Origin of the sequence: Rhizobium sp. NLR10b (genome assembly GCF_019685435.1) — a bacterium.
Classification (GTDB): Bacteria; Pseudomonadota; Alphaproteobacteria; order Rhizobiales; family Rhizobiaceae; genus Rhizobium.
On the sequence record NZ_JABDWV010000007.1, the window covers coordinates 168,822 to 225,495 of the forward strand.

Below are 56,674 nucleotides of genomic sequence, written 5' to 3' on the forward strand. Positions count from 1 at the left end.
AAAGCGGTGATGACAGCTCCTATCATAATGGCATTGAACTCTGCCGAACGTCTCATGATGCGTGCAATCCACTGAAACCGATTGAGCCGCAACCTAGTGCCGGTGGCTGGCTGCGGCAATCAGGTTGTGATCACAACATGAGACAATTGGTAATATTGCGCAACTGCCCGGAATTCCTGTAGTTTTGACTGGGATGGCAAAGCGACATGAGGGAAGAATGTGCTGAGCCGCCTTCCCCAACACATTGGCGCATCGTCGGTGTGGCTGTGGCTACGGCGTCGCGATCCGCTTTTTTCTTGAAAAAACGGGGATTCGCGGATAAGCAAAATTCATCTCTTCGCGTTGTCGCTGACGACGAAGCAAAGGCCCGGCAACGGGATTGAGACCATGAAAGGCGGGGCGCGCTATCCCCCGCATATTCGGAGATGCCGCAGTCATGTCTGCCAAGATCTATCGTCCTGCTAAGACCGCCATGCAGTCCGGCAAGGCCAAGACCCACCTCTGGGTGCTTGAATTCGATCAGGAGTCGCCGCGCAAGATCGATCCGATCATGGGCTACACGTCCTCGGGCGATATGCGCCAGCAGGTAAAACTCACCTTCGAAACGCAGGCGCTCGCCGAAGCCTACGCCCAGCGCAACGGCATCGAATACCGAGTCATCGCGCCGAAGGACCCGGCCCGTCAGGTGGTGGCCTATCCGGATAATTTCCGCTATACCCGCACGCAACCCTGGACGCATTGAGAATTCTCGTCCACATATGCTGCATTCGGCCGCGCCTCTTGGGCGCGGCCGGCAGTGGGCCCCTTAGCTCAGCTGGATAGAGCACCTGCCTTCTAAGCAGGTTGTCGCAGGTTCGATTCCTGCAGGGGTCGCCACCTACTTCGTAAGTGTCTGTTTTTACACTTGAATCTGGCGAAAAACCCCTCATTGAGTTTAGATTGAGGGGTTAGGCTGTTCTCATTCAGTTTCGCAGCGCCCGAAATAGCTAACCTCTTTTTATCGGCCTTGCGCGTGTAGTGGTTGGCCATGGCATCGCTTCGCCAGCCAAATCGCGCCTCAGTTCGCTGTTGCTATTGCCGCTTTCTGCCAGCAGCTGGGCAAGCGTTTTCCTAGGCCGTGCGCCCGGCCTTCCACTTCTGCCTCGGCGCACATGTCCCCGAACCAGTTCCCAAATGCGGCCGCGCTCCTGAACGGCCGGCCGTGAACTGGCGTGACCAGGTAAGCGAGGTGATCAGTTTTCGTCACCTCGAGCACCGCCTTCAGATCCGGGTGCATCGGGATATAAACCCACTCGTCGTTCTTGCCGACGCGATACTCGATCACGTCGCCCTTGATGTGTTGCGGGCCGATTTGGAAGATGTCCGACCGGCGAGGGCCGGTGAAAAGCAGCATGTCCCTGGCGAGCCGCGCCTGCGAGCCTTCGGGGTGGCTGGCATAGAACTTTTCGACGTCGGCTGCCTCCCAAGGCTTGAAGCCATCGGTTTTCGCCTTCGGCATCTTCACGTCGCGGGCTGGGTTATGCTTCAAAATGCCAGCATCAACGGCAGAGCAAAAAGATAGCCCATGATCTTGAGGTATGAGATCGCCGCAAAAGGGGTATCGGCCCGGCGGTCGCGGCCGGCTGCGATTGCGGCTCGCTCGATCTTTGACAGGATCATCTTGCCGCCTGTCTTGCAAACTGCCTTCAGCACGTTGGCGCGGGCGCGCTGCGTTGACGGCTTTAGTCCCTTGAATACTGCACTTTCCTGATATTTGTCGACGAGCCACTGCAGGGTGTGCCGGCTAGGCTCCGGCTCGGTGTCTTCCTGGGCCATGCACCGCTTGTAGTCGGCGACGAATTCTTTCGAGCCCCAGTCACCCCTCAGGCGCGTTCTCTTCCCTTGCCGACACGGAAATACCAACGGACATTGCCGATCGGCGCGCTGATGGAATGGCTACGGCTACCGTGAAACGTCGATGGGGAATTTGGAGTAGTTACAATTGTTCAACGAATAGAAGGACACGTCGTCGTCTAATTTGTTGGCCGAAAGTTCCCATTCAAAGGTATCTTGGCCGCCCAGACCAGCTATCAAAGCCATCGTGCCAAGCTCCCGCAATCGATCCGGAGGGGGGTACGGAAAGCCATACAATGTCGCCTTCTTGCCGGTGAACGTGCCTTTGATGACCCTCTTAATCTCCAGATCGATCCGTATCATTCGGTCCGAAAAATCCGGACCGAGCAGCAGGCCGGACGCTCCGATCCAGAACGATGTCACGCGTGCCTCAACCACGAGCTTGGCCTTCGCAAACGTATCGTCACGACATGGAGGTGTAGCGGCGGCCACGCCTGGAAAGGAAAGCATTAGGGTCAGAATTATCTGTATGCACAGTCGCAGAGATGAGTTTGCAAGCATCTGCGGAATCGGTATCCCTATGGTTTAGCCGATGCTATTTCAGAAGGATTGTGTGAGGCTTAATAGCACCACCGTAAGCGGTGTTCTCGGGTCACGGTTTGATGGTGGCTTGGGTCTGACCGATACCAGCCGATTCATCGGCCCGTAACGCTTTCTTGATCTCGATAGCAGCATCAACGAAACTGTCGAACTCTTCTGCATCGAAAGGGTAATATTGATAGTTGCCCGATGCTTTAGAGGCTAACACCACATAGACGCCGCCGCTTCCGCTATCGCGTTTAATACGCAAGGACATAATGCAACTGCCGTTCATAATTTGAACGTCTGATTGTCGGATTATCGGATTATCTTTCCAGTCAGCACTCTCTTCAATGATTTAAACAGTCCCGCCACCTAACCTTAGAACTCCAATAGCAACATCGTTCTCATTGGTATCATCGTGTACAGCGGAACGAAAGCTTAGCGGTTTGTCGCGAGGGGCTTGGCAAAATTGCATAATGGAATCAAAGGCGCTCATTCGCCCATCAAAATAAGCAGATTTCATTGAAATCATTAATTTTCGACAATTCGCATTCCTGCAGGTCGCCACAAATTCAATGACTTGAATCTGTCCCATCACCAGCCTGAAGGAGCTTGGTCATTGGACCCTTGCATTTGGACGGTCGTCCGGCCAATCCGGCGTACGGCCGCCCCCCGGCCAACTGTCTCTGGAAGCGGAGGACAACACGCTAGACCGGCGCGGAACTCTGATTTCGCAAAACTTCGAAGAGGCGCCACCTGATCACCAGCAATCTTCCGTTCGACGAATGGACAGAGCCCAGAGCGCCGAATGGGCGCTCTGCTGATCCGCATCACCCGCCAAGTCAACGTCCTCGAGATGAACGGCGACCGCTTTCGCCACGTGCAAAGCTGCACCGGAAAGGCGGGTTGACACCTGTAAAAAAAATGTAGCGCGTGGATGGGATCGCCGCTCGGGCTCCGCCCTCCCGGCTTGCTCATCCACGCGCTGAAGTAGCCGAAGCTTGCGCGCCGCGTGGCGGGTTTTTACTCCGCCGTCGACATACTTCCGATTGTCAGCCCGATTGTTGCGGCGATCGAACGACCGCCACAACGGGTATTAGTTACAGGAGAAAATCGCTTGCCCCCACCTGTACGTGGCCCTGCAGCTGAATCTCGAAGTCATGAACGCCGTCGCCGTTCAGGTCGGCCTGAACAACGGTATGGTCGTCCTCGTAGTGCCAGGCGAGCGCGCCAGCCTTCTTGTCAAACAAGGCATTCTCCTGCGCCTGGAAATGGAAGGCTGCATCGCCAAGCGCAGAGCCATTCGCATCTATCGCTGAGAGGTCGATCTTATCGACGCCGTGCTGGAAGTCGGTGATGACGTCGCGGTCCCAGCCCGACCCGGTTTCCGTCGCTGTTTTGAAGACAAACGTATCCGAGCTGGTGCCACCGGTCATCATGTCCTTCCCGGCACCGCCGATGATGACGTCCCCGCCGGCGCCGCCGTTCAGCTTGTCCGCGCCGGCCCCACCATTGAGAACGTTGCCGCCGTTATTGCCGCCGGTCAGCACGTCGTCATGGCTTGAGCCGATCAGGTTTTCGATGCTGACGAGCTTGTCACCGGTGGCGTGCCCGCCCGATGCGGTCCAAGTCGCCAAGCTGACGTGGACCCCGGCGTCGGAGCCCGCGTAACTGGCCGTGTCATTGCCGCTACCGCCGTCGAGCACGTCCGCGCCGGCGCCGCCCTTCAACAGGTCATTGCCGGCGAGCCCCTTGAAGGTTTCGTTGCCGCCGTTGGACTGACCGGTGTGTGGCATGATGTCGTTGCCGTTGGTACCGGTGTATAGCTTCGTCGTCGTGGTCGGCGTTCCCGTGGTTGGGGTCTCCGTAGTCGGCGTGGTTGGCGTTCCCGTCGTCGGCGTCCCGGTGGTCGGCGTTCCCGTGGTGGGCGTTTCCGTCGTTGGCGTCCCGGTAGTCGGCGTACCGGTGGTAGGCGTTGTTGGTTGCGTCGGTGCGGTCGGCGCGGTTGGCGTTCCCGATACCGGGGCAGAGCCGGATTCGTAGGCACCCATATCGACAGTTCCGACGACGCGCGCGTCGCCGTCGAGATCGACTGAGCTGACCCCGTACTTGCTGGTTCCGCTGTCAACCGCCGCCGAGCCGGAGCCGAGGTGGAAGTCGTCGCTCGAGGCCCCAAGGAACTTCGGGTCGACGCCGAGCTTGTTGCCGTCCGCCGAGCTGGGCATTGCATTGCCGCCATCGGTTTTGACTGAGGCCTGTCCGGCCGTGCCGTTGTAGGTGATGTTGTTGGCCCAGACGACGTTCTTGTTGGTGTAGGCGTCGGTGGACGTATTATCGATCGCAGTATTGTTCTTGTTCAGCGATGGGTCGGCTACGGCGATGTTGTTGACCCAGGTGTTGTTGCTCGACGCCGAGTTGCTGAGCTCGCCCCGCCAGGTGCCGGTGTTCGCCGGGTCTTGATTGTTGTGGTACGCGGTGTTGTTCTTCACGGTGACGGAGTCGCTCCAGGTAACCTGGATACCTTTGCCGCCGTTCCCGTAGACGAGGTTGTTGTCGACCAGCGTCTTGAATGTGTAGTTCGGATTACCGCTCGCCTGCGTGCTCTGGAAATCGTCAATGATGATGCCGTTGCCATCGGTGTGCTCACCCGACTTCGTGATGTTGTCGTGCGAGATGTTGTTCCGCACGATCGTCCGGTAGCCGTCAGTCGAGGTGTCGCCGGTGATGTTCCGGTTCTGGTAGATCGAGATGCCCGAGAACCAGCCTGTGGAAGCGTTATTGTAAGTCTCGTTGCCTTCAATGCGGATGAAGTCCGACTGGTTGAACTGGATGCCCGACTCCCCGCTGCCGTGGACCTTATTATTGAGAATCTGGACGTGGTGGACATTGTTTGCTTCGATCCCGTCGCCGTTGGCGCCGGTGATGTCAAAACCGTCGATGACCACGTGGTTGGCGTTGACGCTGATCGCGTTCCACGAGCCCGCGGGCGGCCGGATCAGCGCCCCGCCCGGCACTTCCGAGCGCAGCGTGATGTCGCCTGCCGCCGAGCCGTCCTTGTCGATGTTGATGGCCTCATTGTAAGTCCCCGCCTTCACCACGACCTCGTCGCCAGGCTTAAGGTTCGAAGCCATCGCCTCACTGATCGTGCGAAAAGGAGAGGAGGCACTGCCGTTACCGCCGCCGCTGCTGCTCGAAGCTACGTAGTATGTTGTCATGGTTTTGTTCCTCAACTTCAGCGTTGTCTAATATTTCGTAGTTAATCATGTGTTGCGGCGGGGTTTATAGGGCGAGGTTTTGAATGGTGCAACAGCACCGAAACAGTAAGTACTTGAGAATCATAGCCATATTGCTGCCACAATATCCGGATCACTCCCAAGTTACATTTTGAAATATTTGCGGAAATTCGATTCGCCCAAATTGGGACAAAATATATGTCTCGCTTTCCGAGAATTATTCTTTCTGCAACCACAGCGACATCCGCTTATTGAAAAGATTAGGAAAATCTGATGGATGTGACCGGAATCCTGCCGCCGACGCGGGATCCAACATTTTTTCTGAATTTTTCAATTTTTGGCAGTTTCGCCTTCACGATTGGGGCCAATTGAGATGGCCGTGGCGAGGCCGGCCCCCTCACCAGGGTGCTCGATTCGATCATGAGTCGCTTTCAAGACTGATTAGATAATGGGCACACCGCTCCTCCGCCGACACATGCTAGCAGGTGAAATTCGCCTTCGAAGCGCAGGCTCTGGCGGAAGCCCATACTCAGCGCAACGGCATCAAATGCGTGTGATCGCGCCGACAGAACACCCTTCAGGTGGTGGCGTATCCTGATCAATCCTGAACTCGAACCCCGCCAATTTAGAGGGCGTGGGCAGGGCAATTCATCCGCGGCTCGGGTTCCAATCGCCAGATTATAAGGGAAATTTGCTCGGACCCATCATCTGGCATGGAGGCGGCTGATCCCAATTGCGCCGCGGGTCCGTCGGCGTCACATCGAGCGCCACGGCGAATGTTCAGACGCTCTCGGCCTCGCAGTTCTTCCATAGGAGAGAGAAATATTGATCTTCTTCGTGGCTGGTCTTTCCGATACCGGAGCCATGACGATTTCGGTTGGCTGTCATGTCGTCATGCAGGCGGCAAGCAGTTCCATGGAGATCATCTTTGATACATCGCGGACGCGAATAATATTGTCCAAGACTGTCCAGTAATCGTCGCAAGAGGTTTATTTCGTGTGGTGCGACGCAGCCAATACAAAGACAGAAATTCTGAGGATGTCGCCAAAAAGTTGAAATGTCGTAGGATTACATATGTTCAACCTGCGCTATACTGTTTCATAGCTACAATAGGTAGGATTTGGCTGCTGTAGACGGCGTGTACCCTCCCTGGCAATTCTTAGTGGGAGAGTATGAGAGCGATCTTCCCGAGCATAAGCGCTGCTGCATTTCTATATGCAATAAATGCCTACGCCGTTGATCTTGCTGCGGGGGCAAAAAAGGCCACAATGGACGAGTTCAAAGCTTTCGCTGACGGCAAGCAGGTGGAAGTAGAAATTCTCGATCTGAAAAAACCTGTAACCGCCGAACTCGTTTGGAGTTGGAAGAAGGGGACTACGACCGGCAGGGCCGATGTCGCCGGCAAAATGATCGACGTGAAAACGAAACTCACCTTCAAAGGCGATAAGGCCTGTTCAGCCGGCAAAGGCGAAAAGCCAAGCTGCCATTTTATCTATATCGACGGCGACAAGTTCTACGAAGTTCGAGATGACATGAAGTACAGGCGGTGTCGACCGTCGGTTGAGGTCCGCGTTGCCCTGAAAGCAGCGCTGCAGCTTCCGTCATCCCTGTGGTAATTGTCGGACGGCAACGGCCGGCCATCCGACAGCCGCCAAAAGCTGATATGCGGCCGCCGCCGTCGACAAGCCACGCCAATACAGCCGTGCTTATGTTCCTGGCTTTTGAAGTTCTATGGCAGACTACATCCGTTCGGTTCTTCTCAGCGATCCAAAAAATGATCGAAATAAATCTTGGGGATGGGGTAAGCGTAGACGCCTCTATCGACAATGCCGCGCCTGTAGAGGCAATTTCTGAGCGCCGCGTTATAATGGAGGCTCTGCGGATCCGGCGACCCGCGTCGCCATGAGCCCGCCTCCGGCACGCACCACCTAAGAGCTATGTCGTATCGAGAGAGGAGGGCAGGGTCTGTGTCGACCCGAATGCCGCTGTAGGATTGATAGTTTGAAGGAGATTCTGCGGCCGAAATACAGCCCAGGCTAAGTGCAACGCCAACGACTGCCATCAATCTCATTGGGTTTAGTTCTCCTATGGTTGATCATCGAAGTAATCGAGCGGGAGGTTATTTGTTTCAACGCCTGCGGGCAAGAGGGATGGGCTGTCAGAGCAATTCTAGAAAAAGCGGGAAACGGCTTTCCGTCAGGAATTGCGTAAAAACAAAAACTTAAGCAGTTCTGCGCTTCCATGAAAAAGCTGAACCGCTCTAGGCATGGCCGGGACCACCGAGCGTGGCGGCGGGCATCCATTCTCTTAATGACTCAATCCAGGAAATCGGGCGGCACCTTCCGCTGAGCGGCGGCGATTCCGTCCTACCCGCATCTGCAGTCTGTTGCAGGCGACCGCCGCCCGCTGAACATGAAAGACCCGCCGAACCCGAAGGGGGTGCGGCGGGTCTTTCATGTTCAGCGTTCGGGGGTCAGTGCAGGATCTGGCTGAGGAACAGCTTGGTGCGCTCGTGCTGCGGATTGTCGAAGAATTCGGCCGGCGAGTTCTGCTCGACGATCTGGCCCTGATCCATGAAGATGACGCGGTTGGCGACCTGGCGGGCAAAACCCATTTCGTGGGTGACGCAGAGCATTGTCATCCCTTCTTCCGCGAGGCCGACCATGGTGTCCAGCACTTCCTTGATCATTTCGGGATCGAGCGCCGAAGTCGGCTCGTCGAACAGCATGATCTTCGGGTTCATGCACAGCGACCGGGCGATCGCCACGCGCTGCTGCTGCCCGCCGGAAAGCTGGCCCGGATATTTATTGGCCTGCTCCGGGATCTTGACCCGCTTCAGGAAATGCATGGCGATTTCTTCCGCCTGCTTCTTCGGCATCTTGCGCACCCAGATCGGAGCCAGTGTGCAATTTTCGAGGATCGTCAGGTGCGGGAAGAGGTTGAAGTGCTGGAACACCATGCCGACCTCGCGCCGCACTTCGTCGATCTTCTTCAAATCGTTGGTGAGCTCGGTGCCATCGACGATAATCTGGCCTTTCTGGTGCTCTTCGAGACGGTTGATGCAGCGGATCATCGTCGACTTGCCCGAGCCGGACGGCCCGGCGATGACGATGCGTTCGCCGCGCATGACCTTCAGGTTGATGTCGCGCAGCACGTGGAAATCGCCGTACCACTTGTTCATGTTGATGATTTCGATCGCCACTTCCGTTGCGGAAACGGTGAGCTTTTTCGCTGGAGCTTCAGCCATGATTATTTTCCCTCATTTTTATCGTTTGTGGCCGGTGTCGAGGTGACGTTCGATGAATGCTGAATAGCGCGACATGCCGAAGCAGAAAAGCCAGAAGGCGAATCCGGCGAATATCAACCCCGTGAGCGGCGTTACTGCGGTTGCCCAATTCGGATCGACGAAGTTGAGGCGAACGATGCCGAGAAGGTCGAACATGCTGATGATCGACACCAGCGATGTGTCCTTGAACATGCCGATGAAGGTGTTGACGATGCCAGGGATCACCAGCTTGATTGCCTGCGGCATGATGACCAACCGCATCTTCTGCCAGTAGCCCAACCCGAGCGAATCCGCCCCCTCGAACTGGCCCTTGGGAATAGCCTGCAGGCCGCCGCGGATGACTTCCGCCATATAGGCGGAGGCGAAGATCGATACCCCGATGATCGCGCGCAACAGCTTGTCCACGGTCCAGCCGGCCGGCAGGAAAAGCGGCAACATGACGCTCGCCATGAACAGGACCGTTATCAGCGGCACGCCGCGGACGACTTCGATGAAAACGACGCAGAACGTCCGGATGACCGGCATCTGCGAGCGCCTTCCCAGCGCCAGGATGATGCCGAGCGGGAAGGAGACGGCGATGCCGACAAAAGAGAGCACCAGCGTCACCAGCAGCCCGCCCCAGAGTGGGGTCTCGACGATTTCCAGACCAAATCCGCCGTAAAGCAGAAAGAAGGAAACGATCGGAAGAACACCGAAGAGCAGGAGGGCGTTGACGCCCTTGCGCGGCGCCGAGGGGATGAGCATCGGCACCAACAGGAGTACGAAAAGAATACCGACCAGCGTCGGGCGCCAGCGCTCGTCGAGCGGATAGCGTCCAAAGATGAACTGGTCGAATTTGGCGTTGACGAAGGCCCAGCATGCACCGCTCCAGCCATCCGGCTGGATGCCACCCTGTACGGCAGTGGCGCAGAAGGTGCGGTCCGGACCGCTCCAAACCGCCTGCACGAAGAGCCAGTCGAGCGCGTGCAGGAGGGCCCAAACGACAAAGACCAGCGCCAGGATGGTAAGGACGATGTCCTTGGGCGTCGCAAGCAGGTTGCGGCGAATCCAAGCGACCGGGCCTTTCTCTGCTGAGGGCGGCGGCTCCGGCGCCAGTATGGCGGTTCTGACGAAAGCGTTGCTCATCTTACCTCTCCACCAGCGCCATCTTGGCATTGAACCAGTTCATTAACAGCGAAGTGACGACACTGAGGCTGAGGTAAATGACCATCCAGATGAGGATCACCTCGACAGCCTGACCTGTCTGGTTCAGCGTCGTGCTACCGACGGCGACCAGATCGGCAAAACCGATGGCGATCGCCAGCGACGAGTTCTTGGTCAGATTGAGATACTGGCTGCTCAGCGGCGGAATGATGATGCGGAAGGCCTGCGGAATGACGACCAGCCGGGTGATCGACGAGGGGTGAAGCCCGAGTGCGCCTGCAGCTTCCGTCTGTCCCTTCGGCACGCCGCGAATGCCTGCGCGCACGATTTCAGCGATGAAGGCAGCGGTGTAGAAGGAAAGTGCAAGGAAGAGCGACATGAATTCCGGCCCGACGACGGAGCCGCCGGTGAGGTTGAACTTGCCCGCGATCGGATAGTCGAAGGAAAGCGGCGCGCCTGCGACCAGGAAGACGATAAGCGGCAGGCCGACCAGCAGCCCGAGCGAAGCCCAGATCGTATGGAACGGCTGACCTGTCGCCGCCTGCCGGCGATGCGCCCATCGGGCCGTGACGATAACGGCGATGATCGCGACGACGAAGGCGACGCCGACGAGCCAGAAAGTCTCGCCGAAAATCGGTTTGGGAAAGGAAAGGCCACGGTTGTTCAAATACGCTCCGAGCGGCAGATGCAGCGACTCGCGCGCATTCGGCAGAACCGCCAGAACGCCCGAATACCAGAAGAAGATGACAAGCAGCGGCGGGATGTTGCGGAAGACTTCGACATAAACCGTGCACAGCTTGGCAATCAGCCAGTTCCTCGACAGGCGGCCGATGCCAATGATGAAGCCGATGATGGTGGCGGTGATGATGCCGGTAACGGCGATCAGGATTGTATTCAGAAGGCCGACGACCAGCGCGCGGCCGTAGGTCGAATCACTCGAATAGGCGATCAGCGACTGACCGACCTCGAAGCCGGCACGGCCGTTCAGAAAGCCGAAGCCCGACGCGATGTTGGCGCGCGCCAGATTGACGGCAGTGTTGTGCGCAACCCACCAGACGAAGACGACCAGCAGGACGATGGTGAGAACCTGGAAGAAAATGCCCCGAATTGTCGGGTCGTAGAGCGCGGACTGAAAGCTCCAGCCGCCTCTGGATAAACGTGTTGAATCCAAAGCCTGGTGCGTCATGCTTGGCCAATTCCCCATTATGCTCCTTTTCGGAGCTTTTTTATTGGAGGAGGAAAGGCGGTCGCCCGCCTTTCCGTCTTCATACGTGACGCGCTCAGCGGACCGGCGGAGCGTACTGAATGCCGCCCTTGTTCCACAGGGCGTTGAGACCGCGCGCGATCTTGAGCGGGCTGCCCTGGCCGATGTTGCGCTCGAAGACTTCGCCGTAATTGCCGACGTTCTTTACGATGTTGTAAGCCCAGTCGTTGGTCAGGCCGAGATCCGTGCCGATCTTGGTATCCGCCTCGACGCCGAGGAAGCGCTTGATGTCAGGGTTCGGCGAGTTCTTCATGTCGTCGACATTGGCCTGGGTGATGCCGAATTCTTCAGCATTGATCATGGCATAGCCGACCCAGCTGACGATATCGAACCACTGGTCGTCACCTTGACGAACGGCCGGGGCGAGCGGTTCCTTGGAGATGATTTCCGGCAGGATCGCGTGTTCGTCCGGATTCTTCAGCGTCAGGCGCAGCGAATAGAGACCGGACTGGTCGGTGGTGTAGACGTCGCAACGGCCGGCATCATAGGCGGCGTTGACCTCGTCCAGCTTTTCGAAGACGACCGGATTGTACTGAAGGTTGTTCGCCTTGAAATAGTCGGCGAGGTTGAGCTCGGTGGTCGTGCCCGACTGGACGCACACGGACGCGCCGGAGAGTTCCAATGCCGACTTCACGTTGAGGCTCTTGCGGACCATGAAGCCCTGGCCGTCATAATAGTTGACGAAACGGAAGTTCAGGCCGAGTGCCGTATCGCGGTTGATCGACCAGGTCGTATTTCGGGCGAGCACGTCGATTTCGCCCGACTGCAGGGCAGGGAAGCGATTGGCGGCGCTGAGCGGGGTGAACTTCACCTTGGTAGGGTCGCCGAACACGGCCGAAGCGACAGCCTTGCAGAAGTCGACGTCGAAGCCCGCCCAGTTGCCGGAAGCGTCAGGCGCGGCGAAGCCGGCGAGGCCGGTGTTGACGCCGCACTGAATGAAACCCTTTGCCTTTACATCACCGAGAGTCGTGGCCGAAGCAGCCGAGGCGCCAAGAGCGAAAACTGCTGCGCCGATCGCGGCGGACAGAAGCTTGTTCTTCATTTTTTTCCCAACCTTTTCCGTTGTATTATATTTTCTTGTGGGGCGTTCCGGCGGAAAACTCTGCCACCCCCATCGTCTCGACACCCTCCCGGCGCGAGTACCCTATCACAGTCGCAAATGTCACCATGGTCAAGTGTCGCGATCAATAATTGCGGCAAAATTCAGCATTTTGCCGGATTGCGCCACATTCGAAGGCGGTTGGCTAGGAAATGAGCGCCCTATTGCGGAAAAATAACGCGAATTTAGAAAAACCCAGCGACTGCTGTCCCCCTCTTCGAGGGGTTGACCAGGCCGGTCGAGGGGTCCAAAAGTCTGATTTTGCGCCCCCGCCAAAGGCTTTTTCCGACATGAAAGACAAAGACAGCTTGCTGCAGACCGCCGGCATCAATACCCGCCTGACCCATATCGGCAACGACCCCTTCGACTATCACGGCTTCGTCAATCCGCCGGTCGTGCATGCCTCGACGGTCCTGTTTCCGAATGCGGCGACGATGGACACGCGCTCGCAGAAATATACCTATGGAACGCGCGGTACGCCGACGACGGACGCGCTCTGCGAAGCGATCGACGCGCTCGAAGGTTCGGCCGGCACGATCCTCGTTCCCTCGGGGCTGGCAGCGGTCACCATTCCGTTCCTCGGGTTCAGCGCCGCCGGCGATCACGCGCTGGTCGTCGATTCGGTTTATGGCCCGACCCGCCATTTCTGCGATACGATGCTGAAGCGGCTCGGGGTCGAGGTGGAATATTATGATCCCGCGATCGGCGCCGGCATCGAGGCGCTGTTCCGGCCGAACACCAGGATCGTCCATACCGAGGCTCCCGGCTCCAATACCTTCGAAATGCAGGATATCCCGGCAATCGCGGCCGTCGCGCATCGTCTCGGCGCCGTCGTCATGATGGACAATACCTGGGCAACGCCGCTCTATTTCAGGCCGCTCGATCACGGCGTCGATATCTCCATCCACGCGGCGACGAAATATCCGTCCGGCCATTCCGATATCCTGCTCGGAACGGTATCGGCCAATGGCAAGCACTGGGAGCGTCTCAAGGAGACGAACGGCGCCCTCGGCATCTGCGGCGCGCCCGACGATGCCTATCAGATCCTGCGCGGATTGCGCAGCATGGGCCTGCGCCTCGAGCGCCATTATGAAAGCGCCCTTGATATCGCCGAATGGCTGGAGGGCAGGGAGGATGTCGCCCGCGTGCTGCATCCGGCGCTGCCGAGCTTTCCATCTCATACTATCTGGAAGCGCGATTTCAAGGGCGCCAGCGGTATCTTTTCCTTCGTGCTTGCCGCTGAGAGCCCCGAGAAATTCAAGGCGAAGGCCCATGCCTTCCTCGACGCGCTGAGGATTTTCGGTCTCGGCTATTCCTGGGGCGGCTTTGAAAGCCTCGCGCTGCACGCCAATCTGAACGACCGCAAGATCGCGAAGGCCCCGAAGGAGGGGCCCGTCATCCGGCTGCAGATCGGCCTTGAAGACGTGGCCGACCTGAAGGCCGATATCGAACGGGGTTTTGCGGCGGCAAGCGCCGTCTGAGCAATTGCGGCGTAAAACAAACACCTAAAGCGCAAGGAGCGGATCTGAAAGATCGCGACGCGCGCTTTAGGCGCTGCGGCCGCTTGCGGCGCCAGACAGCGTGCTATGAGCCCGGTAGCCATAGATCCAATCGAGATCGGCCGCCAGGCTTTGCGGCGACTTCAGGCCGAGCACCAGGTCGCGGCCGATCCGGATCGGCCCCTTCGCATGATAGGCAAATTTGTTGAAGGCGCCGCGCTGGCGAAGCTTTGCAATGCGCGGCATACGATGCCTCTCAAAGAGGCCCAGTGCCTCCGCCGCCGGGCGGTTCGAGAGAAAAGTGGCAAGTTCGTAGGCGTCTTCGATCGCCATGGCCGCTCCCTGAGCGGCAAAGGGCATCATCGCATGCGCGGCGTCGCCGATCAGAACCGTCCTTCGGCCGTCCTGCCACGCGCCCGATGTGGTTTCGAAGAGCGGCCAGAACGTCAGCTTCGGCTGTTTTTCGAGCAGCGACACGATCGCGCTGTTCCACCCGGAAAGCTGCCCCCGGAGCCGCGCGCACTGCTCTGCCGTCGGCTCGTTTCGCCAGGCCTGCGGCGCGGCATTGCCCGCGGTGATCGCCACCATGTTGATGCTGCCCGTCTCATTCAGCGGATAGCAGACGAGATGCGCCGATCTGCCAAGGAAAGCCGAAACGCCTGTCCGGTCGAGAAAGCCCGGCGCCTCGCCTTCGGCAAGAGTGAAGCGGTAGGCGATGTTGCCGGAAAAACGCGGCAAGGGGCTGCCGGGTACGGATTGCCGGAGCTTCGACCAGACGCCGTCCGCGCCGATGACGACATCGGCGGCCCGCTCGACGGGCGGCGAATTCGAGTCCATTCGCACACCAAGATGAAGCCGGCAGAGCGGATCGACCTCGACCGCGGTGAGGAGCGCATTCTGCAATGTGGCGCGGTGCAGCACGCCATAGGGTGCCCCCCAGCGCTGCCGCGCGAATTTGCCGGCCGGTACAGCCGCAAGTTGGCGCAGCGAAGCGCCTGACATCAGCCGGATCGTCTCCGGTTCGAGCCAGACTTTTGAAAGTCCCTCGAGGACACCGAGTTCTGCCAGGATCCGGGAGGCGTTCGGCGAAACCTGCAAGCCGGCGCCGACTTCGACAAGCTCATCCGCCTGCTCGAAAATCTCCGAGCTGATGCCCCGCCGCGAAAGCGCAAGCGCAGCGGTCAGCCCGGCAATGCCGGCGCCGATGATAGCGGCATGTTCGACCGGCATTATCAGACCCGAATTCTGGACGGTTACGCCGCCTTCACGTGGAAAACGCAGCCGGCCGGATTGGTCTGGCTCGGCTTGAGAGAAGAATTGTAACGGTAAAGCGTCGAGCAATAGGAACAGACCTTTTCATTGTCGTCGCCCATGTCGATGAAGATATGCGGGTGGTCGAAAGGAACCGAAGCGCCGGTGCACATGAATTCCTTGACGCCGACTTCGATGACGCGGTGACCTCCGTCGTTCTGGAAGTGGGGAATGTTGTGGCCGGCCATGTCGCTCTCCGAATGCTTTGAAAGTGCGCGAACCTTATAAGCCTTCGCCGCAAATGTGTAGAGCCAAAGCGCTGCGCCGGGCACAGTTTTTACCCACATTCTGGCTTCCCGCCGAGAGGCGGCTCGACTATGGTCGCGCCAGAAGGAAGGCCCGATGAACCTGAATATACCTGCATTTTCAAGCTTCACCCATGACGGATTGAACATCGCTTTTTTCGACGAGGGCGATCCTTCCGGCTCGCCTGTCTTGCTGATCCATGGCTTTGCCTCGACGGCCAACGTCAACTGGGTGCATCCGGGCTGGCTGAAGACGTTGGGCGATGCCGGCTACCGGGTCGTCGCCATCGACAATCGCGGCCATGGCGCAAGCGACAAGCCGCACGACGCCGAAGCCTATCGCCCCTGGGTCATGGCCGGCGATGCGATCGCCTTGCTTGACCATCTCGGTATTCCCGAGGCCAATCTCATGGGCTATTCGATGGGCGCGCGCATCTCCGTCTTTGCGGCACTCGCCAATCCCCATCGCATCCGCTCGCTGGTGCTCGGCGGTCTCGGCATCGGCATGACCGATGGGGTCGGCGACTGGGACCCGATCGCCGATGCGTTGCTGGCTCCGTCGCTGGAGGTCGTGACGCATGACCGCGGCCGCATGTTCCGCGCCTTCGCCGAGCAGACGAAGAGCGACCGTACTGCGCTCGCCGCCTGCATACGCGGCTCGCGCGACCTTGTCGCTCGCTCCGATATGGGCAAGCTCGACATGCCAACCCTGATCGGTGTCGGCACCAAGGACGATATTGCCGGCTCTCCGCAGGAGTTGGCTGCCCTGATGCCCGAGGCCGAAGCGCTCGATATTCCCGGCCGTGATCACATGCTCGCCGTCGGCGACAAGGTTTTCAAGCAGGCGGTGCTGGCCTTCTACGCAAGGGTCGCTGAGGGGTGACATCATCGTGATGCCGAAAAACCATGCTAAAAAACCATGGTGACGGCACCCATTTATGTTATGGGCGTTTTCCACTATATATGGGCATTCCGAAAACGGCATTCCGGCTGGCAACGAGGAGAGCGGCGATGGTCGCCAAGACAGATATTCGTGCTTTTGAGACAGGCCATCCGCTGAAGGTGATGGATCCCATCTGGGACAGCCTGCGCGAGGAAGCTCGGATCGCGGCCGAAAAAGACCCGGTTCTTGCCGCCTTTCTCTACTCGACGGTCATCAATTACCATTCGCTTGAGGAATGCGTCATCCACCGCATCTGCGAACGTCTCGACCATCCAGATATGCAGGCGAACCTGCTGCGTCAGACCTTCGAGGAAATGCTGCTCGACTGGCCGGAGTGGAGCTCCATTCTTCGCGTCGACATCCAGGCCATCTACGACCGCGATCCCGCCTGCCTGCGCTTCATGGAGGCGGTGCTTTATTTCAAAGGTTTCCATGCGCTGCAGACCCATCGTCTGGCCCACTGGCTGCTGAACCGCGGTCGGCGTGATTTTGCGCTCTATCTGCAGAGCCGTTCCTCCAGCGTCTTCCAGACCGACATCAATCCGGCCGCGCGTATCGGCAAGGGCATCTTCCTTGACCACGCCACCGGCCTCGTCGTCGGCGAGACGGCCGTCATCGGCGACAATGTTTCGATCCTGCATGGTGTGACGCTCGGCGGCACCGGCAAAGAGGGCGCCGATCGCCACCCAAAGATCGGCAGCGGCGTCATGATCGGCGCCGGCGCGAAGATCCTCGGCAATATCGAGATCGGTTACTGCTCGCGCGTTGCCGCAGGTTCCGTGGTGCTGAAAGCAGTGCCGCCGAAGAAGACGGTCGCAGGCGTTCCGGCCAAGGTCGTCGGCGAGGCCGGTTGTTCCGAGCCGTCGCGCAATATGGATCAGGTGATTGGCGCCGATATCTGAGCGCTAGATAAAGGGATGAGGGAAGGTCGGCGGGCACCGGGCGGGGACAGTCGTCGCCAAGTGGCAACCTTGCCTTTACACCGCTGCTTTTCGTGTGCAAGAAGCGGCCAATCAAGACCGCTTACGGAGATGACAGAGTGAAGCCAGAAGAAATCAAGAAGCTCGACGCCTACTTCAAACGTACGCTCAACCCGCAGATCGTCGTCAAGGCGCGTCCGCGCAAGAATGATTCTGCGGAAGTCTATCTGGGCGAAGAATTTCTGGGCGTCGTCTATGTCGATGACGAAGACGGCGACCGCTCTTACAACTTTTCGATGGCGATCCTCGACGTCGATCTTTAATCGCGCGTGAGAGCTTGAAGTGGACCGGGCGGCGCCATCCGCCCGGTCTTTTTTTGTTTTTTTGCTGTCGAATCAAAATTTCTTTAAAACGCATGGTTGTAGCATTGTGCTATATATTAGCAAAAACCGTTAAAGACGTACGTTCACCGGCGCGCTTGCTTTGTTTTGTCTCCGTAGCGCAACCTATAGATGTTTTGCGTCGCACAAGACTACTTGACTATTTGTGCGTTGCAGCTACCCTGCCGGCACTAACAGCCCAAACGGAGGATGGCTCATGTTCAACTTTGACGATGCAAACAGGAAGAGCAAGGAAGCCGTCGACACGGCGCTGAGAACTTATTCCGACACGGCCAAGGGCTTTCAGGCGATCGCTGCCGAAGCCGCTGAATATTCGAAGAAATCCTTTCAGGATGCGGTGACGCACTTCGAAACCCTCGCCGGCGCCAAGAGCTTCGAGGCCGTCTTCGAGCTGCAGACCAGCTATGTCAAATCTGCCTATGAGAGCTTCGTCTCCGAAACGACCAAGCTCGGCGAAATGTACGCCGACCTCGCCAAGTCGGCCTACAAGCCCTACGAGGCTCCGATTGCCGCTGCCGTCGTCAAGACCACCAAGTCGGCGCAGCCGGCTGCGCCTGCCGCTGCGTGAACTGATCTTAACGGCGCAACCTGCGCTGCATATTGAAAATCGAGGACCGGCTACACATTTGTGGCCGGTCTTTTTGTTTCCTCTTTCGCTGCAACCTTCACATTCGACAGACCGGGGACTTTTTTGGTCTTTCCCGTGCATGCCGGCATTTCTTGATTGCAGTGTCTGACAGGGGGCTTAAAATCGGCCTATTATGAACTAAGTTAGTGTTTCAGATATTCGGCGGGAAAAGCGCCCTCCCATGCTCCGCCGGATTGATCGAGGAATGAATGACAATGATCGCAAAGCCGATCCGGATGCAGAACGACAGCGAAAGGAACGGGGATAACGGAAATCGCGGAACCTCGGTCATCACGCGCACCAAGCCGAAGACCAAGAAGCCCAACCTCTATCGCGTGCTGCTTTTGAATGACGATTATACGCCAATGGAATTCGTCATTCATATTCTGGAGCGTTTTTTTCAGAAGGACCGTGAAAGTGCCACCCGCATCATGCTCCATGTCCACAATCACGGCGTCGGCGAGTGCGGAATATTCACATACGAGGTGGCGGAAACGAAGGTCAGCCAGGTGATGGACTTCGCCCGGCAGCACCAGCATCCGCTGCAATGCGTCATGGAAAAGAAGTGAGGATCTCAACGTGCCAACATTTTCGCCTAGCTTAGAGAAGGCGCTCCATCAGGCACTGACCTTTGCCAACGAGCGGCATCATGAATATGCGACGCTCGAGCATCTGCTGCTCGCACTGATCGATGATGCCGATGCGGCCGCGGTCATGGGCGCGTGCAATGTCGATCTCGACGCGCTGCGCAAGACGCTCGTCGAATATGTCGATAACGAACTGTCCAATCTGATCACGGGTTACGACGAGGATTCGAAGCCGACCTCCGGCTTCCAACGTGTCATCCAGCGGGCCGTCATCCATGTGCAATCGTCCGGTCGCGAGGAAGTGACCGGCGCCAACGTGCTCGTTGCGATCTTCGCCGAGCGCGAAAGCCATGCCGCCTATTTCCTGCAGGAACAGGAGATGACCCGCTACGATGCCGTCAACTACATCTCCCACGGCATCGGCAAGCGGCCAGGCGCGTCGGAGACCCGCACTCCGCGCGGCGCCGAGGAGGAGGCCGAGAGCAAGCCGACGGCGCGCGGCGGCGAGGAAGAGGGCGGTCCCAAAAAGCAGCAGGATGCGCTCAAGGCCTACTGCGTCAATCTCAACGAGAAGGCCAAGGGCGGCAAGATCGATCCGCTGATCGGCCGTCATGCCGAGGTCAACCGCACCATCCAGATCCTGTGCCGTCGTTCGAAGAACAACCCGCTCTATGTCGGTGATCCCGGCGTCGGCAAGACGGCGATAGCCGAAGGTCTTGCCAAGCGCATCGTCGAAGGGAAGGTTCCCGAGGCGCTCGCCGATGCGACGATCTTCTCGCTCGATATGGGCACGCTGCTTGCCGGCACACGCTACCGTGGCGACTTCGAGGAACGTCTGAAGCAGGTCGTCAAGGAGCTGGAAGAATATCCGGGCGCCGTCCTCTTCATCGACGAAATCCATACGGTGATCGGCGCCGGCGCCACCTCAGGCGGGGCGATGGATGCATCGAACTTGCTGAAGCCGGCGCTGTCATCCGGCGCCATCCGCTGCATCGGTTCGACCACCTACAAGGAATATCGCCAGTTCTTCGAGAAGGACCGGGCGCTGGTCCGTCGTTTCCAGAAGATCGACGTCAGCGAACCGTCGATCGATGACGCGATCGAGATCATGAAGGGCCTGAAGCCCTATTTCGAAGAGTATCATCATCTGCGTTATTCGAACGACGCCATCAAGTCGGCCGTCGAACTGTCGGCCCGCTACATCTCCGACCGCAAGTTGCCCGATAAGGCGATCGACGTGATCGACGAAACGGGTGCGGCCCAGATGCTGCTGCCGCCGTCAAAGCGCCGCAAGCTGATCACCGAGAAGGAGATCGAGGCGACCGTCGCCACGATGGCGCGCATTCCGCCGAAGACTGTCTCCAAGGACGACGAGGCGGTGCTTGCCAATCTCGAGCAGGAACTGCGTTCGGTGGTCTACGGACAGGACATCGCGATCGAAGCTCTTTCGACCTCGATCAAGCTGGCGCGTGCCGGCCTTCGCGAGCCGAACAAGCCGATCGGCGCCTATGTCTTCTCCGGTCCGACCGGCGTCGGCAAGACCGAGGTGGCAAAGCAGCTGGCAGCGTCGCTCGGCGTCGAGCTCCTGCGCTTCGACATGTCGGAATATATGGAGCGGCACACGGTCTCGCGTCTGCTCGGCGCACCTCCCGGCTATGTCGGCTTCGACCAGGGTGGCCTCTTGACCGATGGCGTCGACCAGCATCCGCATTGCGTGGTCCTGCTCGACGAAATCGAGAAGGCGCATCCGGATATCTACAACATCCTGCTGCAGGTCATGGACCATGGCACGCTGACCGACCATAATGGCAAGAAGATCGACTTCCGCAACGTCATCCTGATCATGACGACGAATGCGGGCGCCTCCGAAATGGCCAAGGCGGCGATCGGCTTCGGTTCGTCCAAGCGCACTGGCGAGGACGAGGAGGCGCTGACCCGTCTCTTCACGCCGGAATTCCGCAACCGTCTCGACGCGATCATTCCCTTCGCGGCGCTGCCGACGGCTGTCATTCACAAGGTCGTTCAGAAGTTCATCATGCAGCTGGAGGCCCAGCTTTCCGAAAGGAACGTCACCTTCGACCTGCATGAGGATGCGATCGCCTGGCTTGCAGAAAAGGGTTACGACGAGAAGATGGGCGCCCGCCCGCTGGCCCGGGTGATCCAGGACACGATCAAGAAGCCGCTCGCCAACGAAATCCTCTTCGGCAAGCTGAAGAAGGGCGGCGTCGTCAACGTCACCGTCGGCCCGAAGGAAGATGGCAAGCCCGGCATTCTGCTGGAAGCCATTCCGGATACGGCGCCGATCAAGCCGAAACCCGAGGCCGAGGTCGTGCATCCCGAAGCTGACGACGAGGATGATGGCGAGCTGAAGACGAAGCCGGCCCGCAAGACCCGTGCCAAGACGGTCCCGCAGGCCGAGCCCGAAGTCCGCGACGCACCGAAGAAGGGAAGCACGGTTCCCAAGGTTCCGCGCAAGAAGTGAGGGCTCGTCACCGAATTGGAAAAGGCCGCGTCACCCGCGGCCTTTTTTGTTTCCCTCGTTGGCAGAGATCCGCGTTACGCCAGGGCCGCCCGGATTTTTTCGGCATTGGCGGCGAGTACCGCGCCGTCTTCCATCTTGCCGGAATGCGGCTTGAGCGCCACGCCCTCATGGCGGGGGATGATGTGGAAATGCAGATGGAACACCGTTTGTCCAGCCGCCGGTTCGTTGAACTGGGCGATGAACACGCCATCGGCGTCGAAAACTTCCTGAACCGCCTGGGCGACCTTTTGAACGACGGTAATGGCATGGACGAGGGTGGCGGGATCGGCATCGAGGATATTGCGCGAAGGCGCCTTCGGAACGACGAGCACGTGGCCCGGCGCCTGCGGCATCACATCCATGAAGGCGAGCGTATGCTGGTCCTCGTAGATTCGGTGCGAGGGAATTTCGCCGCGCAAGATCTTGGCGAAGATATTGTTGTCGTCATAAGCGCTGGTCATCGCGAAATCTCCTCACGTTCCATTGATCGGGTAGCGCGCTCGGCGGGGCGGCGTCAATCCTCCTGCTGACGCTCACCCTTGCGGAAGGGGCTGTGTTCGGCCAGCACCTCGCTCATATGTTCGACATCGGCACGCTCGCGCGCGAGATAATCGCCGATCGCGCGGCGCAGTCCGGCATGAGCGACATAATGAGCGGAGTGCGTCGTCACCGGCAGGTAGCCGCGGGCGAGCTTATGTTCGCCCTGCGCCCCGGCCTCGACCCGTTTCAACCCTTTCGCCAGGGCGAAGTCGATCGCCTGGTGATAGCAGACCTCGAAATGCAGGAAGGGGTGGTCCTCAATGCAGCCCCAGTGACGGCCGTAGAGCGTATCGCCGCCGATGAAATTGATCGCGCCGGCAATATAGCGCCCGTCGCGCTTGGCCATGACGAGCAAGATATCGTCGGCCATGCGCTCGCCGATCAGCGAGTAGAATTTGCGGGTGAGATAGGGCCGGCCCCATTTGCGGCCGCCGGTATCCATGTAGAATTTGAAGAACTGGTCCCAGATCCGCTCCGTCAGATCGCGGCCGGTCAGCCAATCGACGCTGATCCCGTTCTCGAGCGCGGCGCGGCGCTCCTTGCGCAATGCTTTGCGTTTGCGCGAAGCGAGCGTTTCGAGAAACTCGTCGTGATTGGCGTAGCCGTCATTGATGAAATGGAACTGCTGGTCGGTGCGGTGCAGATAGCCATCCATCTCGAAGACGCCGATCTCTTCATCAGGGACGAAGGTGATATGGGCCGAGGAAATACCGAGCCGGCGCACGACCTCTTTCAGGCTTTCGGCGATCGCGCTCTGGATCGGCAATCGCTGCAGCCCTTCGGCGACGAGAAGACGCGGCCCCGTCGCCGGCGTGAACGGGATCGAGCACTGCAGCTTGGGATAATAGCGCCCGCCGGCCCGCTCGAAGGCGTCGGCCCAGCCATGGTCGAAGACATATTCCCCTTGGCTGTGGCTTTTGAGATAGCCGGGCAGGGCGCCGATCAGCTCGCCGCGATCGGTTTCGAGCAGCAGGTGATGGCCGAGCCAGCCGGTTTCGGCGGCGGCCGAGCCGGATTCCTCCAGCGACGATAAAAAAGCGTGCGAGACGAAGGGATTGTAGGCAAGCGTGCTGCAAGTCTTCGACGCCCCGGAAAGCCTGGACCAGCTCTCCGGGGAAATCGCGGTGAAGGAGCGTTCTACGCGAATGGATAGTTCATCGGTCATGGGGCAAATGCGAAGCCTGTGGGGAGGGGACGGTTCGGCTCTACCTCAGTCTGCGCATGATCTTGGCCAAAAAGCGAGCATCAAACGGCCTCGCGCGGATCGAAGCCTTCGAAGGTCATCTGGTCGGCGTTTTGGAATGTACGCCGGCATGCCTCTTCGTCACGCACCGTCCAGGTGATTACAGGCAAGCCCTTTTCGCGTTCGCCTGTGATGAAGGCATTCGGCAGATCGCCATAATAATAGGAGATGAAATCCAAACCGATCTCCATCGCCTGCGCATGTGTTCTGAACTGCTCCGGCGTATTGCCGTCGGCCGTCAATCCGAGCGGGTAGGGTGCATCAAGCGCCTTCAGATCGCGCAGCAGCCAATGGTCGAAGCTCATCAGCGCCACCTTGCCTTCATAGCCTTCGAGTACTTCGAGCACGGATTCGGCAAAACCCTCGTCGTCGGCCTCACGGCCCTTCAGCTCCAGCACCAGCGGCACCTTGCCCTTGACGAGGTCTAGGAGCTGGCGGAGCGTCGGCACCTTGTCGCCCGTGCCGCCGACGGCGATCAGCCCGAGTTCCCTGGAGGTGCGCTCGCGGACGTCGCCGTTCAGATTGCACAGACGCTGAAGATCCTCGTCATGAAAGATGATCGGTACGCCGTCGGAGGCGTAATGCAGGTCGCATTCGATCGCAAAGCCGGCTTCGACCGCGCGCGAGAAGGCCGAAAGCGTATTTTCCCAGACAAGCTTATTCAGGTCGTGATAGCCGCGATGGGCGACCGGCACGTCCTTGATCCAGTCCGCATTGGTCATTCTGCGATTTCCATGATAGCGTCGATCTCGACGGCGGCGTTGAGCGGCAGAGCGGCCATGCCGACGGCGGCGCGCGCATGTTTGCCGGCCTCGCCGAGCACACCGGCGATCAGGTTCGAAGCGCCGTTGATGACGAGATGCTGCTCGATGAAGTCGGGCGCCGAGGCGACGAATCCGTTCAGCTTGATGACGCGCCGGATGCGGCCGAGGTCGCCGCCGAGCGCAGCTTTGGCCTGGGCGAGGATGTTGATGGCGCAGAGCTCGGCGCCGCGCTGGCCGCTCGCAACGTCGACCGTTTTGCCGAGATGGCCGGATACCGCGACCTTGCCCCCTTCGAGCGGCAGCTGTCCGGAGATGTAGAGAAGATTGCCGCTGATCACATACGGAACGTAGTTTGCGGCAGGTGCCGCAGCTTCAGGCAGGGTTATCCCCATCTCGCTCAGGCGTGCAGCAATTTCATTGGACATTTTCGTCTCCGCTTTTGTTGTCAATGTTTCAAAAATTATGCATCAAGACTAGAATCTTTAATATGACAGCTTCGAGCCTCGATTTGGCCGAAAGCTTTCTTATAACATCGCGGCCGAGTCCAACAGGAGTGAATGAATGTTCCGATCGAGTCTAGCCGCTCTGCTTCTCGCCGGCCTTTCCGCCCATGCATGGGCGGCTGCGCCTGCGGCAAGTGCTGCGATCGCGACCGGCCTCGTCGCCCATCGCGCGGTCTACGATCTGGAATTGAAGGACGCGTCGGACCGCTCCGGCATCGCCTCCATGTACGGCCGCATGGTCTATGAATTCGACGGCAGCTATTGCCAGGGCTTCACTACAAATTTCCGCTTCGTGACGCAGATCGATACCGGCGACAGCGTGCGCGTCAGCGATCAGCAGACAAAGACCTTCGAGAACCTGAAGGACCGCAAGTTTACCTTCGACACCAAATCCTTCACCGACGACCAACTCGACAAGGAGGTCAACGGCGCGGCCGAAAATCAGGCCGATGGCGTCAAGGTCGATCTCAAGCAGCCGGCGAGCCGCGAGCTGCAGCTTGGCGAAAGCCGCTTTCCGACAGAGCATATGCTCGATGTGATCCAGAACGCCAAGGAGGGAAAACGTTTCTTCGAAGCCCGCGTTTTCGACGGTTCCGATGACGGCGACAAGTCGCTGGTGACGACGACGATCGTCGGCAAGCAGGAAACGCCCGCTGCCGAGGAAGCCGACGCCGGCAATGCCGGCGCCTTCTCGAAGACAGCCTTCTGGCCGGTGACCATTGCCTATTTCAACGAGAATGCAAAATCGGATTCGGTGCCGGTCTATCGCATGTCGTTCAAGCTCTACGAGAACGGCATCACCCGCGACCTGACGATGGATTATGGCGATTTCGTCCTGACCGGGAAGCTTGCCAAGCTCGAGCTGCTCGATCACAAGGCTGAGGTCTGCAAGTAGGCCGCAGCTCCAGCGATCGGAAAACGCCGGGCTCGCCGATCAGCAACGGTCAAAGTGCCGTCAGCAAGCTGATCTTCCGCTGCGATGACGTCAATTGTTGTCCTGCATAGGGCGTTGGATCGGTTTTTCCAGCATGGGCCTTGCTTTCGTGCCAATTCGAATGTATGGGCACCGGCATTCCACACGTAAGGCATGGGATCGCCCGGGAGAAATCCGGGCTGTTCCGCCGGTGGCATTCTCGAAGAGGGTGCTGTTCGTCTTGCGGAGGTTCAACCGGAAAAGGAGTAACAAGGCATGGCATTGCCTGATTTTTCTATGCGTCAGCTTCTTGAAGCAGGCGTCCACTTCGGCCACCAGACCCATCGCTGGAACCCGAAGATGAAGCCGTATATCTTCGGCGATCGCAACAACATCCACATCATCGACCTGGCCCAGACCGTTCCGATGCTGTCGCGCGCCCTCCAGGTCGTCAGCGACACCGTCGCCCGCGGCGGCCGCGTTCTCTTCGTCGGCACCAAGCGCCAGGCGTCCGAGATCATCGCCGACAGCGCCAAGCGCTCGGCCCAGTACTACGTCAACTCGCGCTGGCTCGGCGGCATGATGACGAACTGGAAGACGATCTCCAACTCGATCCAGCGCCTGCGCAAGCTCGACGAGATCCTCAATGGCGAAGCGCAGGGCTTCACCAAGAAGGAACGCCTGAACCTCGAGCGCGAGCGTGAAAAGCTCGACAAGGCTCTCGGCGGTATCCGCGATATGGGCGGCACGCCCGACCTGATGTTCATCATCGACACCAACAAGGAAAAGATCGCGATCGACGAAGCCAAGCGCCTCGGCATCCCGGTCGTCGCCATCATCGATTCGAACTGCGATCCGGACCTGATCGACTATCCGATCCCGGGCAACGACGACGCATCGCGCGCCATCGCCCTGTATTGCGAGCTGATCTCCCGCGCTGCCATCGACGGCATTGCGCGCCAGCAGAGCTCTTCCGGCCGTGATCTCGGCGCATCCTCCGAAGTTCCGGTCGAGCCGGCTCTCGAGGAAGCAGCCGAAGGCTGATGAAGGCGGGCGGAGACAAAACTCCGTCAAAGCTTGCAGACTGGGAAGGCCGCTCGCGACTCATCGAAGTTCGGCGGCCTTACCTGTTTCAAGGCGGAGGCGTCAGGCGCTCCGTCAGTAAAGTTTCGTTATGGCGCGTCTTCATCACGCTGTCATACATACAGGTACATTTCGTGCCTCAATCCGGTGCCGCGCCGCTTTGCGGTCCACCGTTTGAACCGACAAGAGGAAGATAATGAGCGAGATTACGGCTGCAATGGTGAAGGAACTGCGCGAAAAGACCGGCGCAGGCATGATGGACTGCAAGAAGGCTCTTGCTGAAACCGGCGGCGACATGGAAGCGGCGATCGACTGGCTGCGCGCCAAGGGCATCGCCAAGGCTGACAAGAAGTCCGGCCGTACCGCCGCCGAAGGCCTCGTCGGCGTTTCGAGCGAAGGCACGAAGGCCGTCGTCGTCGAAGTCAACTCCGAAACCGACTTCGTCGCCCGTAATGATGCCTTCCAGGATCTCGTCCGCGGCATCGCCAAGGTCGCCGTCTCGACGAACGGCACTGTCGAGGCCGTCGGCGCTGCGACGTACCCGGCATCCGGCAAGTCCGTTTCCGACACGATCAAGGATGCGATCGCAACGATCGGCGAGAACATGAACCTGCGCCGTTCGATCGCTCTCTCCGTCGAGGACGGCGTCGTCGCCACCTATATCCACAATGCGGTTTCCGACGGCCTTGGCAAGCTCGGCGTTCTCGTGGCGCTGAAGTCGACCGGTGACAAGGAAGCCCTGAACGCAATCGGCCGCCAGGTCGCCATGCACATTGCTGCGACCGCGCCGCTGGCGATCCGCCCGGAGGAGGTCGATGCCGCCGTCGCCGAACGCGAGCGCAACGTCTTCATCGAGCAGTCGCGCGCTTCGGGCAAACCCGACAACATCATCGAAAAGATGGTCGAAGGCCGCATGCGCAAGTTCTTCGAGGAAGTCGCTCTTCTCTCGCAGTCTTTCGTCATCAATCCCGATCTCACCGTCGCAGCCGCCATCAAGGAAGCTGAAAAGGCCGTCGGCGCCCCGATCGAAGTTGCCGGCATGGCACGTCTCCTGCTCGGCGAAGGCGTCGAGAAGGAAGAGACCGATTTCGCGGCTGAAGTCGCGGCTGCCGTCAAGGGTTGATCTTTCAGCCATAATTGGGAAAACGCCAGGGCATCGCGTGACAACGCGGTGCCCTTCGTGTATCGGGCATTCACGGCAATTTACGAGGAGCCAAGATGTCTTTAGAGCCTGTCTATAAACGCGTTCTGCTCAAGGCTTCCGGCGAAGCGCTCATGGGTGGCCAGGGTTTCGGGATCGATGTCGCGGTGGCGGACCGCATTGCATCCGATATCGCCGAGGCAAGGCATATGGGCGTGGAAGTCGGCGTCGTCGTCGGTGGCGGCAATATCTTCCGCGGTGTCGCAGTCGCATCCAAAGGCGGCGACCGGGTGACCGGCGACCATATGGGCATGCTCGGCACCATCATCAACGCGCTCGCGCTGGCAACCTCGCTGCGCAAGCTGAACATCGATACGGTGGTGCTTTCGGCCATCTCCATGCCGGAGATCTGCGAGAGCTTCTCGCAGCGAGCGACCCTTTATCATCTGTCGATGGGACGCGTGGTGATCTTTGCCGGCGGCACCGGCAATCCCTTCTTCACCACCGATTCCGCCGCCGCACTGCGCGCCGCCGAAATGGGCGCGCAAGCGATCTTCAAGGGCACGCAGGTGGACGGCATCTACACCGCCGACCCGAAGAAATATCCCGATGCGACCCGCTTCGACCGCCTGACCCACCAGGAGGTGCTGGACAGGGGGCTTGCGGTGATGGACGTTGCCGCCGTGGCGCTTGCCAGGGAAAATTCCATTCCGATCATCGTCTTCTCGATCCACGAGAAGGGTGGTTTTGCTGAAATCTTGACGGGCGGTGGCCTCAAGACCATCGTCTCCGACAACTGATACAAGCCGCGCCGCGGTTTCGGCGCAGCCCTCGCTAGAACATGGTTGAGCTTTAGGTCCGGTTGGCCTGAAAACTGAAACATGTTCTACATTAAAGAATTAGAGCATGAGACGTCCCGAAAACCGCTGACTTTTCGGCATCGCTCTAAACGGGAGCATCGACATGAGTGAAGGTATCGATATCAAGGAACTGAAGCGCCGGATGGACGGCGCGGTCTCTGCATTCAAGAGCGACATCGCATCGTTGCGCACCGGCCGTGCTTCGGCCAACATCCTCGATCCGGTGACGATCGAGGCCTATGGTTCGCGCGTGCCCTTGAACCAGGTCGCCAACATCACCGTGCCCGAGCCGCGCATGCTGACGGTTTCCGTCTGGGACAAGTCGATGGTCAGCGCCGTCGAACGTGGCATCCGCGAATCCAATCTGGGCCTCAACCCGATCGTCGACGGCCAGAGCCTGCGCATTCCGTTGCCGGAGCTGAACGAGGAGCGCCGCAAGTCGCTCGTCAAGGTGGCGCACGACTATGCCGAAAAGAGCAAGGTCGCGATTCGCCATGTCCGCCGCGACGGCATGGACGGACTCAAGAAAGCCGAAAAGGACGGTGCAATCGGCCAGGACGAGAGCCGTGCGCAGTCCGAACGCGTACAGAAGATGACGGACGAGACGATTTCCGAAATCGACCGCTTGCTTGGCGAGAAGGAAAAGGAAATCATGCAGGTCTAGTGGACCTGTGCCTTTGCCTGGAAAGACCGGACGGGAAATGTCGGAATCTGTATTTGTGACTGTGCCAGAGCATGTTGCCATCATCATGGACGGCAATGGCCGTTGGGCCAAGCAGCGCGGCTTGCCGCGCACGATGGGCCATCGCAAGGGTGTCGAGGCCGTACGCGAGACAGTCCGCGCCGCCGGTGCGGCCGGCATAAAATATCTCACCCTCTTCGCCTTCTCCTCGGAGAATTGGCGCCGGCCCGAAGCCGAGGTTTCCGATCTGCTCGGTCTGCTCAAGGCTTTCATTCGTCGCGACCTGGCCGAGCTTCATCGTCAGAATGTGCGCATCAAGGTGATCGGCGACCGCCACAGCCTGCGCAGCGACATTCTCGGCCTGCTGCTGGAGGCGGAGGAGACCACCAGGGACAACACGGCGCTGACGCTGGTCATCGCCTTCAATTACGGCTCGCGCGATGAAATCTCGCGCGCCGTGGTGAGCCTGGCGAAGGACGTCGAGTCCGGCCGCCTGCGGGCACAGGACATCACCCCCGCGCTGATCAACGCCCGTCTCGACACGGCGGGCATCCCCGATCCGGATCTCATCATCCGCACCAGCGGCGAGGAACGGCTTTCCAACTTCCTGCTTTGGCAGGCCGCCTATTCGGAATTCATCTTCGTCCCGGAATACTGGCCCGATTTCAGCCCGGAGATTTTCCGCTCGGCGCTGGAAAAATTCGCCTCCCGCGACCGGCGCTTCGGCGGCCTGTCATCGCAGGCAGCTGCGGTCGGCACCTGATGCAGAGGGAATTGAAGCTCCGCATCGTTTCAGGATTGATTCTCGCGGTCATCGTTCTCGTCGCCACCTGGTATGGCGGCCCTGCCTTTCGCACCCTGGCGACGGTGATTGGCCTGCTGATCTATTATGAATGGTCTAAGATAACCGGCATTGCGCGGGATTGGGTCGCCAATGTGGTCGGCTGGATCGGCGAAGCGGCGGTCGCCTTCCTCGTGCTTGTCGGCAATTTCGAATTCGCCGCCGGCATGCTGGCCGGGGCCACCGCCGTCGGCATAGCCCTGATCATTCTGCACGGCACGAGTCGCTGGCTGCCTGTCGGCCTCTTCTATGCCGGCGCCACGGGCCTGGCACTCGCCGCGATCAGAAGCGACGACCAGCCCGGTCTTTACGCCATGCTTTTCGTCTTTGCTGTCGTCTGGGCGACCGATATCCTTGCCTATTTCGTCGGCAGGAGGCTCCGCGGACCGAAGCTTGCCCCATCGATCTCCCCGGGAAAGACATGGTCTGGTGCAATCGGGGGCGCCGTTTCTGCGGTCGCAGCGGGCATCCTTCTCGCCTATTTCCTCTTTCCGGGCGCCGAGGTCGCCGCCGCCGGCGTGGCGCTCATCCTGTCGATCTGCAGCCAGTCGGGCGATCTTTTCGAATCCTTCATCAAGCGAAAATTCGGCGTCAAGGATTCGAGCCGTCTTATTCCGGGCCATGGCGGCGTCATGGACCGCGTCGACGGGCTGATTTTCGCCTGTTTTGCGGCGTTCTTGCTTGCTACACTGTTTTCCCTGATAAAGGGGGCTGGCATGACGTCGCTCGGAGCGGCATTGTTCGGCCTCTGATGACGCGGCAGCCTGACGGAAGGAACCCATGGACGCGATGACCGGCATATACGCATTTGTGATGGGGAACATCGTCACCTTCATCCTGGTGCTCTCGCTGCTCGTCTTCGTGCATGAGATGGGCCATTACCTTGTCGGGCGCTGGAGCGGCATTCGTATCCTTGCCTTTTCGGTCGGGTTCGGTCCCGAGCTGTTCGGCTTCACCGACCGTCATGGAACACGCTGGAAGATCTCCGTGATCCCGCTTGGCGGTTACGTCCGCTTCTTCGGCGACGAGGATGCGTCGAGCAAACCGGACAGCGACAAGCTTGCCGCCATGTCCGAGGAGGAGAGGGCGCGCTCCTTTGCCGGCGCCAAGCTGTGGAAACGTGCCGCGACTGTCGCAGCCGGTCCGATCGCCAATTTTCTGCTGGCGATCGCCATCTTCACTGTTCTCTTCACCGTCTATGGCCGCATGATCGCCGACCCGGTCGTTGCCGAGGTCAAGCCGGAGAGCTCGGCGGCCGCGGCCGGCATCCTTCCCGGCGACCTCCTGGTTGCCCTCGATGGCGGCAAGGTCGAGACGTTTGAAGATGTGCGCCGCTATGTCGGCATGCGCCCCGGCCAGAGGATTGTCGTCACAGTCGAGCGCGGCGGCCAGAAGCTCGATGTGCCGATGGTGCCGCAGCGCGTCGACCAGACCGATCAGTTCGGCAACAAGATGGAAGTCGGTCAGATCGGCATCGCTACCGACAAGAACTCCGGCAATTTCCGGCTGCAGACCTACACGCCGCTCCAGGCGCTGCGTGAGGGCGTGATCGCCAGCGGGCAAATCGTCACGGACACCTTCAAATATATCGGCAACATCTTCAGCGGATCAATGCGGGCTGATCAACTGGGCGGGCCGATCCGTGTGGCGCAGGCTACCGGCCAGATGGCGAAGCTTGGCCTGGGGGCAGTGTTGCAGCTTGCTGCGGTGCTGTCGGTTTCGATAGGATTGCTTAACCTGATGCCGGTTCCGGTACTTGATGGTGGCCACCTGATGTTCTATGCGGTGGAAGCGGTCAGAGGAAAACCGCTGGGTGCCAAGGCCCAGGAAATTGCATTTCGTATAGGCCTGGCAATGATATTGACATTGATGGTTTTCACGACCTGGAACGACATCACCCTGAGCTGAGGGTAAACGCGTAAGGCAAGGGAATTACTATTTATTTACGATGTTTCAAGGCTGTAGTGGCGAATGGGTCACGCTTGGAAATGAAGTAAACAGAAATTAACGCCCTCCCTTGCTTGTATGTCAAAAGCGGGTAAAACGACACACGTGACCGGAATCGGGTTCTCCCGGGGACGGGGACGAGGGAAAAAAGGTAATAGGTGAAATGAAGGCTGGTTCAAAGTTTTTGAACGCAGTATCGGCGGTTGCGCTGTCTGCTAGTGTTGTTGCTTCGGGCGCAGGTGCTTTGACGTTCGTTTCCGCTACGGCCGCTGAGGCCGCGGTCATCCAGCGCATCGATGTGCGTGGCGCAAGCCGCGTCGGCGCGGAAGCTGTCCGGTCGAACCTCACCATCACGCCGGGCAAGAGTTTCTCGAACACTGATATCGATAACTCGGTCAAACAGCTTTACGGCACGGGCTACTTCTCCGATGTGAAGATTTCGGTTTCCGGCGGCACGCTCGTCGTCAACGTCCAGGAGGCCCAGCTCGTCAATCAGGTCGTCTTCAACGGCAACCGCAAGATCAAGGACGACAAGCTCGCGACGATCGTCCAGACGCATGCTGCCGGTCCTTACAGCGACACGCAGATCCAGTCCGACATCCAGGCGATCAAGGATGCCTATGCCGCCACCGGCCGCAGCGAAGTCGAAGTGACGACGCAGGTGGTGCCGCTCGGCGAGGGCCGCGTCAATCTCGCCTTTGTCATCAACGAGGGCGATCGCACCAAGATCGATTCGATCAATTTCGTCGGCAACAATGCCTACAGCGCCGGTCGTCTGGCTGCCGTCATCAATACCAAGCGTTCGAACTTCCTTTCGTTCCTGACCCGCAAGGACGTCTACAACGAAGACAAGCTTCACGCCGACGAGGAAGCGCTGCGCCAGTTCTATTACAATCGGGGCTATGCCGACATGCGCATCGTCTCTTCCGATGCCAGCTTCGACGAGGCGACCAACAAATACACGCTCACCTTCAACATCGAGGAAGGTCAGCGCTACGACTTCGGACCGGTGACCGTCCAGTCGACCGTCGAAGGTGTTGGCTCCGATCAGCTGCTGCCGCTGGTGCGCACGAAGGAAGGTCACGTCTATAGCGCCAAGGAAGTGCAGAAGTCGATCGAAGCGATCTCTGATCAGGTTGCGTCGGCCGGTTATCCCTTTGCGCGCGTCACACCGCGCGGTAACCGCGACCTCAACAACAACACGATCGGTGTCGAATATCTCGTCGACCAGGGCGAGCGCGCCTATGTGGAGCGCATCGAGATCCGCGGCAACAGCCGTACGCGCGACTACGTCATCCGCCGCGAATTTGACATGAGCGAAGGTGACGCCTTCAATCAGCAGATGATCACCAAGGCCAAGCGTCGTCTGGAGGCGCTCGGTTACTTCTCTTCCGTCAATATCTCCACGCAGCCGGGCAGCTCCCCCGATCGTGTCGTGGTGGTGGTCGACGTGCAGGATCAGTCGACCGGTTCGTTCGGTGTCGGCGCGGGTTATGCCGCCGGCGGCGACGGTCTGCTGCTCGAAGCATCGATCGAAGAAAAGAACTTCCTTGGCCGCGGTCAGTACATCCGCATCTCGGCCGGCGGCGGTCAGGAAGGCTCGCGCGCCTACGGCGTCAGCTTCACCGAACCCTATTTCCTCGGCTACCGCCTGGCGGCGGGCTTCGACGTCAACCACAGTGAAACGTCGAGCAACGACAATTACGACTACCAGGAAACCAGCGTCGTTCTGCGCGTCACGGCGCCGATCACCGAAGATCTGGCGACGACTTTCCGCTATAACTACAAGCAGATGAAGTACGACGCTGACAACAGCGATCTTTCCGATCTGTCCGCTCCGTATCAGCACCTCGTTGAGGACAGCCCGTGGACACGTTCCTCCGTCTCGCAGACGCTGACCTACAACACGCTCGATGACACTGTTCTGCCGCGCGAAGGCATCTACGCGACGGCGACGCAGGAAATTGCCGGCCTCGGTGGCGACTCGCAGTTCTATAAGATCTACGGCAAGGCCCGCTACTACCACCTGCTTGCTGATGATGCCGATATCATCGGCTCGGTTTCGGCCTCGGCGGGTTATGTCGTCGGCTTCGGTGAGCACCTGAATGTCTTCGACCAGTTCACGCTGACCAATGGCGACATTCGCGGTTTCGAGAACAAGGGTATCGGCCCACGCGTCAGGGGTGACAACGACGATCCGCTGGGCGGCACAACGTACTTCACCGCATCGGCCGAAGCGACGTTCCCGATGCCGGGCTTCCCGCGCGACTTCAACCTGCGCGGCGCGGTCTTCGCCGATGCCGGCACGTTGTTCGGCAACGACGTTGACCTGAGGGGCGACGGCATTGAGGGCGAAGACGCCTCGCTGCGCGCTTCCGTCGGTGTCGGCGTCGTCTGGCAGTCTCCTTTCGGTGCATTGCGTCTGGATTACGCAATCCCGGTTCTCAAGGAAGACTTCGACAAGACGCAGAACTTCAAGTTTGGCATCAACAACCAATTCTGATATCGGCAGTCCGGAACTGTAAGACTCAATTCCGTTCTGGAGCATTGCCGATGGAGCAAAACGGTTTTTTTCTGCCCCATGAAGGTCTGAGGCTCGCTGAGCTGGCAGAGTTTCTTGGGGCAGAACTCGCCAATTCCGATCATGCCGATGTTATCGTCAAGTCTGTCGCCCCCATCAGCCGGGCGCGGGCTGGCGATGTCTGTTATATCCTGTCGCGCCGTAACCGGGAGGAGTTTGCGACATGCGAGGCCTCGGCGGTGATCTGCGACAAAGCGCTTGCCGATCTCGTTCCTCCGCATCTTCCGGTTATCTTTTCGTCCAATCCGCATGCTGCCTTCGCAATGGCGGGAGGCTTGTTCTACCCCGCAGCATTGCGTCCGGTCGCTCTTTCGGGTGAAAGCGAGATTGCTCCGAGCGCGATCATCGATCAGAGCGCCAAACTTGAAAAGGGCGTGATCGTCGAACCGTTGGCCGTGATTGGTGCGCATGCCGAGATCGGGACGGGAACGCGCATCGGCGCGAACAGCGTCATTGGCCCGAATGTCAAGATCGGCCGGGATTGTTCGATTGCGGCTGGAGCGAGCATTCTTTGCGCGCTGATCGGCAATGGCGTCATCCTCCACAATGGCGTTCGGATCGGCCAGGATGGTTTTGGTTATGCACCGGGGCCGCGCGGCATGATCAAGATCGTTCAGATCGGCCGGGTGATTATCCAGGACAATGTCGAGATCGGCGCCAACACCACCGTCGACCGCGGCGCCATGGACGACACTGTGATCGGCCAGGGGACAAAAATCGACAATCAGGTCCAGATTGGCCACAACGTCCAGATCGGCCGCCATTGCGCCATCGTTTCGCAGGTCGGCATCGCCGGCAGCACGAAGATCGGCAATGGCGTGCAGATCGGCGGCCAGGTGGGAATCAAGGGGCATGTGACGATCGGTGACGGCGTGCAGATCGCTGCCAAAAGCGGTATCATGACCGACCTTGCCGCCGGCGGACAATATGGCGGTGTCCCTGCACGTCCGCTAAAAGACTATCTGAGAGAGGCCGCGCAACAGGTGTCGAAGTCCAAGTTGCGCGGGAGGAACCCTGGAGGCAAGCAAGATGACTGAGGAAGCCACGACGACGCTTTCTTCGGCTGATATTTCCGAAATCATGAAGCTGCTGCCGCATCGCTATCCGTTTCTCATGGTCGACAAGATCATCGAGATCGACGGCGACAACGCGGCGATCGGCATCAAGAACGTCACGGTGAACGAGCCGCATTTCACCGGCCATTTTCCCGAAGCGCCGATCATGCCCGGGGTTTTGCTGATCGAGGGCATGGCGCAGACGGCGGGCGCCATCTGCGCCAAGAAGGAAGGGCAGACCGGCAACCTCGTCTACTTCATGACCATCGAGAATGCGCGCTTCCGCAAGCCGGTCGTGCCCGGCGACCGCGTCGAATTCCACGTGAAGAAGCACAAGCAGCGTGGCAATATCTGGAAATTCCATTGCGACGCCAAGGTCGACGGCGCACTTGTCGCCGAAGCCGATATCGGCGCGATGATCGTTCGTAAGGATCAGGCATGAGCAATATCGCCGAAAGCGCCCGTATTCATCCGATGGCTGTCGTCGAAGACGGAGCTACCATCGGCGAGGGCGTCAAAATCGGTCCTTTCTGCCATGTCGGGCCGCATGTTGTCCTGCATGCGAATGTCGAGCTCCTGGCGCATGCGGTCGTCAACGGCCGCACCGTGATCGGCAAAGGCACGCGCATCTTTCCGATGGCCGTGGTCGGCGGTGATCCGCAGAGCGTGCACCACGGCGGCGAGGAAACGACGCTGACGGTCGGCGCCAATTGCACGATCCGCGAAGGTGTGACGATGAACACCGGCACGGCCGATTTCGGCGGCCAGACGATCGTTGGCGACAACAACCTTTTCCTTGCCAATTCCCACGTCGCGCACGACTGCCGGGTCGGCAACCATGTGATCATGTCGAACAACGTCATGCTCGCCGGCCATGTCGTCATCGAGGATCGCGTTATCCTGGGCGGCGGCTCGGCTGTTCACCAGTTCACCCGCGTCGGCCGCCACGCCTTCGTCGGCGGCCTGTCGGCGGTGAGTTACGATGTCATTCCCTATGGCATGCTGAACGGTAATCCAGGTCTGCTGGGCGGCCTCAACGTCGTCGGCATGACGCGGGCCGGCATCGACCGCGCCGTCATCCACCGGGTGCGCCGCGCCTACAAGGCGATCTTCGAAGGAACGGGCTCCGTGCGCGAAAACGCCGCCGCGATCCGTGAGGAATATGCCGATTGCGAGCAGGTGGTGCAGATCCTCGACTTCATTGCAGCCGACAGCGACCGCGCACTGTCCTCGCCGACCCGGGGGCAGAAGGGCTAGTCCGTGGCTTTAACAGGCGACACCGCTGCGGGCCGGTTGGCGATCATCGCCGGCGGTGGCCTTCTGCCTTGCTATGTCGCCGAAGCCGCGCGCGCGGCTGGCGAAAATCCCGTTATCGTCGCGCTGAAGGACGAAAGTGATCCACGTTGGGAAGGCTATGATCACGCCGTTATCGGCATCGGCGATTTCGCCGCCCTTGAGGGCCTCTTCAACCGATATGGCGTCGGACGTGTGGTGATGTCGGGAAGTGTGCGCCGCCGGCCGGAATGGCGCGAGGTGCGCCCGACGTTGCGCATTCTGATGAAGGTCCCGGCCGCCATTCGCACATTGCTCTCAGGCGGCGACGATACGGTTCTGCAGATGGTGATCCGGTTGATCGAGGGGAACGGGCGGCGGGTCGTCGGCGCCCACGAGATCGCCCCCGACCTGCTCGCTTCCGTTGGCCCGCTTGGTGCCGCCGCCCCCGGCGAGGAAGACCGGCGAGATATCAGCCGAGCCGCCGATGCCGCCGAGACGCTTGGCCGGCTGGATGTCGGGCAGGGTGCAGTCAGCATCGGCGGGCGCGTTGTCGCGCTGGAAGGACTTGAGGGCACAGATGAGATGCTGGACCGTGTTGCCGGCCTCAGGACCGCCGGACGGATTTCGCCGCGCCGCCGCGGCGTGCTCGTCAAGCTCTGCAAGCCGCAACAGGACATTCGCGCTGACCTGCCGGCGATCGGCGTTGCCACAATCCTGAACGCTGCGAAAGCCGGCCTTGCCGGCATCGCAATCGAGGCCGGTCGCTCGCTGGTGCTTGATCGGACCGCGGTCATCAGCGCCGCCGACGAGGCTGGGTTGTTCGTCTGCGGCATCGATCGTGGTCTGCCGGCATGGGGGCTCGAATGAACGGAGCGCCGCTGAAGATCGCCGTCATTGCCGGGGAAGTGTCGGGCGATCTGCTTGGCGCCGATCTCATCGCGGCGCTGAAGCGGATTTACAGCGGGCCGGTGGAGCTTGTCGGCGTTGGCGGCGAGGGGCTGCAGGCGGAGGGGTTGAAATCCCTGTTCGATTTTTCCGAGCTGTCGATCATGGGCATCACCCAGGTGCTGAGCCGGCTGCCAAGGCTGTTTGGCCTGATCCGTCAAACCACGGCTGAGATCGTCGCCGCAAAGCCGGATATTCTTGTCATCATCGACAGTCCCGATTTCACCCATCGCGTCGCCAAGCGCGTGCGCACCGCGTTGCCCGATCTGCCGGTCGTCAATTACGTCTGTCCGAGCGTCTGGGCCTGGAAGGAATATCGCGCCACGCGCATGCTCGCCTATGTCGATCACGTGCTTGCCGTCCTGCCCTTTGAACCGGCAGCCATGCAGCGCCTCAATGGGCCGGCGACGACATACGTCGGGCATCGTCTGGTCGCCGACCCAGCGCTGCTGGAGACACGTCGCCTGCGCCTGGGAAGGCAGCCAGGTAACGCTCCGATCCTGCTTCTTCCCGGCTCGCGCTCCTCCGAGATCCAGAAGCTTCTGCCTTACTTCGAGATCGCCGCGAATGAAATCGTCGCCCGCAATGGGCCGACACGCTTCATTCTGCCGACGGTGACGCACAGGCAAGCGCTTGTCCGCGAAATCACGGCGGCGTGGGCGGTAAAGCCAGAGATCGTCGTCGGCGCGCAAGCAAAATGGAAGGCCTTTGCCGAGGCCGATGCGGCCATGGCGGCGTCCGGAACCGTTATTCTCGAACTCGCCCTTGCCGACGTTCCCGTCGTCTCCGCCTACAAGGTCGACTGGATCATGCGCATGCTGACATCGGGCATCAAGACCTGGACCGGCGCGCTGCCGAACCTGATCGCGGATTACCCGGTCGTGCCGGAATATCTGAACGATGTCGTTCGCGGCGCAAGCCTTGCGCGCTGGATGGAAAGGCTGTCGGCCGACACCTATCAGCTTAAGGCGATGAAGGAAGGCTACGAGCTCATCTGGCAGCGCATGCAGACGGAAAAGCCGCCCGGCGAACAGGCTGCCGAAATCCTTCTCGACGTTTTGAACAAGAAAAAACCCGGCCATTCCTGACCGGGTTTCTTTTGAGCTCTGAAGCGATCAGCGCTTCGAAACCGGGATGTAGTCGCGCTTCGGTTCACCGACATATAGCTGGCGCGGACGGCCGATGCGCTGTTCCGGATCCTCGATCATCTCGTTCCACTGGGCGATCCAGCCGACGGTGCGGGCAAGCGCGAAGAGCACGGTGAACATGGTGGTGGGGAAGCCCAGCGCCTTCAGCGTAATGCCGGAATAGAAGTCGATATTGGGATAGAGCTTCTTCTCGATGAAATATTCGTCGGTGAGCGCGATGCGCTCCAGCTCCATCGCAACTTCCAGCAACGGATCGTCCTTGATGCCGAGTTCGCCAAGCACTTCATGCGTCGTCTTCTGCATGATCTTGGCGCGCGGATCGTAGTTCTTATAGACGCGGTGGCCGAAGCCCATCAGCCGGAACGGATCGTTCTTGTCCTTGGCGCGGGCAATATATTCCGGAATGTGGTCGACCGTGCCGATTTCCGTCAGCATGTTGAGAGCCGCTTCGTTGGCGCCGCCATGGGCGGGGCCCCAGAGGCAGGCGATGCCGGCGGCGATGCAGGCGAACGGGTTGGCGCCCGACGAACCGGCGAGACGGACGGTCGAGGTCGAAGCGTTCTGCTCGTGATCGGCATGCAGGATGAAGATGCGGTCCATGGCGCGGGCAAGCACCGGATTGACCACATATTCCTCGCAGGGGACGGCAAAGCACATGCGCAGGAAGTTCGACGCATAGTCGAGGTCGTTCTTCGGGTAAACGAAGGGCTGGCCGATATGATACTTGTAGGCCATAGCGGCAAGCGTCGGCATCTTGGCGATCATGCGCAGGCTGGCGACCATGCGCTGGTGCGGATCGGTGATGTCTGTGGAGTCGTGATAGAAGGCCGACAGGGCGCCGACACAGCCGCACATCACAGCCATCGGATGCGCATCACGGCGGAAGCCGGTGAAGAAGCGGCTCATCTGCTCATGCACCATCGTGTGGTGCGTGACGCGATAGTCGAAGTCCTTCTTCTGCGCGGCCGTCGGCAGTTCGCCGTAGAGCAGGAGGTAGCAGACCTCGAGGAAGTCGCCGTGCTCGGCAAGCTGCTCGATTGGATAGCCGCGGTGCAGCAGCACACCTTCGTCACCGTCGATATAGGTGATTTTGGATTCACAGGATGCGGTCGAGGTGAAGCCCGGATCGTAAGTGAAGGAAGCGGTGTTTTTGTAGAGGGCACCGATGTCGATGACGCTCGGGCCGATCGTGCCGCTTTTAACGGCGAGGTCGACTGATTTGTCACCGATTTTTATTGTAGCGCTTTGATCCGTCATGCTGATCCTCCGAAATGTCGGTGGCGCCACAAAAGCGCCATAGGGGTTAAGCGTCCTTTCCGATAGCTATATGATCGTGACGCTAATGCCAAGTTACCGTGATGGCATTTTGTGCATTGCGGCATCACCTTTTAGGCACCGCAGCGATGAGCCGCACGCATAACGGAAGCCGATGATTCGACTTGCCTTTTGCTCCTTTGGTTTTTCCTTCGTATTTCAACCGATTATTCTTGCCGGATTTGCGTGAAGGTTGCATTCTGGCGACTTCGCGGGGGTCATTTTGGGCGGCGCATGCAGGAACAGACGACAGCCGAATTGCGGCCGCAAGTGGGCGCCGGCCTTGCCGATCCGCCGAATTTTCCTGCGCCTGCGGTGGTGACTCAATCGGTAAGGACGCAGTCGCAGACCCCGTTGCGTCATCGGCTGCTGGCCGCCGCCCGGCAATCGCTGCCTGCCGGAGCCTACATGCTGGGCGAAGAGGCCGATTATGGCCGAATGCTGCTGTTCTCGCCGGTCTTCCTCGGAGCCGGCTCGGCCTTCTGGTTTCTTGCGGCATCGGATTTGCCCCTCGTTCCATCGCTGCTCTGCTTGCTGGTGTCGGCGGCCGCGGTTTTCCTCACCGGTCCCAGCCGGCCGGCCTTGCGCGCAAGTTTGATGGCGCTGGCACTTTTCGCCGGCGGCATGCTCTCGGCTCAGTTTGAGAGCTGGCGGGCTTCGACGGTGATCCTCGATTCATCCGTGACGACGACGGTGACCGGCCGTGTCGAACGGCGGGAAGGGGACGGCCGCGGGCGCTGGCGCTACATTCTTGCCGTCACAGGCACCGAGGCTCCGGAGCTGAAACGGCCGCCGAGACGCATCACCGCGATCGTCCGGGGCGCCGATGCGCCTTTCGAAATCGGCGACATCATCACCGGCAAGGCACGGCTGACACCGCCGGCGGGCCCCGCACTTCCCGCGCTCAACGATTTCTCCTTCGGTGCCTATTTCGACGGCATCGGTGCCAACGGTTTCTTCTATGGTGCGCCGGAGAAACTCGACTTGGAGGCAGGCCCGCAGGCGGCCAGCTCGACGTCGGACGCTCTGTTCGAATGGCTCTACCGGCTGCGCAGCAGCATCGGCGACCGCATAAGATCGATCCTGCCCGGCGATACCGGCGCTTTTGCCGCTGCTCTGGTGACGGATGAACGGCGCGCCATCTCGAAGACGACGACGGAGGCGCTGCGCCAGTCCGGCCTTGCCCATATCGTCGCGATCTCGGGCCTCAACATGGCGCTGTCGGCCGGCATCTTCTTCGTCGGCTTCCGCATGCTGCTCTGCCTCTTTCCCGGCGTCGCCCAAGCCTATCCGACAAAGAAGATCGCCGCCGCCGGTGCGCTCATGGCCGTCACCGCCTATTACCTGATCTCCGGTTTCGGGGTTTCGGCCGAGCGCGCTTTTATCATGATGACCATCATGCTGATTGCCGTCTTCTTCGATCGGCCGTCGATCAGCCTGCGCAATGTCGTTCTCTCTGCGCTCATCATCATCGCCATTTCACCTTCGGAAGTATTGGGACCGAGCTTTCAGATGTCCTTTGCCGCGACATTGGCTTTGGTATCGGGCTATCAGCTGTGGAAGGACAGGCGTGTCCGTGAAAACGCTTTCCTGAAATTGCCGATCATCAGGCCGGTGGTTGTCGTCGCCGGTTTCTTCGGCGGCGTCTTCCTGACCTCGCTGATCGGCGGTTTTTCCACCGCCCTGTTTTCGATCGAGCATTTTCATCGCCTGACGGCTTACGGCCTGCCGGCAAACCTTGCGACGATGCCGATCATCTCCTTCATCGTCATGCCGGCCGGGCTGCTGGCGATGCTGCTCATGCCCTTCGGGCTGGATGCTCCGCTCTGGACGGCGGTCGGATTCGGCCTCGATCTGGTGATTGCGGTTGCCAAGACGGTGTCCGGCTGGGGCGGCGATATCGGCATCGGCCGCTTGCCCGCCTGGTATTTCGCAGTGGCGGTGGCAGGCTTTCTGCTGCTGACGCTGCTGCGCACCCGGCTGCGCCATGTCGGCACATCCATCATCGCCGTCTCGACACTCACCGTACTGCTGCTGCCGGCTCCCCGCCCGCCGGATCTGGTGATTTCGGAGGATGGTGGTCTGGTTGCGGTCGTTGCGGCTGAGGCAATCGCGTCCAACCGTGAAAACCCGCCGGATTTCATCTTCGACCAGTGGCAGCGAGCGCTGGTCCTGCCGACACATGTTCCACCGAAGATGCTGGATGGTCCGGCTATCCCGCCGGAAGGAGAAGACCGCCGAGTCAGGCTTTCCCGCGATCAGCAGAACGAAGCGAGCGCAGCGATGCGGGCAGCCGCAGCAGGCGGTGAAGCAAACCGGTTTTCCTGCGTCAAGAAGGCGTGGTGCACATCACGACTCGGCAATGGCCATATCGTCACCGTCATCGACAATGCCGCCTATCTCGGCCCGGCCTGCGATACGGCCGATATCGTCGTGACCTCAGTCCGCCTGCGTTTCAACAGCTGCCGTTCAGGCGGGACGCTCTTCACCGGCGAGACGCTCCGCAGGACCGGTTCCGTCGAATTGCGCTTCGCCGATGCCGGCCTGCAGGTCGCAACCGCATTCGAGGCGCTATCGCGGCCATGGATGCGCCATCGCGCCTATGATTGGCGCAAAGACAGTTTTACCGAATCCGGTCCGGCTGCTGTCAGTGATAACGGCGAATGAGGCCGACGAGCTTGCCCTGCACCTTGACGCGGTCCGGCCCGAAAATCCGGGTCTCGTAAGCCGGGTTGGCGGCTTCCAACGCGATCGAGGCGCCCTTCCGGCGGAAGCGTTTCAGCGTTGCTTCCTCGTCGTCGACGAGGGCAACGACGATGTCGCCGGGACTTGCGGTGCTGCCGTTGCGGATGATCACGGTGTCGCCGTCGAAGATGCCGGCGTCGATCATCGAATCGCCCTTGACCTCCAGCGCGTAGTGCTCACCGGAGCCAAGCATGTCCGCGGGAATGATGATGTCATGCGTGTTGTTCTGGATCGCCGAGATCGGAACGCCGGCGGCGATTCTTCCCATGACCGGCACGGAGACAGAGTTGCCGTTGTCGGCGACCGGCTTTGCGGCAGCGGGGGCGGCGACCGGCTGGGGTTTGCCGAGGCTGCCCTCGATGACGCTCGGCGAAAAACCGCGGCGCTGTTGCAGGCTGGGGTTATAGGCCTCCGGAAGCTTGATCACTTCAAGCGCCCGGGCGCGATTCGGTAGCCGGCGAATGAAGCCGCGCTCCTCGAGCGCCGTGATCAGGCGGTGAATGCCGGATTTCGAGGCGAGATCCAGGGCATCCTTCATTTCGTCGAAGGAGGGAGGGACGCCGGATTCCTTCATGCGCTCATGAATGAAAAGGAGAAGCTCCTGTTGTTTGCGCGTGAGCATCGACGTCAGACCCCTGATTGAAACAAATCCAGAACAGACACTATATGTTCCATATGTGTTCCGCAAGTAGCTAAATTTCCGTAAAACTTCGGGCCAACTCGTCGAGATTTTTAATTTCATTCGACGGGATTGGCGCACATCGCTTGCATTCGGGGAGGGGCTGTCGCACATCTTTGCCCCTTTCAGGAGGATATCATGAACGCGCATTCCGCCAAGTCGCATCCGCTGGATCACGTCGTGCTGCCGGTGGTCAATATCGATCTGGCGCGTGAGAGGCTCGGCAAGCTCGGTTTCACCGTCGCCGCCGATGGGCGCCATCCCTTCGGAACGGAGAATGCCTGCGTCTTTTTCGCCGACAAGACCTATCTGGAGCCGCTTGGCGTGGCGAGCGTCGAGGAGAGCGAGGCAGCGGCCCGCCACGGCAATGTCTTCATCGCCCGCAATCGCGCCTTCCGCTTCCGCTGCGGCGAGGAGGGATTGTCTGCGCTGGCCTTCCTCAGCGAGGATGCCGGCCTCGATCATAAGCGCTTTGTCAGCAACGGCGCGAGCGCCGGCGAGATGTTGCAATTCAGCCGGCCGATGCGGATGCCGGATGGTTCGGAGACCGTCGGCAGCTTCAAGCTGGCCTTTGCAGCTGATCTGCGCGCACCCGATTTCTTTCTCTTTACCTGCCAGCGCATCAATTCCTTCCCGACAGATCGCGCCGCGCTGGAGACGCATGCCAATGGCGTGATCGGCATTGCCGAGATCGCGCTTTGTGCGCCGGACCCGGCGGCATTCGCCGCCTTCGTCGGACTTGCGATAGGGCAGGCGGCGGCGGAGAAAACCGGTTTCGGCGTGAATATCGCGGCATCAAATGCGAAGATCAGCCTGATGACGCCCGAAGGGCTGGAGGCCTATTTCGAGCTTGCCGTCTCATCCGCCGATCGTGGTCTGCGCGGCCGGGTAATCCTCTTCACCGTCGCCGATCTTGCCGTGACAGAAGCGCATTTGGGTGCTAACGGGATCACATTCACGCGCAAGAACAATCGCATTCTGGTGAAGTCTACGCCCGGGCAGGGTGCGCTCTTCGCCTTCGAGGAAACACGATGAGCACCGACACGAATTCCGAAGTCAGGATCGGCGAAGGCGAAGGTCAGGTCACCTTTTCCAATACCGCCCGCCTGTCGCTGATTGCCGGCCCCTGTCAGATGGAGAGCCGGGACCACGCCTTCATGGTCGCCGGCACGCTGAAGGAGCTTTGCGCAAAGCTTGGCATGGGTCTTGTCTACAAAAGCTCCTTCGACAAGGCCAACCGCACCTCGCTCTCGGCCGAGCGCGGCATCGGCCTGGAAAAGGGCATGGAGGTCTTTGCCGACCTCAAGAAGGAATTCGGCTTTCCGGTCATAACCGACGTCCATACGGCCGAGCAATGCGCCGAGGTGGCCAAGGTGGTCGATGTCCTGCAGATCCCGGCCTTCCTCTGCCGTCAGACCGACCTACTGATCGCCGCCGCAAGGACCGGCCGTGCCGTCAATGTCAAGAAGGGCCAGTTCCTCGCCCCCTGGGACATGAAGAACGTCCTGAAGAAGCTCAACGCCAGCGGCAATCCGAATGTGCTCTTGTGCGAGCGTGGCGCTTCCTTCGGCTACAATACGCTGGTCTCCGACATGCGCTCGCTGCCGATTATGGCGGCGATGGGCGCTCCCGTCATCTTCGACGCGACGCATTCCGTCGCTCAGCCGGGCGGGCAGGGCGATTCCTCCGGCGGCCAGCGCGAGTTCGTGGAAACGCTGGCGCGCGCGGCAGTGGCGACGGGAATTGCCGGCGTCTTCCTCGAAACCCATCAGGACCCCGACAACGCGCCGTCCGATGGCCCGAATATGGTTTATCTCAAGGACATGCCGCGACTGCTCGAGAAGCTGCTTGCCTTCGATGCGATCGCCAAGTCCTGACGTTCAACAAGCTGACATGTTCGTGGTTTAGGCCACGACGGAATGCTGGTTCGGAGGCCGGAAATTGCGGCATTGTAATTTGCACGCCTTCGATTATGACAGGCTTCGAACGACTTATCACCCACCGAGCAGGAAGAACCCATGACTGCAATCACCGATATCATCGCCCGCGAGATCCTCGATAGCCGTGGCAACCCCACCGTCGAAGTCGACGTCTATCTCGAAGACGGCAGCATGGGCCGCGCGGCCGTTCCCTCGGGCGCCTCGACGGGCGCGCATGAGGCGGTTGAGCTGCGCGACGGCGGCAAGCGCTATCTCGGCAAGGGCGTCGAAAAGGCGGTCGAGGCCGCCAACACCGAGATCTTCGACGCGATCGGCGGCATCGACGCCGAAAACCAGATTCAGATCGACAACATCATGATCGAGCTCGACGGCACGCCGAACAAGTCGCGCCTCGGCGCCAACGCCATCCTCGGCGTCTCGCTCGCCGTCGCCAAGGCTGCCGCCCAGGCATCCGGCCTGCCGCTTTACCGCTACGTCGGCGGCGCTTCCGCCAGCCTCCTGCCGGTGCCGATGATGAACATCATCAACGGCGGCGCCCATGCCGACAATCCGATCGACTTCCAGGAATTCATGATCCTGCCGGTCGGCGCCGATTCGATCGCCGACGCCGTGCGTATGGGGTCGGAAGTCTTCCATACGCTTCGAAAGGAGCTTGCCGCGCAGGGCCACAACACCAATGTCGGTGACGAAGGCGGCTTCGCCCCCGGCCTGAAGAGCGCGCCCGAAGCCCTGGATTTCATCATGAAGTCGATCGAGAAAGCCGGCTACAAGCCGGGCGACGACATGTGCCTCGGCCTCGACTGCGCCTCGACGGAATTCTTCAAGGACGGCAAGTATGTTCTCGAAGGGGAAGGCCGTACGCTCGAATCGGGCGCCATGGCCGAATATCTCGCCGAGCTCGCCGGCAAATACCCGATCATCTCGATCGAGGACGGCATGGCCGAAGACGACTGGGACGGCTGGAAGGCGCTGACCGATCTGATCGGCAAGAAGACCCAGCTCGTCGGCGACGATCTCTTCGTCACCAACTCCGCCCGCCTTCGCGACGGCATCCGCATGGGCGTCGCCAACTCGATCCTCGTCAAGGTCAACCAGATCGGCTCGCTGACGGAAACCCTCGACGCCGTCAACACGGCGCATAAGGCGGCCTATACCGCGGTCATGTCGCACCGCTCCGGCGAAACCGAAGATTCGACCATCGCCGATCTTGCCGTTGCCACCAACTGCGGCCAGATCAAGACCGGTTCGCTGTCGCGTTCCGACCGTCTCGCCAAGTACAATCAGCTGATCCGCATCGAGGAAGGCCTCGGCCCCCAGGCCCAGTATGCCGGCCGCTCGATCATCAAAGGCTGATCGTTCCGATTTTCAACGGCTCGACCCGCGCCTCCCGGCGCGGGTTTTTTCGTGCGCGCTTTCTACGGTCAATGAACGGTTAATCTCTGCGCGTTATGCTGAGCGAATTGGTAATGCGTTCAAGAGCATGCGTGTATGTGGACAAAGCATCATAAGAAGAGAAAGCTCGGCCGCTTCGTCATTCCGGCCATGACGGTCGCCTTCCTTTCCTATTTCGGTTATCATTGCATCCATGGCGATTATGGCCTGCGGGCGACGGAGACGTTCGAGCGTCAGCGCGTCGCGCGCGAAAGGGAGCTTGCCGTCCTTAAGGCGAAGCGCGAACATCTGGAAAGCCAGGTCGCGCTGCTGAGTGATGGCTCGCTCGACAAGGATATGTTGGACGAAAAGGCGCGATATCAGCTGAATATGTCGCGCGCGGACGAGATCGTCATTTTCAACCATTATTCCAATTAACCGAAATCGGGTTAATTGGAATTCCAGATTTGTTTTCAATCATTTAGCGCCGAATACGAGCCATGCAATTATGGCATTGCTGTGGTCATATTTCTTCCCTATGGTACGCGCCACCGAGAAACGACAAACCCATAGGGAGGGTTGAATGGCGCCGCGAAAGACCGCGACCGTTTCCAGCCGCAAAACTGCAGCAAAACCAGCAGCCAAAGCATCGAATGGAGGCCCGGTAGCCGACTTCGATCGGGATGAGGAACTCAAGGCCTATCGCGAGATGCTACTGATCCGCCGCTTCGAGGAGAAGGCCGGTCAGCTTTACGGCATGGGCTTCATCGGCGGCTTTTGTCATCTCTATATCGGTCAGGAAGCCGTCGTTGTCGGCATGCAGATGGCACAGAAGGAAGGCGATCAGGTCATCACCGCCTATCGCGACCACGGCCATATGCTGGCAACCGGCATGGAGGCGCGCGGCGTCATGGCGGAGCTGACCGGGCGCCGCAGCGGCTATTCCCACGGGAAGGGCGGCTCGATGCACATGTTCTCGAAAGAGAAGCATTTCTACGGCGGTCACGGCATCGTCGGCGCCCAGGTTTCGCTCGGAACGGGGCTTGCTTTTGCAAACCACTACCGCGGCAACGGCAATGTCGCCATCGCCTATTTTGGCGACGGCGCTGCCAACCAGGGCCAGGTCTACGAGAGCTTCAACATGGCGGCGCTCTGGAAGCTGCCGATCGTCTATATCGTCGAAAACAACCGTTACGCCATGGGCACCTCGACCGCCCGTGCCACCGCCCAGTCGAACTATTCGCTGCGCGGCTCCGGTTTCGGCATTCCCGGCATTCAGGTCGACGGCATGGACGTTCGCGCCGTCAAGGCGGCGGCCGACGAGGCGCTAGAACATTGCCGCTCCGGCAAGGGGCCGATCATTCTCGAAATGCTGACCTATCGTTATCGCGGCCACTCCATGTCCGATCCGGCGAAATATCGCACGAAGGAAGAAGTGCAGAAGATGCGCTCCGAGCAGGACCCAATCGAGCAGGTGAAGGCGCGCCTCATTGAAAAGGGCTGGGCTTCCGAAGACGATCTGAAGGCGATCGACAAGGATGTCCGCGACATCGTCGCCGACAGCGCCGACTTCGCCCAGGCCGATCCGGAGCCGGATGCATCCGAGCTCTACACCGACATTCTGCTTTAATCGGGGAGGGAACCCATGCCTATCGATATCCTCATGCCCGCCCTCTCTCCGACCATGGAAGAAGGCACGCTGTCCAAATGGCTGAAGCAGGAAGGTGACAAGGTCACTTCAGGCGACGTCATTGCCGAAATCGAGACCGACAAGGCGACGATGGAAGTCGAAGCCGTTGACGAAGGCATCATCGGCAAGCTGCTGGTCGACGCCGGCACCGAAGGCGTCAAGGTCAACACCAAAATTGCCGTGCTGCTGCAGGACGGCGAATCCGCTTCGGATATTTCCGCCAAGCCGGCCGCCGCCGCTCCGCAGGTGGCCCAGGAAGAAAAGCCGACCAACACCGGTTCGGCCTCAGCGCCGCTTCCGGCCGAGCCGAAGGCTGTCGTTCCGAATGACCCGGAGATTCCAGCTGGCACCGAAATGGTGTCAATGACCGTGCGTGAAGCGCTGCGCGACGCCATGGCCGAAGAAATGCGCGCCAGCGACGACGTCTTCGTCATGGGCGAGGAAGTCGCCGAATATCAGGGCGCCTACAAGGTCACGCAGGGCCTGCTGCAGGAATTCGGCCCCCGCCGCGTCATCGATACGCCGATCACCGAGCACGGCTTTGCCGGAGTCGGCGTCGGTGCCGCCATGGCCGGCCTTCGCCCGATCGTCGAATTCATGACCTTCAACTTCGCCATGCAGGCGATCGACCATATCATCAACTCGGCCGCCAAGACGCTGTATATGTCTGGCGGCCAGATGGGCGCTCCGATCGTCTTCCGCGGCCCGAACGGTGCCGCCGCACGCGTCGGCGCCCAGCACAGCCAGGACTATGCCGCCTGGTACAGCGCCATCCCCGGCCTGAAAGTCGTCATGCCCTACACGGCATCCGACGCCAAGGGCCTGCTGAAGGCGGCAATCCGCGACCCGAACCCGATCATCTTCCTCGAAAACGAAATTCTCTACGGCCAGCACTTCGACGTGCCGAAGCTCGATAATTTCGTGCTGCCGATCGGCAAAGCGCGCATCCATCGCCCGGGCAAGGACGTCACGGTCGTGTCCTTCGGCATCGGCATGACTTATGCGACGAAGGCGGCCGCCGAGCTCGAACAGCTCGGCATCGACGTTGAACTGATCGATCTTCGCACCATCCGCCCGATGGATCTGCCGACCGTTATCGAATCGGTAAAGAAAACCGGCCGCCTCGTCACCGTCGAGGAGGGTTATCCGCAATCATCCGTCGGCACCGAAATAGCCACCCGCGTCATGCAGCAGGCCTTCGACTATCTCGATGCGCCAATCCTGACGATCGCCGGTAAGGACGTGCCGATGCCTTACGCCGCCAATCTCGAAAAGCTGGCCCTTCCGAATGTCGGCGAAGTCGTCGATGCGGTGAAGGCCGTTTGCTACAAATAAGGGGAGGGTATTTCGATGCCGATCAATATCACGATGCCCGCCCTCTCTCCGACCATGGAAGAAGGCAATCTTTCCAAGTGGCTGGTCAAGGAAGGCGACACGGTCAGGTCTGGCGATGTCATCGCCGAGATCGAGACCGACAAGGCGACGATGGAAGTCGAAGCCGTCGATGAAGGCACGGTTGCCAAGCTGGTCGTTCCGGCCGGCACCGAAGGCGTCAAGGTCAACGCGCTGATTGCGGTTCTCGCCGCTGACGGTGAGGATGTCGCCGCCGCCGCAAGCGGTGCCGGCTCCGCCGCGCCGGCCAAGGCTGAAGCCCCACCCGCTCCGAAGGCAGAGGCTGCACCGGCGAAGGCTGAGTCCGCTCCGGCTGCCGCCGCTGCACCGGCATCGGTTTCGGCAGGCGGTAACCGCACCTTCTCTTCGCCGCTCGCCCGCCGTCTCGCCAAGGAAGCCGGTATCGATCTTTCCGCTGTCGCAGGCTCCGGCCCGCATGGCCGCGTCATCAAGAGCGATGTCGAAGCCGCCGTTGCCGGCGGTGGCGCCAAGGCTGCGCCGGCTCCGGCCGCTGCTGCTTCCGCTCCGGAGGCCGCTCCGGCCCCGGCCGCTGCAGCGCCGAAGGGCGCTTCCGAGGAAGCCGTGCTCAAGCTCTTCGAACCGGGTTCTTATGAGCTCGTGCCGCATGACGGCATGCGCAAGACGATCGCCCGGCGCCTGGTCGAATCCAAGCAGACGATCCCGCATTTCTACGTCAGCGTCGATTGCGAGCTCGATGCTCTGATGGCGCTGCGCGCTCAGCTGAACGATGCGGCCCCGCGCAAGGACAATGCCCCGGCCTACAAGCTCTCGGTCAACGACATGGTCATCAAGGCCATGGCGCTGGCGCTGCGCGATGTTCCGGATGCAAACGTCTCCTGGACCGACAGCAACATGGTCAAGCACAAGCACGCCGATGTCGGCGTCGCCGTCTCGATTCCCGGCGGCCTGATCACGCCGATCATCCGCAAGGCCGAGCAGAAGACGCTGTCCGTCATCTCTAACGAGATGCGCGATCTCGGCAAGCGGGCCAAGGACCGCAAGCTGAAGCCCGAGGAATACCAGGGCGGCACCAGCTCGGTCTCGAATATGGGCATGATGGGCGTCAAGAACTTCGCAGCCGTCGTCAACCCGCCGCACGCGACGATCCTCGCGGTCGGCGCCGGCGAGCAGCGGGTCGTCGTCAAGAACGGCGAAATGGCGATCGCCACGGTCATGAGCGTTACGCTGTCGACCGACCATCGCTGCGTCGACGGTGCGCTCGGTGCCGAGCTGCTCCAGGCCTTCAAGGGCTACATCGAAAATCCGATGGGCATGCTTGTCTGATAGCGAAGCGGAGGCGGAAATGACCAAGACCGTTCTTTGCTATGGCGACTCGCTGACCTGGGGTTATGACGCCGAGACGATCGGCCGTCATGAGTACAAGAATCGCTGGCCGAGCGTGCTTCAGGCAGCGCTCGGCAGCGAGGCGCGCGTCATCGCCGAAGGCCTGAACGGTCGCACGACCGCTTTCGACGATCACCTCGCCGATTGCGACCGCAACGGTGCGCGGGTTCTGCCGACGATCCTGCAGACACATGCGCCGCTCGATCTCGTCATCCTGCTGCTCGGCACCAACGACATGAAGCCGGTTGTTGCCGGTTCGGCCTTCGCCGCATGCCAAGGCATCAGCCGCCTCGTGCGGCTGATCCGCAATCATGCCTGGCCCTTCGAATTCGACGGGCCGGAGATCCTGATCGTGGCGCCGCCGGCGATCTGCGCGACGGGCAATGTGCCTTTCGCCGCCTCCTTTCCCGGCGGCATCGAGGAATCTGCCAAGCTCGCGACACTCTACCGTGACCTTGCCGACGAACTCGGCTGCGGCTTTTTCGACGGCAACTCCGTCGCCAAGACCACGCCGATCGACGGCATTCATCTCGATGCGGAGAACACGCGTGCGCTCGGGCGCGGCCTGGAATCGATCGTGCGGATGATGCTGGGGATCTGAGGATATGACCGCCTTCATCGCCCTGCGGCAGGCCTCACGGCGCGATGCCTCGGAGCTGGCGATCCTGGCGGATATCGCATCGCATGGGTTTGCCTCCTGGCTCTGGTTTGCCGATGTGGCGAATGGCGTCAGCGACACGCCGTTAGAGCGGGGGCGGCTGAAAATGAGTGAGGAGCAGGCTGTCGGCGGCTGGCGGGATGCTGTGATCGCCGAGGCTTATGGCGAGGTCGCCGGTGTGGCGATCGGCCATGCGCTCGATGAAGGCATAGGCGATATCGAGGCGACGATCCCGGCGACAGAGCCGATGCTCGCCTTGCAGAAGACGGTGGTGGGAAGCTGGTTCATCGGCAGTCTCGGCGTCTATCGCCATCTGCGCGGCATCGGCATCGGGCGCAGGCTGCTGGACGATCAGATCGAAAGGGCGGATTACCGCCCGGTCAGTCTCATCACCGCAAGTGATAACGAGGCGGCTCTGTCGCTTTATGGAAGAAACGGATTTCTGGAGGCTGCGCGTGCCGATGCCGTGCCGCTCTTCAAAAACAGCAAGAGACACGCGTGGGTGCTCATGACCCGCAGCGCAGCGTAACAAAAGGGCAGGAAACACATGGCTGAATCCTACGACGTCATCATCATTGGCTCCGGTCCGGGCGGCTATGTCGCCGCCATCCGCGCCAGCCAGCTCGGCCTCAAGACCGCGATCGTCGAGCGCGAGCATATGGGCGGCATCTGCCTGAACTGGGGCTGCATTCCGACAAAGGCGTTGCTGCGTTCGGCCGAGGTGCTCGATCATGCCAATCACTTCAAGGATTTCGGCCTCGTTCTCGAAGGCACGGTCAAGCCGGACGCCAAGGCCGTCGTCGGCCGCTCGCGCGCCGTTTCCGCCCGTCTGAATGCCGGCGTCGGCTTCCTGATGAAGAAGAACAAGATCGACATCATCTGGGGCGAAGCGAAGTTGACGAAGCCCGGCGAGATCGTCGTCGGCAAGTCGTCGAAGCCTGTTGTCGAGCCGCAGCACCCGCTGCCGAAGAACGTCAAGGGCGAGGGCACCTATACCGCCAAGCACATCATCATCGCGACCGGCGCCCGCCCGCGCGCGCTGCCCGGCATCGAGCCGGATGGCAAGCTGATCTGGACCTATTTCGAAGCGCTGAAGCCGGACGCGCTGCCGAAGTCGCTGATCGTCATGGGCTCGGGTGCGATCGGCATTGAATTCGCCAGCTTCTACCGCTCGATGGGCGTCGACGTCACGGTCGTCGAAGTCATGCCGACCATCATGCCGGTCGAGGATGCCGAAATCACCGCCATCGCCCGCAAGCAGCTGGAAAAGCGCGGCCTCAAGATCTTCACCAGTGCCAAGGTGACCAAGGTCGAGAAGGGTGCGGGAAGCATCACGGCGCATGTCGAGACGTCGGACGGCAAGGTGCAGCAGATCACCGCGGACCGGATGATTTCGGCTGTCGGCGTTCAGGGCAACATCGAGAACCTCGGCCTCGAGGCACTCGGCATCAAGACCGACCGCGGCTGCGTCGTCGCCGACGGTTACGGCAAGACCAATGTCGCCGGCATCTATGCGATCGGCGACGTCGCCGGCCCGCCGATGCTGGCGCACAAGGCCGAGCATGAAGGCGTCGTCTGCGTCGAAAAGATCGCCGGGCTGCCGAATGTTCATCCCACAGACAAGGGCAAGGTTCCCGGCTGCACCTATTGCAACCCGCAGGTCGCTTCCGTCGGTTTCACCGAAGCCAAGGCCAAGGAACTGGGCCGCGACATTCGCGTCGGCCGCTTCTCCTTCGCGGCGAACGGCAAGGCGATCGCGCTCGGCGAAGACCAGGGCATGGTGAAGGTGATCTTCGACAAGAAGACCGGCGAGCTGCTCGGCGCCCACATGGTCGGCGCCGAAGTTACCGAGCTCATCCAGGGCTTCGTCGTCGCCATGAACCTCGAAACGACCGAGGAAGAGCTGATGCATACGATCTTCCCGCATCCCACGGTTTCGGAAACCATGAAGGAAGCGGTGCTCGATGCCTATGGCCGTGTGCTGAACGCTTGAGAATTTCGGGGCCGCCCTTTTTTGCCGGAGCGGGAAGTCGCTCCGGTCGGGTGGAAAAAGCGAAAGGAAATCATCATGTCTATGGAGACGCAGGCGTTGCTGGTGTTTTTGCTGATCGGTCTGGTTGCGGGCTTCCTGGCAAGTCTGGTCGTCGGTGGCGGCGGCCTGATCAGATGCCTGCTGAGCGGCATCATCGGCGCCTTCGTCGGCGGTTATCTGTTCAGCGCGCTCGGCATTTCGCTGGGCATTGAAAACGCGCTGGTCGTGCAGATCATCCACGCCACGGTCGGCGCCATCATCGTGGTGCTGGTCGCAAGGGCGGTCGCGTAGCGCAGTTTGAGGTCAGGACAGGCATGGAAGGCGTGGGCTGGATTTCGGCAATCATCATCGGCGGACTTGCAGGCTGGCTCGCCGGCAAGCTGATGGATGCCCGATACGGGATTTTCCTGAACATTGTGCTCGGCATCGTCGGCTCGGTCGTCGCCACCGCCATCCTCGCCCAGTTTCACGTTCAGCTGGCCGGCGGACGGCTCGGCTATTTCGTGACGGGTTTCCTCGGCGCCTGCCTGCTGATATTCCTTGCGCGACTGGTGCGGCGCTAGATCGCGACGCGCTATAGAGACTGTGCCGCATAGGGCGGCGGAAAGCTGAAACTGTAATGGTGACCATTCTCGACACGATCAATCCTGACGCCAAGCGCGTACGCCATCCGGAGAAGGCGCATCGGCCGGATACGGAAGTCATGCGCAAGCCGGACTGGATCCGCGTCAAGGCGCCGACCTCCAAGGGATATGCCGAGACCCGCGCTATCGTGAAGGAGCACAAGCTCGTCACCGTTTGCGAGGAGGCCGGCTGCCCGAATATCGGCGAGTGCTGGGACAAGAAGCACGCGACCTTCATGATCATGGGCGAGATCTGTACCCGCGCCTGCGCCTTCTGCAACGTCGCGACCGGCAAGCCGAACGCGCTCGACATGGCCGAGCCCGAGAACGTCGCCAAGGCCGTCAGGGAGATGGGCCTCAGCCACGTCGTCATCACCTCCGTCGACCGCGACGATCTCGAAGACGGCGGTGCCGAACATTTCGAAAAGGTGATCTGGGCGATCCGCGAGGCCTCGCCGGCAACGACGATCGAAATCCTCACGCCTGATTTTCTGAAGAAGCCGGGCGCCTTAGAGCGCGTCGTCGCCGCCAAGCCCGACGTCTTCAACCACAACATGGAAACGGTTGCCGGCAACTATCTGACGGTTCGCCCCGGCGCCCGTTATTTCCATTCCATCCGGCTCTTGCAGCGGGTGAAGGAACTCGATCCCGCCATGTTCACCAAGTCGGGCATCATGGTCGGCCTCGGCGAGGAGCGTAACGAAGTGCTGCAGCTGATGGACGACCTGCGCACCGCCGATGTCGACTTCCTGACGATCGGCCAGTACCTGCAGCCGACCCGCAAACACCACAAGGTCGAGAGCTTCGTCACCCCGGACGAGTTCAAATCCTACGAAACCGTCGCCTACAGCAAGGGCTTCCTGATGGTCGCCTCCAGCCCGCTGACCCGTTCTTCCCACCATGCCGGCGATGATTTTGCCCGGCTGAGAGCGGCGCGTGAGAAGAAGTTGTTGCTGGCGGCTGAGTAAGGTTTGGGTGCTGCCAAGCTCTCTCTCGTCATGCTCGGGCTTGTCCCGAGCATCTGCAACCGATCGATAGGGCAGCAGATCCTCGGCACAAGGCCGATGATGACGTCGAGTAGGATGGGGAGGTTAGGCAACAAACTGACTGCGGTGGATTTTGCCAAGGTTTTCTTTGGGCAGCCAATGAATATCATATCCGGATTGAAATCGACGCTGGCCGATGCCGATCGCATCCTGGTGATCGGTTGCCCTGGCAGCGGAAAGAGCACGCTTGCAAGGGGGCTCTCGCGAAAGCTCGATCTTCGCTACATTTCCATGGACCGCGACTTCTACTGGCTGCCGGGCTGGAGAAAGAGGCCGCGCGACGAGATTGACCGTCTTATCGCCGATGCCGTGACGGAAGAGCGCTGGATAATGGATGGAACCGGCCTCAATTCCTTCCATCTCCGGCTGCCGCGCGCCGAGGCCGTGATTTGGCTTCGTCCGTCAAGATATGCGTGTCTGTTTGGCGCCGTCTCAAGAACGTTTCGTTATTTTCGGCGTAACCGTCCCGAACTGCCGGCCGGCTGTCCTGAGCGCATCTCGCTGGATGCGCTTGCCTATATCTGGAATTTCGAGCGGGACGCCGTGCCACTGATCGAAGCCGCACTTCGGGATTATGTCGCCGGAAGCGCCGAACGCGGCCTTGGCAACCAGGTTCTTCAGCTAAAATCCCGCCGCCAGATGCGCGAACTCCTTGATCTTCTGGGCGCGCCCACTTAAGTGCCGCCTATGCCGCAGTTCGAAACGCACCGATCCGTACCGCATACGCCCGACCAGATGTTCGATCTCGTTGCCGATGTCGAGCGTTATCCCGAATTCCTGCCGCTCTGCGAAGCGCTTTCCGT

57 protein-coding genes and 1 tRNA gene (1 of these 58 running past the window's edge) are annotated in these 56,674 nt (G+C 60.3%); 40 read left to right on the forward strand and 18 right to left on the reverse strand.

Features of this window, described 5'->3' with window-relative positions:
• The first annotated feature begins 436 nt into the window (after positions 1–436).
• Positions 437–742 (forward strand): ETC complex I subunit, encoded by a 306-nt coding sequence (locus HJB91_RS13560; protein ID WP_008526983.1) that lies wholly within the window; start codon positions 437–439, stop codon positions 740–742.
• 57 nt (positions 743–799) lie between these two features.
• Positions 800–876 (forward strand) — tRNA-Arg (locus tag HJB91_RS13565).
• A gap of 181 nt (positions 877–1,057) precedes the next feature.
• Here the strand turns inward: HJB91_RS13565 and HJB91_RS13570 are convergent.
• The 5 genes from HJB91_RS13570 to HJB91_RS13595 all read right to left on the reverse strand — a co-directional run bounded on the left by HJB91_RS13570 (position 1,058) and on the right by HJB91_RS13595 (position 5,630).
• Complete coding sequence (locus HJB91_RS13570; RefSeq protein WP_221154972.1) at positions 1,058–1,498, reverse strand: hypothetical protein; 441 nt, start codon at positions 1,496–1,498, stop codon at positions 1,058–1,060.
• A 26-nt stretch (positions 1,499–1,524) separates the two neighbouring features.
• On the reverse strand, positions 1,525–1,815 hold the full coding sequence (locus HJB91_RS13575; RefSeq protein ID WP_210631531.1) for a hypothetical protein: 291 nt from the start codon (positions 1,813–1,815) through the stop codon (positions 1,525–1,527).
• 126 nt (positions 1,816–1,941) lie between these two features.
• The gene (locus HJB91_RS13580; protein ID WP_311044445.1) at positions 1,942–2,271 is read right to left on the reverse strand and encodes a hypothetical protein; all 330 of its coding nucleotides are present in this window, start codon (positions 2,269–2,271) and stop codon (positions 1,942–1,944) included.
• 214 nt (positions 2,272–2,485) lie between these two features.
• Entirely contained in the window at positions 2,486–2,689 is a 204-nt protein-coding gene (locus HJB91_RS13585; protein WP_221154977.1) for a hypothetical protein, read from the reverse strand.
• A gap of 826 nt (positions 2,690–3,515) precedes the next feature.
• Complete coding sequence (locus HJB91_RS13595; protein ID WP_221154978.1) at positions 3,516–5,630, reverse strand: choice-of-anchor Q domain-containing protein; 2,115 nt, start codon at positions 5,628–5,630, stop codon at positions 3,516–3,518.
• Between the two features lie 1,190 nt (positions 5,631–6,820).
• On the opposite strand from HJB91_RS13595, the gene HJB91_RS13600 reads away from it, so the two are divergent.
• Entirely contained in the window at positions 6,821–7,264 is a 444-nt protein-coding gene (locus tag HJB91_RS13600; protein ID WP_259669920.1) for a hypothetical protein, read from the forward strand.
• A 143-nt stretch (positions 7,265–7,407) separates the two neighbouring features.
• Here HJB91_RS13600 and HJB91_RS13605 read toward each other — a convergent pair whose 3' ends face one another.
• The 5 genes from HJB91_RS13605 to HJB91_RS13625 form a co-directional block, all read right to left on the reverse strand.
• A complete protein-coding gene (locus HJB91_RS13605) occupies positions 7,408–7,719 on the reverse strand; it encodes a hypothetical protein (RefSeq protein ID WP_221146559.1) in 312 nt (103 codons plus the stop codon).
• A 402-nt stretch (positions 7,720–8,121) separates the two neighbouring features.
• Positions 8,122–8,895, reverse strand: coding sequence for an amino acid ABC transporter ATP-binding protein (locus HJB91_RS13610; protein ID WP_038688615.1), 774 nt, complete (start codon positions 8,893–8,895; stop codon positions 8,122–8,124).
• Positions 8,896–8,913: 18 nt separating this feature from the next.
• Positions 8,914–10,059, reverse strand: a complete 1,146-nt coding sequence (locus HJB91_RS13615) for an amino acid ABC transporter permease (RefSeq protein ID WP_210631527.1) — start codon at positions 10,057–10,059, stop codon at positions 8,914–8,916.
• A 1-nt stretch (position 10,060) separates the two neighbouring features.
• The gene (locus tag HJB91_RS13620) at positions 10,061–11,263 is read right to left on the reverse strand and encodes an amino acid ABC transporter permease (RefSeq protein ID WP_210631526.1); all 1,203 of its coding nucleotides are present in this window, start codon (positions 11,261–11,263) and stop codon (positions 10,061–10,063) included.
• 94 nt (positions 11,264–11,357) lie between these two features.
• A complete protein-coding gene (locus tag HJB91_RS13625; RefSeq protein WP_064802245.1) occupies positions 11,358–12,383 on the reverse strand; it encodes an amino acid ABC transporter substrate-binding protein in 1,026 nt (341 codons plus the stop codon).
• Between the two features lie 347 nt (positions 12,384–12,730).
• Here HJB91_RS13625 and HJB91_RS13630 point away from each other — a divergent pair, with 347 nt between their 5' ends.
• Positions 12,731–13,921, forward strand: coding sequence for a cystathionine beta-lyase (locus tag HJB91_RS13630; RefSeq protein WP_221154979.1), 1,191 nt, complete (start codon positions 12,731–12,733; stop codon positions 13,919–13,921).
• 66 nt (positions 13,922–13,987) lie between these two features.
• Here HJB91_RS13630 and HJB91_RS13635 read toward each other — a convergent pair whose 3' ends face one another.
• Both HJB91_RS13635 and HJB91_RS13640 read right to left on the reverse strand, forming a co-directional pair.
• A complete protein-coding gene (locus HJB91_RS13635) occupies positions 13,988–15,169 on the reverse strand; it encodes an FAD-dependent monooxygenase (protein ID WP_221154981.1) in 1,182 nt (393 codons plus the stop codon).
• A 23-nt stretch (positions 15,170–15,192) separates the two neighbouring features.
• The gene (locus HJB91_RS13640) at positions 15,193–15,438 is read right to left on the reverse strand and encodes a zinc-finger domain-containing protein (RefSeq protein WP_092748325.1); all 246 of its coding nucleotides are present in this window, start codon (positions 15,436–15,438) and stop codon (positions 15,193–15,195) included.
• A 154-nt stretch (positions 15,439–15,592) separates the two neighbouring features.
• Between HJB91_RS13640 and HJB91_RS13645 the strand changes: the two genes are divergently transcribed.
• From HJB91_RS13645 to clpA, 6 genes are all read left to right on the forward strand, one after another.
• Positions 15,593–16,378 (forward strand): alpha/beta fold hydrolase, encoded by a 786-nt coding sequence (locus HJB91_RS13645; protein WP_221146562.1) that lies wholly within the window; start codon positions 15,593–15,595, stop codon positions 16,376–16,378.
• Between the two features lie 128 nt (positions 16,379–16,506).
• Positions 16,507–17,340: a serine O-acetyltransferase gene (cysE, locus tag HJB91_RS13650; protein ID WP_064709189.1), complete on the forward strand. Its 834-nt coding sequence runs from the start codon at positions 16,507–16,509 to the stop codon at positions 17,338–17,340.
• A 137-nt stretch (positions 17,341–17,477) separates the two neighbouring features.
• A complete protein-coding gene (locus tag HJB91_RS13655) occupies positions 17,478–17,681 on the forward strand; it encodes a DUF3126 family protein (protein WP_008526943.1) in 204 nt (67 codons plus the stop codon).
• A gap of 274 nt (positions 17,682–17,955) precedes the next feature.
• Positions 17,956–18,327: a phasin family protein gene (locus HJB91_RS13660; protein ID WP_210631522.1), complete on the forward strand. Its 372-nt coding sequence runs from the start codon at positions 17,956–17,958 to the stop codon at positions 18,325–18,327.
• Between the two features lie 275 nt (positions 18,328–18,602).
• Positions 18,603–18,956, forward strand: a complete 354-nt coding sequence (clpS, locus tag HJB91_RS13665) for an ATP-dependent Clp protease adapter ClpS (protein ID WP_008526939.1) — start codon at positions 18,603–18,605, stop codon at positions 18,954–18,956.
• Between the two features lie 10 nt (positions 18,957–18,966).
• Positions 18,967–21,456: an ATP-dependent Clp protease ATP-binding subunit ClpA gene (gene clpA / locus HJB91_RS13670; RefSeq protein ID WP_221124082.1), complete on the forward strand. Its 2,490-nt coding sequence runs from the start codon at positions 18,967–18,969 to the stop codon at positions 21,454–21,456.
• 74 nt (positions 21,457–21,530) lie between these two features.
• On the opposite strand, the gene HJB91_RS13675 is transcribed toward clpA, so the two are convergent.
• The 4 genes from HJB91_RS13675 to HJB91_RS13690 form a co-directional block, all read right to left on the reverse strand.
• On the reverse strand, positions 21,531–21,956 hold the full coding sequence (locus HJB91_RS13675; RefSeq protein ID WP_210631520.1) for an HIT family protein: 426 nt from the start codon (positions 21,954–21,956) through the stop codon (positions 21,531–21,533).
• A 53-nt stretch (positions 21,957–22,009) separates the two neighbouring features.
• Positions 22,010–23,200: a GNAT family N-acetyltransferase gene (locus HJB91_RS13680; protein WP_221124081.1), complete on the reverse strand. Its 1,191-nt coding sequence runs from the start codon at positions 23,198–23,200 to the stop codon at positions 22,010–22,012.
• An 80-nt stretch (positions 23,201–23,280) separates the two neighbouring features.
• On the reverse strand, positions 23,281–24,000 hold the full coding sequence (locus tag HJB91_RS13685; RefSeq protein WP_210631518.1) for a glycerophosphodiester phosphodiesterase: 720 nt from the start codon (positions 23,998–24,000) through the stop codon (positions 23,281–23,283).
• Positions 23,997–24,467 (reverse strand): RidA family protein, encoded by a 471-nt coding sequence (locus tag HJB91_RS13690; RefSeq protein ID WP_210631517.1) that lies wholly within the window; start codon positions 24,465–24,467, stop codon positions 23,997–23,999. Before HJB91_RS13690 ends, HJB91_RS13685 begins: the two co-directional genes overlap by 4 nt.
• A 136-nt stretch (positions 24,468–24,603) precedes the next feature.
• On the opposite strand from HJB91_RS13690, the gene HJB91_RS13695 reads away from it, so the two are divergent.
• The 14 genes from HJB91_RS13695 to lpxB all read left to right on the forward strand — a co-directional run bounded on the left by HJB91_RS13695 (position 24,604) and on the right by lpxB (position 38,956).
• The gene (locus tag HJB91_RS13695; protein WP_210631516.1) at positions 24,604–25,440 is read left to right on the forward strand and encodes a cell envelope integrity EipB family protein; all 837 of its coding nucleotides are present in this window, start codon (positions 24,604–24,606) and stop codon (positions 25,438–25,440) included.
• Positions 25,441–25,734: 294 nt separating this feature from the next.
• Positions 25,735–26,502, forward strand: a complete 768-nt coding sequence (gene rpsB / locus HJB91_RS13700; protein WP_003573382.1) for a 30S ribosomal protein S2 — start codon at positions 25,735–25,737, stop codon at positions 26,500–26,502.
• A 235-nt stretch (positions 26,503–26,737) separates the two neighbouring features.
• Complete coding sequence (gene tsf / locus HJB91_RS13705) at positions 26,738–27,664, forward strand: translation elongation factor Ts (RefSeq protein ID WP_210631515.1); 927 nt, start codon at positions 26,738–26,740, stop codon at positions 27,662–27,664.
• 95 nt (positions 27,665–27,759) lie between these two features.
• The gene (gene pyrH / locus HJB91_RS13710) at positions 27,760–28,482 is read left to right on the forward strand and encodes a UMP kinase (RefSeq protein WP_064691480.1); all 723 of its coding nucleotides are present in this window, start codon (positions 27,760–27,762) and stop codon (positions 28,480–28,482) included.
• Between the two features lie 163 nt (positions 28,483–28,645).
• Entirely contained in the window at positions 28,646–29,206 is a 561-nt protein-coding gene (gene frr, locus HJB91_RS13715; RefSeq protein ID WP_039619546.1) for a ribosome recycling factor, read from the forward strand.
• A gap of 37 nt (positions 29,207–29,243) precedes the next feature.
• A complete protein-coding gene (locus tag HJB91_RS13720) occupies positions 29,244–29,987 on the forward strand; it encodes an isoprenyl transferase (protein ID WP_210631514.1) in 744 nt (247 codons plus the stop codon).
• A complete protein-coding gene (locus tag HJB91_RS13725; RefSeq protein ID WP_221154983.1) occupies positions 29,987–30,817 on the forward strand; it encodes a phosphatidate cytidylyltransferase in 831 nt (276 codons plus the stop codon). Before HJB91_RS13720 ends, HJB91_RS13725 begins: the two co-directional genes overlap by 1 nt.
• Before the next feature lie 28 nt (positions 30,818–30,845).
• Positions 30,846–31,973, forward strand: a complete 1,128-nt coding sequence (gene rseP / locus HJB91_RS13730) for an RIP metalloprotease RseP (protein ID WP_221124080.1) — start codon at positions 30,846–30,848, stop codon at positions 31,971–31,973.
• A gap of 202 nt (positions 31,974–32,175) precedes the next feature.
• Positions 32,176–34,515 (forward strand): outer membrane protein assembly factor BamA, encoded by a 2,340-nt coding sequence (gene bamA, locus HJB91_RS13735; protein WP_210631511.1) that lies wholly within the window; start codon positions 32,176–32,178, stop codon positions 34,513–34,515.
• Between the two features lie 50 nt (positions 34,516–34,565).
• A complete protein-coding gene (gene lpxD / locus HJB91_RS13740) occupies positions 34,566–35,630 on the forward strand; it encodes a UDP-3-O-(3-hydroxymyristoyl)glucosamine N-acyltransferase (protein WP_221154984.1) in 1,065 nt (354 codons plus the stop codon).
• On the forward strand, positions 35,623–36,090 hold the full coding sequence (gene fabZ, locus HJB91_RS13745; RefSeq protein ID WP_210631509.1) for a 3-hydroxyacyl-ACP dehydratase FabZ: 468 nt from the start codon (positions 35,623–35,625) through the stop codon (positions 36,088–36,090). Before lpxD ends, fabZ begins: the two co-directional genes overlap by 8 nt.
• Complete coding sequence (gene lpxA / locus HJB91_RS13750) at positions 36,087–36,905, forward strand: acyl-ACP--UDP-N-acetylglucosamine O-acyltransferase (protein ID WP_210631508.1); 819 nt, start codon at positions 36,087–36,089, stop codon at positions 36,903–36,905. The genes fabZ and lpxA overlap by 4 nt, the downstream gene beginning before the upstream one ends.
• A 3-nt stretch (positions 36,906–36,908) precedes the next feature.
• Complete coding sequence (locus tag HJB91_RS13755) at positions 36,909–37,790, forward strand: LpxI family protein (RefSeq protein ID WP_210631507.1); 882 nt, start codon at positions 36,909–36,911, stop codon at positions 37,788–37,790.
• Entirely contained in the window at positions 37,787–38,956 is a 1,170-nt protein-coding gene (gene lpxB, locus HJB91_RS13760) for a lipid-A-disaccharide synthase (protein ID WP_221154985.1), read from the forward strand. The genes HJB91_RS13755 and lpxB overlap by 4 nt, the downstream gene beginning before the upstream one ends.
• Before the next feature lie 27 nt (positions 38,957–38,983).
• Here lpxB and gltA read toward each other — a convergent pair whose 3' ends face one another.
• The gene (gltA, locus tag HJB91_RS13765) at positions 38,984–40,273 is read right to left on the reverse strand and encodes a citrate synthase (RefSeq protein ID WP_004678636.1); all 1,290 of its coding nucleotides are present in this window, start codon (positions 40,271–40,273) and stop codon (positions 38,984–38,986) included.
• Positions 40,274–40,564: 291 nt separating this feature from the next.
• On the opposite strand from gltA, the gene HJB91_RS13770 reads away from it, so the two are divergent.
• Positions 40,565–42,997, forward strand: a complete 2,433-nt coding sequence (locus tag HJB91_RS13770; protein ID WP_221154986.1) for a ComEC/Rec2 family competence protein — start codon at positions 40,565–40,567, stop codon at positions 42,995–42,997.
• Here HJB91_RS13770 and lexA read toward each other — a convergent pair.
• A complete protein-coding gene (lexA, locus tag HJB91_RS13775; RefSeq protein WP_221154987.1) occupies positions 42,978–43,697 on the reverse strand; it encodes a transcriptional repressor LexA in 720 nt (239 codons plus the stop codon). The two genes, HJB91_RS13770 and lexA, sit on opposite strands and share 20 nt — an antisense overlap.
• 195 nt (positions 43,698–43,892) lie before the next feature.
• Between lexA and HJB91_RS13780 the strand changes: the two genes are divergently transcribed.
• The 15 genes from HJB91_RS13780 to HJB91_RS13850 form a co-directional block, all read left to right on the forward strand.
• The gene (locus HJB91_RS13780) at positions 43,893–44,789 is read left to right on the forward strand and encodes a VOC family protein (RefSeq protein ID WP_210631503.1); all 897 of its coding nucleotides are present in this window, start codon (positions 43,893–43,895) and stop codon (positions 44,787–44,789) included.
• Positions 44,786–45,631: a 3-deoxy-8-phosphooctulonate synthase gene (kdsA, locus tag HJB91_RS13785; RefSeq protein ID WP_221154988.1), complete on the forward strand. Its 846-nt coding sequence runs from the start codon at positions 44,786–44,788 to the stop codon at positions 45,629–45,631. Before HJB91_RS13780 ends, kdsA begins: the two co-directional genes overlap by 4 nt.
• Before the next feature lie 141 nt (positions 45,632–45,772).
• Positions 45,773–47,047, forward strand: coding sequence for a phosphopyruvate hydratase (gene eno, locus HJB91_RS13790; protein ID WP_210631501.1), 1,275 nt, complete (start codon positions 45,773–45,775; stop codon positions 47,045–47,047).
• Positions 47,048–47,182: 135 nt separating this feature from the next.
• Positions 47,183–47,503: a septum formation initiator family protein gene (locus HJB91_RS13795; protein WP_064802306.1), complete on the forward strand. Its 321-nt coding sequence runs from the start codon at positions 47,183–47,185 to the stop codon at positions 47,501–47,503.
• A 145-nt stretch (positions 47,504–47,648) separates the two neighbouring features.
• Positions 47,649–48,695: a pyruvate dehydrogenase (acetyl-transferring) E1 component subunit alpha gene (gene pdhA / locus HJB91_RS13800; RefSeq protein ID WP_011425209.1), complete on the forward strand. Its 1,047-nt coding sequence runs from the start codon at positions 47,649–47,651 to the stop codon at positions 48,693–48,695.
• 15 nt (positions 48,696–48,710) lie between these two features.
• Positions 48,711–50,090, forward strand: a complete 1,380-nt coding sequence (locus tag HJB91_RS13805; protein ID WP_210631500.1) for a pyruvate dehydrogenase complex E1 component subunit beta — start codon at positions 48,711–48,713, stop codon at positions 50,088–50,090.
• Between the two features lie 15 nt (positions 50,091–50,105).
• On the forward strand, positions 50,106–51,452 hold the full coding sequence (locus tag HJB91_RS13810) for a pyruvate dehydrogenase complex dihydrolipoamide acetyltransferase (RefSeq protein WP_221154989.1): 1,347 nt from the start codon (positions 50,106–50,108) through the stop codon (positions 51,450–51,452).
• A 19-nt stretch (positions 51,453–51,471) separates the two neighbouring features.
• The gene (locus HJB91_RS13815) at positions 51,472–52,113 is read left to right on the forward strand and encodes an SGNH/GDSL hydrolase family protein (protein WP_012483686.1); all 642 of its coding nucleotides are present in this window, start codon (positions 51,472–51,474) and stop codon (positions 52,111–52,113) included.
• Between the two features lie 4 nt (positions 52,114–52,117).
• A complete protein-coding gene (locus tag HJB91_RS13820) occupies positions 52,118–52,699 on the forward strand; it encodes a GNAT family N-acetyltransferase (RefSeq protein ID WP_221154995.1) in 582 nt (193 codons plus the stop codon).
• A gap of 18 nt (positions 52,700–52,717) precedes the next feature.
• A complete protein-coding gene (gene lpdA / locus HJB91_RS13825; protein ID WP_210631497.1) occupies positions 52,718–54,163 on the forward strand; it encodes a dihydrolipoyl dehydrogenase in 1,446 nt (481 codons plus the stop codon).
• Positions 54,164–54,238: 75 nt separating this feature from the next.
• On the forward strand, positions 54,239–54,493 hold the full coding sequence (locus HJB91_RS13830; RefSeq protein ID WP_011425215.1) for a GlsB/YeaQ/YmgE family stress response membrane protein: 255 nt from the start codon (positions 54,239–54,241) through the stop codon (positions 54,491–54,493).
• 23 nt (positions 54,494–54,516) lie between these two features.
• Complete coding sequence (locus HJB91_RS13835) at positions 54,517–54,765, forward strand: GlsB/YeaQ/YmgE family stress response membrane protein (RefSeq protein WP_088683956.1); 249 nt, start codon at positions 54,517–54,519, stop codon at positions 54,763–54,765.
• A 56-nt stretch (positions 54,766–54,821) separates the two neighbouring features.
• Entirely contained in the window at positions 54,822–55,793 is a 972-nt protein-coding gene (lipA, locus tag HJB91_RS13840; RefSeq protein ID WP_221146565.1) for a lipoyl synthase, read from the forward strand.
• Between the two features lie 177 nt (positions 55,794–55,970).
• On the forward strand, positions 55,971–56,549 hold the full coding sequence (locus HJB91_RS13845) for an AAA family ATPase (protein ID WP_221154996.1): 579 nt from the start codon (positions 55,971–55,973) through the stop codon (positions 56,547–56,549).
• 9 nt (positions 56,550–56,558) lie between these two features.
• A protein-coding gene (locus tag HJB91_RS13850; RefSeq protein WP_210631494.1) for a type II toxin-antitoxin system RatA family toxin crosses the window boundary here: on the forward strand, positions 56,559–56,674 show its beginning. Its footprint extends 337 nt past the window's final position; the window shows 116 of its 453 coding nt (coding positions 1–116); its start codon is at positions 56,559–56,561; its stop codon lies beyond the right edge, outside the window.

Coding starts and splice junctions, on each gene's coding strand:
- HJB91_RS13615 (WP_210631527.1), bottom strand. CDS start 10,059: ATGAGCAACGCTTTCGTCAGAACCGCCATACTGGCGCCGGAGCCGCCG.
- kdsA (WP_221154988.1), top strand. CDS start 44,786: ATGAGCACCGACACGAATTCCGAAGTCAGGATCGGCGAAGGCGAAGGT.
- pdhA (WP_011425209.1), top strand. CDS start 47,649: ATGGCGCCGCGAAAGACCGCGACCGTTTCCAGCCGCAAAACTGCAGCA.
- HJB91_RS13690 (WP_210631517.1), bottom strand. CDS start 24,467: ATGTCCAATGAAATTGCTGCACGCCTGAGCGAGATGGGGATAACCCTG.
- gltA (WP_004678636.1), bottom strand. CDS start 40,273: ATGACGGATCAAAGCGCTACAATAAAAATCGGTGACAAATCAGTCGAC.
- tsf (WP_210631515.1), top strand. CDS start 26,738: ATGAGCGAGATTACGGCTGCAATGGTGAAGGAACTGCGCGAAAAGACC.
- HJB91_RS13620 (WP_210631526.1), bottom strand. CDS start 11,263: ATGACGCACCAGGCTTTGGATTCAACACGTTTATCCAGAGGCGGCTGG.
- HJB91_RS13575 (WP_210631531.1), bottom strand. CDS start 1,815: ATGGCCCAGGAAGACACCGAGCCGGAGCCTAGCCGGCACACCCTGCAG.
- bamA (WP_210631511.1), top strand. CDS start 32,176: ATGAAGGCTGGTTCAAAGTTTTTGAACGCAGTATCGGCGGTTGCGCTG.
- HJB91_RS13820 (WP_221154995.1), top strand. CDS start 52,118: ATGACCGCCTTCATCGCCCTGCGGCAGGCCTCACGGCGCGATGCCTCG.
- HJB91_RS13805 (WP_210631500.1), top strand. CDS start 48,711: ATGCCTATCGATATCCTCATGCCCGCCCTCTCTCCGACCATGGAAGAA.
- HJB91_RS13675 (WP_210631520.1), bottom strand. CDS start 21,956: ATGACCAGCGCTTATGACGACAACAATATCTTCGCCAAGATCTTGCGC.
- HJB91_RS13685 (WP_210631518.1), bottom strand. CDS start 24,000: ATGACCAATGCGGACTGGATCAAGGACGTGCCGGTCGCCCATCGCGGC.
- HJB91_RS13725 (WP_221154983.1), top strand. CDS start 29,987: ATGCAGAGGGAATTGAAGCTCCGCATCGTTTCAGGATTGATTCTCGCG.
- rpsB (WP_003573382.1), top strand. CDS start 25,735: ATGGCATTGCCTGATTTTTCTATGCGTCAGCTTCTTGAAGCAGGCGTC.
- HJB91_RS13605 (WP_221146559.1), bottom strand. CDS start 7,719: ATGAGATTGATGGCAGTCGTTGGCGTTGCACTTAGCCTGGGCTGTATT.
- clpS (WP_008526939.1), top strand. CDS start 18,603: ATGATCGCAAAGCCGATCCGGATGCAGAACGACAGCGAAAGGAACGGG.
- HJB91_RS13680 (WP_221124081.1), bottom strand. CDS start 23,200: ATGACCGATGAACTATCCATTCGCGTAGAACGCTCCTTCACCGCGATT.
- pyrH (WP_064691480.1), top strand. CDS start 27,760: ATGTCTTTAGAGCCTGTCTATAAACGCGTTCTGCTCAAGGCTTCCGGC.
- lpxA (WP_210631508.1), top strand. CDS start 36,087: ATGAGCAATATCGCCGAAAGCGCCCGTATTCATCCGATGGCTGTCGTC.
- HJB91_RS13625 (WP_064802245.1), bottom strand. CDS start 12,383: ATGAAGAACAAGCTTCTGTCCGCCGCGATCGGCGCAGCAGTTTTCGCT.
- HJB91_RS13585 (WP_221154977.1), bottom strand. CDS start 2,689: ATGTCCTTGCGTATTAAACGCGATAGCGGAAGCGGCGGCGTCTATGTG.
- HJB91_RS13560 (WP_008526983.1), top strand. CDS start 437: ATGTCTGCCAAGATCTATCGTCCTGCTAAGACCGCCATGCAGTCCGGC.
- eno (WP_210631501.1), top strand. CDS start 45,773: ATGACTGCAATCACCGATATCATCGCCCGCGAGATCCTCGATAGCCGT.
- HJB91_RS13630 (WP_221154979.1), top strand. CDS start 12,731: ATGAAAGACAAAGACAGCTTGCTGCAGACCGCCGGCATCAATACCCGC.
- HJB91_RS13645 (WP_221146562.1), top strand. CDS start 15,593: ATGAACCTGAATATACCTGCATTTTCAAGCTTCACCCATGACGGATTG.
- HJB91_RS13600 (WP_259669920.1), top strand. CDS start 6,821: ATGAGAGCGATCTTCCCGAGCATAAGCGCTGCTGCATTTCTATATGCA.
- HJB91_RS13770 (WP_221154986.1), top strand. CDS start 40,565: ATGCAGGAACAGACGACAGCCGAATTGCGGCCGCAAGTGGGCGCCGGC.
- rseP (WP_221124080.1), top strand. CDS start 30,846: ATGGACGCGATGACCGGCATATACGCATTTGTGATGGGGAACATCGTC.
- cysE (WP_064709189.1), top strand. CDS start 16,507: ATGGTCGCCAAGACAGATATTCGTGCTTTTGAGACAGGCCATCCGCTG.
- HJB91_RS13815 (WP_012483686.1), top strand. CDS start 51,472: ATGACCAAGACCGTTCTTTGCTATGGCGACTCGCTGACCTGGGGTTAT.
- HJB91_RS13595 (WP_221154978.1), bottom strand. CDS start 5,630: ATGACAACATACTACGTAGCTTCGAGCAGCAGCGGCGGCGGTAACGGC.
- lpxD (WP_221154984.1), top strand. CDS start 34,566: ATGGAGCAAAACGGTTTTTTTCTGCCCCATGAAGGTCTGAGGCTCGCT.
- HJB91_RS13610 (WP_038688615.1), bottom strand. CDS start 8,895: ATGGCTGAAGCTCCAGCGAAAAAGCTCACCGTTTCCGCAACGGAAGTG.
- fabZ (WP_210631509.1), top strand. CDS start 35,623: ATGACTGAGGAAGCCACGACGACGCTTTCTTCGGCTGATATTTCCGAA.
- HJB91_RS13570 (WP_221154972.1), bottom strand. CDS start 1,498: ATGCCGAAGGCGAAAACCGATGGCTTCAAGCCTTGGGAGGCAGCCGAC.
- HJB91_RS13830 (WP_011425215.1), top strand. CDS start 54,239: ATGTCTATGGAGACGCAGGCGTTGCTGGTGTTTTTGCTGATCGGTCTG.
- HJB91_RS13640 (WP_092748325.1), bottom strand. CDS start 15,438: ATGGCCGGCCACAACATTCCCCACTTCCAGAACGACGGAGGTCACCGC.
- HJB91_RS13810 (WP_221154989.1), top strand. CDS start 50,106: ATGCCGATCAATATCACGATGCCCGCCCTCTCTCCGACCATGGAAGAA.
- frr (WP_039619546.1), top strand. CDS start 28,646: ATGAGTGAAGGTATCGATATCAAGGAACTGAAGCGCCGGATGGACGGC.
- lpxB (WP_221154985.1), top strand. CDS start 37,787: ATGAACGGAGCGCCGCTGAAGATCGCCGTCATTGCCGGGGAAGTGTCG.
- HJB91_RS13780 (WP_210631503.1), top strand. CDS start 43,893: ATGAACGCGCATTCCGCCAAGTCGCATCCGCTGGATCACGTCGTGCTG.
- lpdA (WP_210631497.1), top strand. CDS start 52,718: ATGGCTGAATCCTACGACGTCATCATCATTGGCTCCGGTCCGGGCGGC.
- HJB91_RS13835 (WP_088683956.1), top strand. CDS start 54,517: ATGGAAGGCGTGGGCTGGATTTCGGCAATCATCATCGGCGGACTTGCA.
- HJB91_RS13695 (WP_210631516.1), top strand. CDS start 24,604: ATGTTCCGATCGAGTCTAGCCGCTCTGCTTCTCGCCGGCCTTTCCGCC.
- HJB91_RS13635 (WP_221154981.1), bottom strand. CDS start 15,169: ATGCCGGTCGAACATGCCGCTATCATCGGCGCCGGCATTGCCGGGCTG.
- HJB91_RS13660 (WP_210631522.1), top strand. CDS start 17,956: ATGTTCAACTTTGACGATGCAAACAGGAAGAGCAAGGAAGCCGTCGAC.
- HJB91_RS13845 (WP_221154996.1), top strand. CDS start 55,971: ATGAATATCATATCCGGATTGAAATCGACGCTGGCCGATGCCGATCGC.
- HJB91_RS13720 (WP_210631514.1), top strand. CDS start 29,244: ATGTCGGAATCTGTATTTGTGACTGTGCCAGAGCATGTTGCCATCATC.
- HJB91_RS13795 (WP_064802306.1), top strand. CDS start 47,183: ATGTGGACAAAGCATCATAAGAAGAGAAAGCTCGGCCGCTTCGTCATT.
- lexA (WP_221154987.1), bottom strand. CDS start 43,697: ATGCTCACGCGCAAACAACAGGAGCTTCTCCTTTTCATTCATGAGCGC.
- lipA (WP_221146565.1), top strand. CDS start 54,822: ATGGTGACCATTCTCGACACGATCAATCCTGACGCCAAGCGCGTACGC.